General features: G+C 65.6%; 38 protein-coding genes, 2 tRNA genes and 2 pseudogenes (2 of these 42 running past the window's edge). 24 read left to right on the forward strand and 18 right to left on the reverse strand.

Features of this window, described 5'->3' with window-relative positions; translation table 11 throughout:
* Nucleotides 1-219 (reverse strand): annotated as a pseudogene (locus SH602x_RS05885) (IS5 family transposase) (its annotated part extends 462 nt beyond the left edge of the window); the annotation flags it as partial.
* Nucleotides 220-809: 590 nt separating this feature from the next.
* Nucleotides 810-2,177 carry a transposase gene (locus SH602x_RS05890; RefSeq protein WP_479472661.1) on the reverse strand — a complete coding sequence of 456 codons (1,368 nt, stop codon included), beginning with the start codon at nucleotides 2,175-2,177 and terminating at the stop codon, nucleotides 810-812.
* A gap of 324 nt (nucleotides 2,178-2,501) precedes the next feature.
* Between SH602x_RS05890 and SH602x_RS05895 the strand changes: the two genes are divergently transcribed.
* Nucleotides 2,502-2,882: an IS5 family transposase gene (locus tag SH602x_RS05895; RefSeq protein ID WP_479472974.1), complete on the forward strand. Its 381-nt coding sequence runs from the start codon at nucleotides 2,502-2,504 to the stop codon at nucleotides 2,880-2,882.
* Nucleotides 2,792-3,355: an IS5 family transposase gene (locus tag SH602x_RS05900; RefSeq protein WP_479472975.1), complete on the forward strand. Its 564-nt coding sequence runs from the start codon at nucleotides 2,792-2,794 to the stop codon at nucleotides 3,353-3,355. Before SH602x_RS05895 ends, SH602x_RS05900 begins: the two co-directional genes overlap by 91 nt.
* A gap of 1,811 nt (nucleotides 3,356-5,166) precedes the next feature.
* Here SH602x_RS05900 and SH602x_RS05905 read toward each other — a convergent pair.
* On the reverse strand, nucleotides 5,167-6,525 hold the full coding sequence (locus SH602x_RS05905) for a hypothetical protein (RefSeq protein WP_479475904.1): 1,359 nt from the start codon (nucleotides 6,523-6,525) through the stop codon (nucleotides 5,167-5,169).
* Nucleotides 6,526-6,607: 82 nt separating this feature from the next.
* Nucleotides 6,608-6,997: a hypothetical protein gene (locus SH602x_RS05910; protein WP_479475905.1), complete on the reverse strand. Its 390-nt coding sequence runs from the start codon at nucleotides 6,995-6,997 to the stop codon at nucleotides 6,608-6,610.
* A 427-nt stretch (nucleotides 6,998-7,424) separates the two neighbouring features.
* Between SH602x_RS05910 and SH602x_RS05915 the strand changes: the two genes are divergently transcribed.
* From SH602x_RS05915 to SH602x_RS05935, 5 genes are all read left to right on the forward strand, one after another.
* Complete coding sequence (locus SH602x_RS05915) at nucleotides 7,425-9,128, forward strand: chemotaxis protein CheA (protein ID WP_479475906.1); 1,704 nt, start codon at nucleotides 7,425-7,427, stop codon at nucleotides 9,126-9,128.
* A 49-nt stretch (nucleotides 9,129-9,177) separates the two neighbouring features.
* Nucleotides 9,178-9,675, forward strand: coding sequence for a chemotaxis protein CheW (locus SH602x_RS05920; RefSeq protein WP_479475907.1), 498 nt, complete (start codon nucleotides 9,178-9,180; stop codon nucleotides 9,673-9,675).
* Between the two features lie 153 nt (nucleotides 9,676-9,828).
* On the forward strand, nucleotides 9,829-11,598 hold the full coding sequence (locus SH602x_RS05925; protein WP_479475908.1) for a methyl-accepting chemotaxis protein: 1,770 nt from the start codon (nucleotides 9,829-9,831) through the stop codon (nucleotides 11,596-11,598).
* A gap of 141 nt (nucleotides 11,599-11,739) precedes the next feature.
* Complete coding sequence (locus tag SH602x_RS05930) at nucleotides 11,740-12,609, forward strand: CheR family methyltransferase (RefSeq protein WP_479475909.1); 870 nt, start codon at nucleotides 11,740-11,742, stop codon at nucleotides 12,607-12,609.
* The gene (locus SH602x_RS05935; protein WP_479475910.1) at nucleotides 12,606-13,820 is read left to right on the forward strand and encodes a chemotaxis protein CheB; all 1,215 of its coding nucleotides are present in this window, start codon (nucleotides 12,606-12,608) and stop codon (nucleotides 13,818-13,820) included. The genes SH602x_RS05930 and SH602x_RS05935 overlap by 4 nt, the downstream gene beginning before the upstream one ends.
* Nucleotides 13,821-14,103: 283 nt before the next feature.
* On the opposite strand, the gene SH602x_RS05940 is transcribed toward SH602x_RS05935, so the two are convergent.
* Nucleotides 14,104-14,574 (reverse strand): chemotaxis protein CheX, encoded by a 471-nt coding sequence (locus tag SH602x_RS05940; RefSeq protein ID WP_479475911.1) that lies wholly within the window; start codon nucleotides 14,572-14,574, stop codon nucleotides 14,104-14,106.
* A gap of 333 nt (nucleotides 14,575-14,907) precedes the next feature.
* Between SH602x_RS05940 and SH602x_RS05945 the strand changes: the two genes are divergently transcribed.
* From SH602x_RS05945 to SH602x_RS05965, 5 genes are all read left to right on the forward strand, one after another.
* Complete coding sequence (locus SH602x_RS05945) at nucleotides 14,908-15,285, forward strand: hypothetical protein (RefSeq protein ID WP_479475912.1); 378 nt, start codon at nucleotides 14,908-14,910, stop codon at nucleotides 15,283-15,285.
* A gap of 198 nt (nucleotides 15,286-15,483) precedes the next feature.
* Nucleotides 15,484-16,473 (forward strand): DUF1559 family PulG-like putative transporter, encoded by a 990-nt coding sequence (locus tag SH602x_RS05950; RefSeq protein ID WP_479475913.1) that lies wholly within the window; start codon nucleotides 15,484-15,486, stop codon nucleotides 16,471-16,473.
* Nucleotides 16,474-16,658: 185 nt separating this feature from the next.
* Entirely contained in the window at nucleotides 16,659-17,906 is a 1,248-nt protein-coding gene (locus SH602x_RS05955; RefSeq protein ID WP_479475914.1) for an outer membrane protein assembly factor BamB family protein, read from the forward strand.
* 90 nt (nucleotides 17,907-17,996) lie between these two features.
* Nucleotides 17,997-18,383, forward strand: coding sequence for a hypothetical protein (locus SH602x_RS05960; RefSeq protein ID WP_479475915.1), 387 nt, complete (start codon nucleotides 17,997-17,999; stop codon nucleotides 18,381-18,383).
* A 93-nt stretch (nucleotides 18,384-18,476) separates the two neighbouring features.
* Nucleotides 18,477-19,832, forward strand: a complete 1,356-nt coding sequence (locus tag SH602x_RS05965) for a YncE family protein (protein WP_479475916.1) — start codon at nucleotides 18,477-18,479, stop codon at nucleotides 19,830-19,832.
* Between the two features lie 17 nt (nucleotides 19,833-19,849).
* On the opposite strand, the gene SH602x_RS05970 is transcribed toward SH602x_RS05965, so the two are convergent.
* Entirely contained in the window at nucleotides 19,850-20,278 is a 429-nt protein-coding gene (locus tag SH602x_RS05970; protein WP_479475917.1) for a hypothetical protein, read from the reverse strand.
* 100 nt (nucleotides 20,279-20,378) lie between these two features.
* Nucleotides 20,379-20,861: a hypothetical protein gene (locus SH602x_RS05975; protein WP_479475918.1), complete on the reverse strand. Its 483-nt coding sequence runs from the start codon at nucleotides 20,859-20,861 to the stop codon at nucleotides 20,379-20,381.
* Between the two features lie 270 nt (nucleotides 20,862-21,131).
* Here SH602x_RS05975 and SH602x_RS05980 point away from each other — a divergent pair, with 270 nt between their 5' ends.
* From SH602x_RS05980 to SH602x_RS05990, 3 genes are all read left to right on the forward strand, one after another.
* On the forward strand, nucleotides 21,132-22,160 hold the full coding sequence (locus SH602x_RS05980) for a DUF1559 family PulG-like putative transporter (RefSeq protein ID WP_479475919.1): 1,029 nt from the start codon (nucleotides 21,132-21,134) through the stop codon (nucleotides 22,158-22,160).
* 362 nt (nucleotides 22,161-22,522) lie between these two features.
* Nucleotides 22,523-23,254: an SAM-dependent methyltransferase gene (locus SH602x_RS05985; protein ID WP_479475920.1), complete on the forward strand. Its 732-nt coding sequence runs from the start codon at nucleotides 22,523-22,525 to the stop codon at nucleotides 23,252-23,254.
* Nucleotides 23,255-23,306: 52 nt separating this feature from the next.
* Nucleotides 23,307-24,041 (forward strand): hypothetical protein, encoded by a 735-nt coding sequence (locus SH602x_RS05990; RefSeq protein ID WP_479475921.1) that lies wholly within the window; start codon nucleotides 23,307-23,309, stop codon nucleotides 24,039-24,041.
* Between the two features lie 199 nt (nucleotides 24,042-24,240).
* On the opposite strand, the pseudogene SH602x_RS05995 reads toward SH602x_RS05990, so the two are convergent.
* Nucleotides 24,241-24,690, reverse strand: a pseudogene (locus SH602x_RS05995) (NnrU family protein); the annotation flags it as partial.
* Nucleotides 24,691-25,038: 348 nt separating this feature from the next.
* On the opposite strand from SH602x_RS05995, the gene SH602x_RS06000 reads away from it, so the two are divergent.
* Nucleotides 25,039-25,455: a hypothetical protein gene (locus SH602x_RS06000; RefSeq protein ID WP_479475922.1), complete on the forward strand. Its 417-nt coding sequence runs from the start codon at nucleotides 25,039-25,041 to the stop codon at nucleotides 25,453-25,455.
* Between the two features lie 70 nt (nucleotides 25,456-25,525).
* Here the strand turns inward: SH602x_RS06000 and SH602x_RS06005 are convergent, their stop codons facing one another.
* The gene (locus SH602x_RS06005) at nucleotides 25,526-27,922 is read right to left on the reverse strand and encodes a G8 domain-containing protein (RefSeq protein ID WP_479475923.1); all 2,397 of its coding nucleotides are present in this window, start codon (nucleotides 27,920-27,922) and stop codon (nucleotides 25,526-25,528) included.
* Nucleotides 27,923-28,343: 421 nt separating this feature from the next.
* On the opposite strand from SH602x_RS06005, the gene SH602x_RS06010 reads away from it, so the two are divergent.
* Entirely contained in the window at nucleotides 28,344-34,337 is a 5,994-nt protein-coding gene (locus SH602x_RS06010; RefSeq protein WP_479475924.1) for a hypothetical protein, read from the forward strand.
* A gap of 648 nt (nucleotides 34,338-34,985) precedes the next feature.
* On the forward strand, nucleotides 34,986-37,037 hold the full coding sequence (locus SH602x_RS06015; RefSeq protein ID WP_479475925.1) for a rhamnosyltransferase WsaF family glycosyltransferase: 2,052 nt from the start codon (nucleotides 34,986-34,988) through the stop codon (nucleotides 37,035-37,037).
* On the opposite strand, the gene SH602x_RS06020 is transcribed toward SH602x_RS06015, so the two are convergent.
* The 5 genes from SH602x_RS06020 to SH602x_RS06040 form a co-directional block, all read right to left on the reverse strand.
* Complete coding sequence (locus tag SH602x_RS06020; RefSeq protein WP_479475926.1) at nucleotides 37,038-38,477, reverse strand: DUF1501 domain-containing protein; 1,440 nt, start codon at nucleotides 38,475-38,477, stop codon at nucleotides 37,038-37,040. It lies immediately after the preceding gene.
* Nucleotides 38,478-38,479: 2 nt separating this feature from the next.
* Nucleotides 38,480-41,527 (reverse strand): DUF1549 domain-containing protein, encoded by a 3,048-nt coding sequence (locus SH602x_RS06025; protein ID WP_479475927.1) that lies wholly within the window; start codon nucleotides 41,525-41,527, stop codon nucleotides 38,480-38,482.
* Nucleotides 41,528-41,612: 85 nt separating this feature from the next.
* Nucleotides 41,613-43,010: a hypothetical protein gene (locus SH602x_RS06030; protein WP_479475928.1), complete on the reverse strand. Its 1,398-nt coding sequence runs from the start codon at nucleotides 43,008-43,010 to the stop codon at nucleotides 41,613-41,615.
* Nucleotides 43,011-43,143: 133 nt separating this feature from the next.
* Nucleotides 43,144-43,368 carry a hypothetical protein gene (locus SH602x_RS06035; protein WP_479475929.1) on the reverse strand — a complete coding sequence of 75 codons (225 nt, stop codon included), beginning with the start codon at nucleotides 43,366-43,368 and terminating at the stop codon, nucleotides 43,144-43,146.
* Between the two features lie 194 nt (nucleotides 43,369-43,562).
* Nucleotides 43,563-45,032, reverse strand: a complete 1,470-nt coding sequence (locus SH602x_RS06040) for a RecQ family ATP-dependent DNA helicase (protein ID WP_479475930.1) — start codon at nucleotides 45,030-45,032, stop codon at nucleotides 43,563-43,565.
* A 420-nt stretch (nucleotides 45,033-45,452) separates the two neighbouring features.
* On the opposite strand from SH602x_RS06040, the gene SH602x_RS06045 reads away from it, so the two are divergent.
* Nucleotides 45,453-47,414 (forward strand): PAS domain-containing hybrid sensor histidine kinase/response regulator, encoded by a 1,962-nt coding sequence (locus SH602x_RS06045; RefSeq protein WP_479475931.1) that lies wholly within the window; start codon nucleotides 45,453-45,455, stop codon nucleotides 47,412-47,414.
* Nucleotides 47,415-47,878: 464 nt separating this feature from the next.
* A complete protein-coding gene (locus SH602x_RS06050; RefSeq protein ID WP_479475932.1) occupies nucleotides 47,879-50,203 on the forward strand; it encodes a COG1361 family protein in 2,325 nt (774 codons plus the stop codon).
* Nucleotides 50,204-50,277: 74 nt separating this feature from the next.
* Here the strand turns inward: SH602x_RS06050 and SH602x_RS06055 are convergent, their stop codons facing one another.
* Nucleotides 50,278-51,567, reverse strand: coding sequence for a ribonuclease D (locus tag SH602x_RS06055; RefSeq protein ID WP_479475933.1), 1,290 nt, complete (start codon nucleotides 51,565-51,567; stop codon nucleotides 50,278-50,280).
* Nucleotides 51,568-51,755: 188 nt separating this feature from the next.
* Here SH602x_RS06055 and SH602x_RS06060 point away from each other — a divergent pair, with 188 nt between their 5' ends.
* From SH602x_RS06060 to SH602x_RS06070, 3 genes are all read left to right on the forward strand, one after another.
* On the forward strand, nucleotides 51,756-52,589 hold the full coding sequence (locus tag SH602x_RS06060; protein ID WP_479475934.1) for a (5-formylfuran-3-yl)methyl phosphate synthase: 834 nt from the start codon (nucleotides 51,756-51,758) through the stop codon (nucleotides 52,587-52,589).
* 289 nt (nucleotides 52,590-52,878) lie between these two features.
* The gene (locus tag SH602x_RS06065; protein WP_479469338.1) at nucleotides 52,879-53,082 is read left to right on the forward strand and encodes a hypothetical protein; all 204 of its coding nucleotides are present in this window, start codon (nucleotides 52,879-52,881) and stop codon (nucleotides 53,080-53,082) included.
* 165 nt (nucleotides 53,083-53,247) lie between these two features.
* The gene (locus tag SH602x_RS06070; protein WP_479469337.1) at nucleotides 53,248-53,550 is read left to right on the forward strand and encodes a polyhydroxyalkanoic acid system family protein; all 303 of its coding nucleotides are present in this window, start codon (nucleotides 53,248-53,250) and stop codon (nucleotides 53,548-53,550) included.
* A 33-nt stretch (nucleotides 53,551-53,583) separates the two neighbouring features.
* On the opposite strand, the gene SH602x_RS06075 is transcribed toward SH602x_RS06070, so the two are convergent.
* Complete coding sequence (locus SH602x_RS06075; RefSeq protein ID WP_479475935.1) at nucleotides 53,584-54,699, reverse strand: zinc ribbon domain-containing protein; 1,116 nt, start codon at nucleotides 54,697-54,699, stop codon at nucleotides 53,584-53,586.
* A 217-nt stretch (nucleotides 54,700-54,916) separates the two neighbouring features.
* Between SH602x_RS06075 and SH602x_RS06080 the strand changes: the two genes are divergently transcribed.
* A complete protein-coding gene (locus SH602x_RS06080) occupies nucleotides 54,917-57,271 on the forward strand; it encodes a carboxylesterase family protein (protein WP_479475936.1) in 2,355 nt (784 codons plus the stop codon).
* Between the two features lie 275 nt (nucleotides 57,272-57,546).
* Here the strand turns inward: SH602x_RS06080 and SH602x_RS06085 are convergent.
* A tRNA-His gene (locus tag SH602x_RS06085) sits at nucleotides 57,547-57,620 on the reverse strand.
* 38 nt (nucleotides 57,621-57,658) lie between these two features.
* Nucleotides 57,659-57,671 (reverse strand) — tRNA-Glu (locus tag SH602x_RS06090) (it continues 60 nt past the right edge of the window).

Raw genomic sequence — 57,671 nt, forward strand, 5'->3', positions numbered from 1 at the left:
CTCGGGGGTCGACTGGAGCGTGCGACCGTCGAGGATCGCGGCGGTCGGCTGGGCGCTCCGACCCTGCAACGTTCGAGCGAGCTCCCGCAGGTCGTGCGCCATGGCCTCGAAGACGCCTGCCGCGAGCCAGCGCCGGGCCTGCTGATAGACCGCGGCCCACGGCGGAAACTCGTGCGGCATGAAACGCCACTGGGCGCCTGTCCGGTCGATTGGCTGGAGCTCTGATCCGTTCAAGAGCTCGACGACCAGCTCACTAACGAGAATCGCGAAGTGAAATCCCGCTACGACCGTGAGGCGGAGTTCATTCAACTTGGTGCTCGAGTCGAGAAACGAAGTAGCTATGCTCAGCCCCTCTTCGTATCGTACAGGACGTGGACGCCGATGACTGCAGGTATCGGTGCGTCGGGATCGCGTCTCCCGATCACGGAGCCTCCTGCACGCTTCGCCACGCGGAACCGCTTCGCGCGGGGCGGCGGAGGACGTAGCGGCGGCTGGGAAGCCTGGCTGCCGCATCGAAAAGGCACTGTTTCGCGGAACTACTGACGCCGCTACGAGCAGATGCTTATCCAGGGTCCGACGAACTCGGACGTGCGGGCGCGACTTGACATCTCGACCGGAAAAGTGCCTGGACTCCTCGGTGATCCAGGGAAGAAAGGATCTTGACATGAAAGGCTTATGCGCGCTTAACCTTTGGTAAAACACACCGCTGTTCTTACTGTCCGCCTGCTTCCCGGCTCTTTTCCGCATGCGGAAATGGCCGCTCTCGCTTAACAGTCCGTTGATTTCCCTGTTCGCGAGAGCCTGAGCGTTCAAAAGGTCGCTGAGCGTCGAGGCATCAGGAGCGGGAGCCGGACGGCGACCGAGATGCTTAAGATCGCTCGATGCGATCCGACGGCGAAATCAGCGAAGCTGGAGAGCCCAAACGCGGCGGAAAGCGCTGCTCCCAGTTCTCCGAACTGTTTCGGCTTACCGGCGCCGAGGAGTTGGCGCAGGATCCGTCCCAAGTTGTAAGCGACGGCGGCGACGAGGTAGCGCTTGCGGATCTTGGCCAGCCCGCGAAGCCAGGTTCTCCTGCCGCCGCCCGTTTCGAGCACGTGCGCGAACGTCCGCTCGACCTTCTCGCTTCGTAGACGCTGCAGCCTGCGACCGCGACGTCCGCGCGCGTTCCGGCGATTGCGACGATAGGCCGCCTGACGACTCGGCGGCTTGCGTTTTCGCTTCCGAGACTTCGCTCGCTTCGGCTGCGGAATATACGTCCGCACGTGCGTCTCGTGCTGCAGCCGGTCGAGCGACTCTTCGCTGTGATAGCCCTTGTCCGCCGCGACCTCTTCCACGTCGCAGCCCGTGCCCGCCTCGCGCAGGTTCGTTCGCGCGGCGTTCACGGTATCTTCGATCGTCCGGCAGTCGCCGGCGGTCCCTTCGTAGACTTCCGCCGCGACGATCACGTCCGTCTCCAGATCGACGGCGTGTTCGACCTTGTACTTGAGATGCGTGCGACCGTCCTTCATCTTCCCGATCCGAGCGTCGGGATCGTGCGGATTGACCCACTCGTCGTTGGAGACCTTCTTGTCCTTCCGCTTCCTGTCGAAGCGGCGCAGCTCCTCGTCGTCCGGGTCGCTTACGCCCGTTTCGGCTTCGTAGAGCTTGCGAACGTACTCCTGCCAGTCGTCGCCGTTCTCCCGGCGGACGATCGACTTCATCGAAGCGTTCGCTTCGAGATCGCTGGCGTCGACGCCGAGCGTTTTGCCCTTGAGCAGACCCTTCTCGTGGCAGAGGCCGAGAACCAGGTCGAACGCGAGCTGATGGATCTCCAGCGGCAGCCGGTTTCGCGTCAGCGTGAGCGTCGAATGGTCCGGCGTCTCCTCGCCGGGACCGAAGCCCAGGAAACGGGCCAGCGAGCGACTGTCGTCGCAGCGCCAGGCGATGCCGCGCTGGCTGTCGATCCCCTCGAAGTAACCGATGAACAGCATCCGGAAGTAGACGCCCGGCGCCAGGCTCTTTCGCCCCGTCGTTTCGTAGTACGGAGCGGCCGCCTCTTCGAGCCGTCCGTCGAATTCGATCTCGGCCAGCAGCCCGTTCAGACGGTCGTAGAAGACGTTTCGCGGACCGCTCCCCAGCTTGTCCGTCGGAACCCAGAACGTCCCCTGCGTCTCCCGCTTCCGCTTGCCCAAGCCCATCGCGATTCCTCCCCCGCGTCGAGATCACGCGAGGATAGCGCAGGCAGGGCGAAAATCAACGGGCTGTTAAACCTGCTGTCGGTGACGAGCTGAAGGAGGATCGTCACCACCCAAGCCCGGGTCGGGACTTCTTTGGCAGACGCCGGCACCGTCGTGTATGGTGCGATGCGCGAGCGGGCGGACGTTCAGGTGCAGGGGTAACTACCGTGCGATCGACGTCCAGTCCCCGCTAGGCTCTGTTTGAGAACTGCACTTTCCTGATCCCGATCGCTCGTCGCAAGATAGTTCTTTCGACGGACGTGGACTGGCCAGGAGGGCGCGGCGATGGTCGACGAGCGTTTGACGGACGACGAATGGGAGCTGCTCGCGGACGTCTTTCCGCCGCCGGCGAAGACGGGCCGTCCGCGATCGAACTGGCGGCAGGCGCTCGACGGCATGCTGTGGATCGCTCGGGCGGGCTGTCGCTGGCGCGATCTGCCGGAATCGGACTTCGGGCCGTGGGAGACGGTCTACGGACTGTTCAACCAATGGAACTCCGACGGCACGCTCGACGAGATCGTGCGACGTCTGCAGGCCGCTCACGTCGACGTCGGGAACCTGGCGCTCGACCTCTGGTGCGTCGACGGGACGATCGTGCGTGCTCATCGCTGCGCCGCGGGCGGCGGAAAAAAACGGACGCGCGCGAGCCTCGCGACCACGCGTTAGGCCGCTCTCGCGGCGGGTTCTCCACGAAGATTCACGTTCTCTGCGACGGTCGCGGGTTGCCGCTGCACTTCCACCTGACGGCAGGACAGGCTCACGAGACGACGGCGTTCGAGGACTTGCTGGCCGGCGCCGACGAGCGGCTGGTCGACGACGAAGGGACGCCGGTCGCCTGGCCTGTCGCGATCGCCGGCGACAAGGGCTACCGCGCCGACTGGATCGACGCCTGTCTGCTCGAAACGGGCATCCGTCCGGTCGTGCCGTCGAAGAAGAACGAGGATCTCGACGCGCGGCCGGTCGAGTTCGACCGCGAAGCCTATCGTCGCCGCAACGTCGTCGAGCGGCTGATCGGCTGGCTGAAGGAGTTCCGCCGGGTCTTCTCGCGATTCGACAAGACGGCCGTCAACTTCGGCGGCATGATCAAACTCGCCTTCCTCAGAAGACTGCTGCGACTCGCCATCCCTCGCACGAATTGAGGCGTTTCAAAACAGAGCCTAATTGCGGCGACGCCAGCCGCTTCGAGTTCGGCGATCCGGGCGCGGAACGGCACGAGATGCGTATCGAGCTGGGCCCCCTGCCCTGGCAAGTCGAAGGGCGCTCGTTTGCGGTATTCCTCATCGACTTCCTGCACGTACCATCGCAGGAGTGCCAGTTCGCGCTGCTGATCGCTCGCGTTTTCCGACCACTCCAGATAACGCTCGACTCCGACTTCGCTGAGGTAGTTCGTGAAGCGCGGATAACTCTTGATCACGCCCATTCGCGATTCGACATGGACCTCCGGCTCGAGGATCTCTTCGACGAGCCTTATGACTCGATCGCCGACGCTGAGATCTAAACGACGCGACCAGACTTCCGACCAGGAATAGCGGGGATCGTCGCGATGCTTCACCAGAGCTAACGCTGCCGGGCGACCGCGTGCGACGAGTTCCTCGCTCGCAGCTTCGACCTGCGGATGGACTTGCCCGTCGCCGTCGAACGGATCAGTGGCCGGCTCCGGCTCGGGCGAGACCAGCCGTTCCACCAGTTCGTCGATGCTCAGCTTCTTGAGATCGACTTCGGACTCTGCCGCTTTTTGGCCAGCCTGCTCCCACGCCTCTGCGATCCAAGTCGGGCGAAGTTCGTCCAGATCCCACGCAGCCAGGATCTCCGACGGATTCCCGGCGCTCCGCTCGTAGCTAAGTAGCCGATGTTCGCGTTCGACGGAGCGCGCCTCTGACGCTTCGAGAGCCGATTCGAGCTCGCGGTACCAGGGAAGCAGATTCATGTTGTGAACGCTGCAGAGATGGGCGGAGCAGTTTCCCTCGTGACTGCAGATGACCTGCGCGGTCATGAGCGTCTCGCTGCCGCTGAACCCCGGAGAGAAACCCGATGCGTGCTTGAGGGATAGCAGTCCGGCAAGCGTCTCGGGGGAAAGTTGAACGTCGCGATAGACGAGGAGCGTCTCAGGTTCGTTGCCTATGCTGGAAGAATGGAACGCGTCCCCTCGGTCATCGACGTAGATAACCTCGTAGTCGCTCGCGCCTCGCATCCATTCGAACCAGATCAGGTATTGCTCCGGAGTGGTTTCGATGCCTTCCGCGGTTCTGCGTGCATCCATCTCGGCGATAAGAGCATCTTCCAACTCGACGATGCCCTCTGCTTCGTCGAGCGGAACGGTCTGCGGAAGCTCGCCGTCGCGAGCCGCGCGCAGTGTCTTCAGAAGTTCCGGTATTTCCACCTCGTACGCCCAGTACTTGTTGAAGCGCTTCGGGTTCCGGGGCATCAGCAGGCGAAACGTCTCGACCGAATCGAGGTCTTCTTTCGCCAGATCGACGTCGTAGACGATGATCGTCCGGCTGATTTCTTCCTGCAAATCTCCGCGGTTCCAGTACTCTCGTGGATGGTCGAGAAACTCATTTTCGCTCCCGGGCCAGCGACCGGTCGCTTCCACGAACTCCTTAAGCTCGATCGCGGCGCTCGCGAACGCTTTGCCGTTGTAGTTCGACTCGTAAATGCCCAGGATCCTCCACCGCCCGTAGCCGCAGACGGCGGTGAGTACGGCCAGGATGGTGAATCCGACCAGCAGCACGATACGGAGGTATCGACGCGAAGAGGGCATTGCAATGCTTTCGCCCGATTTGCCCACTAGCCTGCCTTCCTCGCTGTCGAAACCGGGTGAACGGGCAGTCCACGGCGGAGGCGCCGACCGATCGTCGTAGCGACGACTCTCTTCTCGCAAAGCTTTTCGACGAAGCTCACGCGATCCGCTGAGGCGTCAGGACCGAGACACGCGTGCGATCGCTGAACGTCATTCGTTCTGGAGCAGCTTGGCCATCGCGTCGGTCAGCGTGCGTTCGACGCCGGGCGAGACGTGGGAGGCGCTGGGGCTCGTCTCGTACCCCCCCTGGCTGTAGGCGATCTCGGTGCCGATGTAGCCCATGGCATAGTCGCCGTAGGCCGCCATCACGACGAACAGGTCGGGCCGCAACTTCTGCGCGGCGAGCTGGTACTCGACGAACAGTTCGCCCGGCAGATGCAGCGCCCGCGCCTTGCCCAGCGAGAGGCAGCCGACGTCGATCGCGTCGCCGGTCCGGCAGCGCCGCAGCCAGATCAGATGCTTCGCGGCATGGAAGCGTGCGTCAGGCTTCGCCGACTCGTCCTGAACGATCGCGAGCAGCGCCTCTTCGTCGAGATGCTCCGAAACGGGCAGTACGACGGACTCGACCTGCCAGTCGACGTCGGCGGCGGAGATCGGCTGCTTCTCCGTGCTCTCCCACGCCTTGCGCATCCCCTCGGCGACGCGATCGGCGAGGATCTGGCGCTTCTCGGGCGAGCCGTCGTTCCACTTCCCGGCGCCGATGTTGCCGCCCGCGCCGTTGAAGTGGATGTGCGGCGTCTTCGTTTCGGATTCTCTCGCGTTCCGAGCCAGTCCCGGGAAATCCGGATTGGCCAGACCCGTGCGGTAATAGCTCTGCGGATGGGTGGCGTAGTAGGTGAGCGCCGCGATCGGACGCTCGCCGTTCCAGAAGCTGATCATCTTCAGTTCCGGATCGATCGTGCCGACCGGGAAGGCACGAACCGCCGGGTCGCGGGTCGCCGTGTAGCGAGTGTGGAGCACCTTTCCGTCCTCGCCCAGGATCCGGCGGTTGGACGCGACCTCCTCCACGATCCCTACGCCGAGTCCCAGATGCGTGACCGGTTCGGCGGAGGCGAGCGCTCGTTCGACCGCCTTGGCCGCCCGATCGACGGCGTCGCGTGCGAACGGAACGTCGAAGCCCGCGCCCCGCAAACCGTGCTGGGCGAGCAGCTCGTCGGCGTCGAAGTCGACCTCCGGAGCGTCGTGCTGGTGCAAGGCGTGGACGGCCACGCGCTGGGGCGAGGTTCCCGCGGCAGACGCCAGTCGCGTGCGGAAGGCTTCGTAGCCGCCGTTGCCGACGCCGATCCAGTCGAGCGCGCACAGCACGATCGGCTCTCCGGCGCCGGCGATCACGACGCCCCGGCAGCGCAGCGACGTCTCGATCCCTTTCGTCGGATCGTACGCCAGCGGGCTGCCGAGCGGCGGCGAGACGTCGATGTCGAAGACGCCCGCCCGCAAGTCGTCGGCGCTCGTCGCGCTGCAAGCGAACAGAGTCAGTCCAACGCAGAGAAGGATCGCGCGTCGAAGCATGGTCGATGCGTCTCCGAAGAATGCAGGAGTCTCTTCTACGGGAGCCTAATCTAACCCTTCACCGGGCAGGACAGGAAAGAATTCAATCGGCATTGACTGATGGCTTGAGCGAAGCCGACCGATACCCATTCTTAGCGAAACGCACTTCGGCAAATGTCGAAACGCTCGCTGCCCCGTGCAATTCGTCGTTGGTGAAGGCGTTCGCAGGGGTCGTCGCGGAATCCGCGGCGGCCCCTTTTTTCGTTCGCTGCGTTGAGCATGCGGCGGACGAAAGCGGCCTTGGTCGGAATAGAAGATCGCGCTCCGTCGAGTCGGCGATTCCCGAATTCGGAAGTCGATCTGAAACTGCGTGTAGAGACTCGGTATCCAGGCTGGTCGGAACGCCGGGCGACGTGCGGTAGTAATCTCCGATGAAGAAGTGGGAGTCTCCCGCGAGCACGTTGATCGGCGGCGTGAGCTTGTACGACGCCAAAGCTCAATCTCCGACCCCAGATGCGCGCTCCCTGTCGGGACGCCTGGGGTGAGGGGTGCATCGTCACGCCGAACGGACCGTTGTCCAGCTTCGCCAGGAAGAATCTTGTCCGCGGAGACGACCTTCGGCCTTGCGGCGCTTTTCCCGCCTGCGCCCGTCGGTACGCCGATGCGTGGTTCCTATAGCCGTCACCGAATGCATGCGGCGTCTGGATCGCATAGGCGCACCCGTCGACGCATCGAACTCCGCTAGGAAAAGTTCCGGTAATCGGCAGCGGTTCGCTAACCGTAGGCAATGCTCGTACATCGAGAGTCGGGCCGCGACCGAGGGCAGTCGCCGCGGAACGATCTTCGAGCCGTTCGCTTAATTGCGCGACTGCCCGCGCTGCGCCGATGTTCCATCGGTCAGCGCTCAATAGGGCTCGGGCATGGCGACGCTAGTCGAAACGGGCGATCTGCTCGACGAGTTCTTCGAGGAGTGCTCCGAGCACCTGCACGCCATCGAGCAGGGGCTCGGCTCCCTGCGGAGTTCCGCCGGCGATCAGGACCTGCTCCATCGCATCTTTCGCGCGGCCCATACGATCAAGGGCAACTGCGCGATGTTCGGTCTCGCGACCGAGGCCGAGTTCACGCACGGCATCGAATCGCTGCTCGACGCGCTTCGCGACGGCAGGTCCGACGCGGCGTCCCATGCGGATCTGCTGCTGGCGTCGTTCGACTGCCTGACCGCGATGCTCGAAGCGGCACGCGGAATCGGCGAAGCGCCTGCGAATTCGCATGAGCTGCTGCATCGGTTGAAGACCTCGATCGGCGATCCTGCTTCTGAAGAATCGATCGACGCCGCCGCGAACCCAGCGCCCGCAACGCTTCCTGCGGCGCCTGAGTCTGCCGCGGCGAGGGAAACCGACGCCGCGTCGTCGCACGACGTCGGCCATGCGAAACAGGACAAGCCTGCGGAAGGAAACGAATCGATCCGCGTCGCAGTGGCGAAGCTCGAGTCGCTGCTGAACCTGGCGGGCGAACTCGCGATCGCGAACTCGGCGCTGAAGGAACTGATCGGCCTGGCTCCGCCGGAGGTCGCGGCGACGCTGACCGACGCGCTCTCGGAAGTCGGTCGCACGACGCGCGTGGTCCAGGAGCACGTCTTCGCGCTCCGGATGGTTCCGATCGAGACGGGACTTCGCCGATTGCCGCGTCTGATCCGGTATCTATCGGACAGCCTGGGCAAGCCGCTTAACCTGGCGCTGACCGGCGGCGAGGTCGAACTCGACAAGCGCCTGGTCGAACAGATCGTCGATCCGCTCACTCATCTGATCCGCAACGCCGCCGATCACGGCGTCGAAGCTCCTGCGGAACGGACCGCCGCCGGGAAATCGGTCGAAGGGACGATTCGCCTGGCCGTGAAGCAGGAGGGACAGAACGTCGTCCTGACGCTGGCCGACGACGGCAAGGGGCTCGACGTCGATCGCATCCGCCGCAAGGCCGTCGACCGGAAGCTGGTTCGCAAGGACGAAGAGCTATCCGAGAGTCAGGCCCTCGATCTGATTTTTCGACCGGGCTTCTCGACCGCCGAGGTCGTCACCGACCTTTCCGGTCGCGGCGTCGGCCTGGACGTCGTCCGCCGCAACGTGGACGCCATGGGCGGGTCGATCGCCGTCCGCAGCGAACGGGGCGGAGGCTGCGAATTCCGCATCACGCTTCCGCTGACCACGGCGGTGCTCGACGGACTGGCGATCGAGATCGGCGACGCCGTGGCGATCGCGCCGCTGCTGTCGGTCGTCGAATCGCTTCGACCCGGCTCGGACCGGATCCGCACGATGGCCGGAGCGCACGAGATGCTCCTGCTGCGCGGTCATGCAGCGCCGATCATTCGCCTGGATCGCCTGTTCGATCTGCCGGCCAGAAGCCCGGATCTGACCGAAGGCATCGCGATCGTCGTCGAGCACGACGGGCGCTACGCGGCGCTGACCGCCGATCGACTGGCCGGTCAGGTGCAGGTGGTGCTCAAGAGTCTCGAAGCCAACTATCGCCGCATCGACGGCATCGCCGGCGCCGCGATCCTGGGCGACGGTCGCGTGGCGTTCATTCTGGACGTGCCCGCGCTGGTCAGCCGTGCCGCGCGCGGCGCCTGATCCGTTATCGCTTTCCCGTTTCGTTCCTTCCCTAGAAAGAGAGTTCGCTATGCAGAACGATCTGGCTGCCGACGCGATCGGCGTACGTGACGCCCCCGGGTCGCGGCAGTTGCTGACGTTCACGATTCAGGACGAGGAGTACGGGATCGACATCCTGTTCGTCCAGGAGATCAAGGGTTTCACGCGGATCACGCCCGTGCCCAACGCTCCGCACTTCGTCAAAGGCGTGCTGAACCTGCGCGGTACGGTCGTCCCCACGATCGACCTCCGCGCCCGGTTTCGCATGCCCGAGAGACCGTACGACCAGTTCTCGGTCGTAATCGTCGTCAACGTCGGCTCGCGCGTCGTCGGACTGCTGGTCGACGCCGTGTCGGACGTGCTGGAACTTCAGCCCGCGGACGTCTCCGCGACGCCCGACATCGCGGGCGGCACGGCCACCTGCTGTTCGGCGATGGGTCGCCTGGGCGATCGCATCGTCATGATCTTGGACCTGGACTTGCTGCTCGACGCCGTGGAACTTCGCGACGTCGAAGGCGCGGCCGCGTAAGCGCGACCGTCACTTACTATCTGCGGCCGCGTAAGCGCGACCGCCAAAGTGTACCGAACCCGATCCCGCCGGACCTCGAACGATCGAGACGTCCTGACTCCATCCACAACTTGGCGCGTCGGTAGACGCGTCCCACCTCAGGGGCAGATTGCGATGCAGTGGTTCTATAACCTCAAGACTCTCAAGAAATTGTTGCTCGGCTTCTCCGCCGTCTGTGTCCTGATGATCGCCGTCGGCGTCGTCGGGACGCTGAAGCTCGGACAGATGCGGGACATGGTCAGCGACCTGTACGAGCAGGAGACGCTCGGCATCACCGCGGTCAAAAACGCGAACATCTCCCTCGCGATGAGCTGCCGCGCGGTGCGACAGGCCGTCATCACGCCCGAGATGGAAGGAAAGCAGGCCCAGCGGAAGATCGCGACCGCCGAAATCGAGAACCTGCTGACGCAGCTCGACGAAACGGAGAAGACGCTCACCACGGACGTCTCCCATAAGTGCATGGCCGACATCCGGGCGAACTTTCCGGAATGGCGGAGCGTGATCGACGTCGCCTTCGATCAAACGCTTAAGGGCGACGACGAGGGCGCCCGGAAGACTCTGAACGACGGAGGCCCCGTCGCCGTGAAGATGATCGCCGCCTTCACCGGCTTGAGCGACGACAAGGTCGCGCGCGGTCGCCAGACCTTCGACGAAGCGAATCAGACGTACGCGACCGCCTTCGCCACGCTCGTCGGCGTCATCGGCGTCGGCGTCGTGATCGCCATCGGCATCGGCTTCTTCATCGCCCGGATCGTCTCGAATCCGCTGCGTCAGGCGGTCGACGTGCTGCGCCAGGTCGCGGCGGGCGACTTCACGGCGGAGCTGAAGATCGACACGAAGGACGAGATGGGCGAAATGGCCGGCGCCCTCAACGACGCGGTCGCCAGGATCCGCGAAGCGCTGATCGACGTCCGGAGCGTCGCCGAGTCGCTCGCCTCGTCGTCGCAGCAGCTCGCCAGCTCTTCGGAAGAGATCTCCAGCGGCGCTCAGGAGCAGGCGTCCAGCCTCGAAGAAACCGCCTCCAGCCTGGAAGAGATCACCTCGACCATCCGTCAGAACGCCGAGAACGCCGGCCAGGCGAACCAGCTTTCCAGCGGCTCGCGAGCCGTCGCCGAAAAGGGCGGAGCCGTCGTCGGCAACGCGGTCGCCGGCATGAAGGAGATCAACGCCGCGTCCAAGAAGATCGCCGACATCATCACCACGATCGACGAGATCGCCTTCCAGACCAACCTGCTGGCGCTCAACGCCGCGGTCGAAGCGGCCCGGGCCGGCGAACAGGGTCGCGGCTTCGCGGTCGTCGCCGGCGAGGTTCGTAACCTCGCTCAGCGCAGCGCCGGAGCGGCCAAGGAGATCAAGGGTCTGATCCAGGACAGCGTCCGCAAGATCGAAGCCGGGTCCGACCTGGTCAACCAGTCGGGCCAGGCGCTCGACGAGATCATCGGCAGCGTGAAGCGGGTGACCGACATCGTGGCGCAGATCTCGTCGGCCTCGCGCGAGCAGGCGACCGGCATCGAGCAGGTCAACAAGGCCGTCTCGCAGATGGACCAGGTCACGCAGTCGAACGCCAGCCAGACCGAAGAGCTTTCCAGCACCGCCGAAGGCCTCGCCGGACAGGCGGAGAATCTGAAGGATCTGGTCCGTCGGTTCACGCTCGAGAAGGAGTCGCAGCGGTCGACCCCGACGAAGATCGAACGGACTCCGGTCCGCGCCGCCAGCAAGCCGGCTCCGTCGTCGGGCAAGTCGAGGAAGAAGCCGAAGCCCAAGGTCAACGGTTCGACGAACGGCCAGGTCAACGGGAACGGTCGCTACCACGACGCGTGGCAGGACGCCGAAGAAGGCGAGCTCGTCGGCTCCGGCGTGGGCGGAACGTTCGAAGAGTTCTGATCGCCAGCCCGGCGATCAGAACTTGGCGACAGGGGCGGGCGTATCGGGGGCAGGATCGCCCGCCCCTCTTTCTTCCTTTCGATTCGAAACGGTTCGCGGCATTCGCACCCGCAAGCCGCCTACTTCCACGGTGAATTTTCGATGACGTCGCTCGCGCCTTCTCCGACCGTCCGCGGCGATCGACCGATCACGGACGAAGAATTCCGCCTGATCCGCGAACTGGTCTACGAAAAGACCGGCATCTCGCTCAGTAACGCCAAGCGGTCGCTGGTGCAGTGTCGCCTGGCGAAGCGGTTACGGGCCCTCTCGCTGCCGGAATATCGCGACTACTACCGCCTGCTCATGTCGCAGACCGGCGCCGGCGGAGAGATGCAGACGATGATCAACTGCATCACCACGAACAAGACCGACTTCTTTCGCGAGCGCCACCACTTCGACTTCCTCTCCGACCTCGTCGCCGCACGAATCGCGCAAGGCGATCGGCGGCCCTGGAGGATCTGGTGCGCCGCCAGCTCGCGCGGTCACGAGCCCTACACGATCGCGATGACGCTGCTCGACGCACTCGCGGGACAGCCGCCTGTCGAGATCAAGATCCTGGCGACCGACATCGATACCGACGTGCTCGCGCATGCCGAGCGCGGCGTCTATACGCTCGACGAAGTCGAAGAGCTCTCGCTCGACCAGAAGCGGCGCTATCTGCTCCGCGGCACGGGCGCCTCGGCAGGCGTCTGCCGCATCAAGCCGGAAGTCCGGTCGCTCGTCACGTTCCGACGCTTCAATCTGGTCCATGATCAGTTGAAACCGAGCCGTCCGTTCGACGCGATCTTTCTGCGCAACGTTCTGATCTACTTCGATCGCGAGACGCAGCAGCGGACGCTCGACGGGCTGCGTCCGGCGCTAATGCCGGAGGGCTACCTGTTCCTCGGGCATTCCGAGAACGTCTGCTGGAAGGAGAGCGGTTACGCTCCCCTCGGCGCGACGATCTATCGCCGAACGGAGTCGCGGACGTGAGCCCTGCGAGCCCGCCTCTTCGTTACGTCGTCGCCGGCGAATACTTCGCTTCCCGGAGTCCGACGGAGCTGCGCACGGTCCTCGGATCGTGCGTCTCCGCCTGCCTGTTCGACGCGACGGCCCGCGTCGGCGGGATGAATCATTTTCTGCTTCCCGGCGCCCTCGGCGATCCGCCGACCGCGCGCTACGGGACGGACGCCATGTCGCTTCTGATCGAGGCGATGGAGCGCGAGGGCGCCGATCCGCGACGGCTGGTCGCCAAGGTCTTCGGAGGTTGCGCGACGCTCTCCCTGGGCGCCGCCGGCGATACGGTCGGGGATCGGAACGCCGCGTTCGTGCGGAGCGATCTCGAAGCCCGACGCATCCCCATCGTCGCTCAGTGTCTGGATCGCGATCGAGCGCTCCGGCTGCGCTTCTTCACCGCCACCGGCAGCGCGCTGGTACAGCGCATGCCGGCGAAGCTATCCGCCGAGAAAGCGAAGCTGCTTACTTCGACGCTTTCGCATGCGCAGCGAACGGCGGCGGGTCGGCCGCCGAAAAAGATCGAGCGGTCGAGTTGCGAACTGATCGCTTCGACCAGTCTGGCCGAACGGGCCGCGACGCAGCGGTCGATCATCGCCATCGGGGCGTCGACGGGCGGAACGGACGCGCTGAAGCGAGTTCTCTCGGCGCTCCCTGCCGATTCGCCGCCGATCGTCGCGGTGCAGCACATGCCGCCTGGCTATACCAAGAGCTTCGCCGAGACGCTCGACCGGGTCTGTAACATTCACGTGCGCGAAGCGGCGGACGGTGACGTCATCAAACCCGGCACGGCCCTGCTCGCCCCGGGCGGTCTGCAGATGGAGGTCAAGCGGCTCGGCGGCGTCAACGTCGTGAAGCTGCGACCGGGGCCGAGAGTCAATCGGTTCCGCCCGTCCGTCGACGTGCTGTTCCATTCGTGTGCCCGCGAGTTCCGTTCGCGAACGGTCGGCGTGCTGCTGACCGGGATGGGGAACGACGGAGCGCAAGGGATGCTGACCCTGCGCAATCAGGGCTGCTATACGATCGCGCAGGACGAAGCCACGAGCGTCGTCTTCGGCATGCCCAAGCATGCAATCGACCTGGGGGCAGCCGTCTGCGTCCTTCCGCTGCACCGCATCCCGCAGCGGATGCTCGAAGCGTCGATATCGGACCCGCGAAGCGCGTCGCAGCGGACGAAATCCCGGGGATGAGCGGCGCCCTTGAGGGGCAGCAGCCGGAGACGTTCGCTCAGCGAGCGAAAGCCTCGAACTGCGTTCAATGCGAGCGAGACAGGCGATCCGGGTGGCCCCGACTGCTCTGCAATCGGGGCGGCGTCAGCCGCAGGAGGAGTACGCTCGGACGTGAGGTCTTGTCCGCAACGTTTTCTTCATCGTCGGGTCTTCTCTCTCGTCGCCTTCGGCGACCCCGATTGCATAGCGATCGCGGCCCCCCGGGGAACCGATGAGCCGAAGAGTTGTGCCTCTAGCTCGCCGCTCAGCAGGGGACGAGCGAGGGAGCCAGGCCGATCTCGACGCAGATGGGGCCGAGGTCCGAATCGAACGGGAGCGTGATCGGCGTCGACTGCGACGGAAAGCTCACCAGATGATTCTTGCCGCAAACGACGGTCGGCAGGCTGATCGAAAGATCCGATTCCTGCAGTCGGGTCTTCGCGGCGCCGGCGATCATGTTGGCGATTTCGCCTACGCAGTCGGTGACGTCGCTATTAAGTCCCTCAGGACGCGTCCCGAGCAAAATCTCGGTCGCCGATATGGCCGTTTCGCGGCCGAGACTTACGACGACCATCCCGTGCAGCGAACCGGAAATTCCGATCATCCCGCTGACTTCGAACTGAGGCGACCGGTTCTGCTTCAACCCGAGCCGACCGCGGTTCAACTCGCACGACAGCATCGTGCGAAAGACTTCGGTCGTGGCCGAGATGAAAGGATTGAAGTATTCCGCGCGCATCTTGTCTCGCCTCTTATTACTTCTGCCGGGATTACCCTCAGGAAAAATGCTAGGTCAGGCTTCCGAGCGCGACGTCGGAAATTCTCCCCTGCGCGGCTCGCAGGGGCGATCGTTTCGCTGGCCCGCCGTCTGCCCTCGCCTTCGTGAAAAAATGGCCTCGCCAAATCCGATACGGTACGAATCGAATGGTATGGTTCGACGCCGCATCGCGGGGATCATTCCTGCGACGGCCCAATATCCGACACCACGCAATCGGGGCAGCGATTCATGTGGTTCTGGAACATCAGCGCGCGGACGGAGCGAGAGCTTCCGTCTTCGCCGTCGCTCGCTGGAATGCGCGTTCTACTGGTCGAAGAAGCTTTCGACCTCCACCGTCGCAACGCGCTCGCGCTTCAGGAGGCTGGAGCGTCGGTCAACCTAGAGTGCTGTTGGCAGTCGGCCTTCGATCACCTCCGCCGACGATCTGGGGAGTACGACGCGGTCGTTTTCGATCTAGACCTCCCCTTGCCCGGTCAGGCGGAAATGACGCGACGCCTGCGCGAAGGCGGGATCGTCGCCTCGATCCTGGGTCTTACCCGGAAGACGGATCGGGAAGTCCGAAACCAGGGGATCGCTCGCGGTTGCGACGCCGTGATTCGCGTGCCGATCGACGGGTCCGAGGTCGCGGCAGCGATCTCCCGGACCCCGGCGCGACAGCGACGGCTCGCTTAAGCCGATCGGCTCGCCCCTGAACCATCGGTTCGGCGCTTCGACGCTGACGGAGCGCGGTCTCCCCGCGCGCGACGTTTCCGTTGCGCGCAGCTTCGCTCTTTCATCGCCCGACGCGGGACGCCGATCGCTGGAAACGATTCGCCGAAAAGGCCTATTGCAAATCGATTGCACGTTCGACAGAATCTGCAAATCGATTGCATGACGGTCAATTCAGGCGGAGACGAGACCATGCGAGCCCGGGGATTCACGTTGGTGGAGTTGCTTGTCGTTATCGCGATCATCGGCGTGCTGGTCGCGCTGCTGTTGCCGGCCGTGCAGGCAGCACGCGAGGCGGCGAACCGGATGTCCTGCTCCAACAACGTGAAGCAGATCGTCCTGGGGATGCACAACTACGAGTCGTCGCACCGGATGTTCCCGTGGGCGACGTCGACGTCGAATTTTCAGTACTCGCCGCAGTCGAAGGTTCTTCCGTACCTCGAACAGAAGGGGCTCGAGGACCTGATCGACTACTCGCAGCCGCTGATGCTCGGACAGGCGTGGAGTCCGACGCTGAACCCGGTCTACGAGCGGGTCGCGGCGACGCCGCTGGAGGTCTTCCTCTGCCCTTCCGACGGGAACGATCCGCTCAGCTACAAAGGTACCGAGCTGATGGCGGGCGGTAACTATCCGGTCAACGTCGGCTCCGGTCTGGGGCTCAACTACGCCGCGCGGAACAAGACCGACGGCCTGTTCTACAACGAGGCCAGGCGGAAGTTCGCGTCGATCACCGACGGAACCAGCAACACGCTGATGATCGCCGAGACCCTGCTGGGATTGCGGCAGGACAGTACGACGCTGATCGACTACCAGCGACAGATGCAGGTTTACAGCGGCGGATCGGCCGGCACGGTAGACGCCGCCACGCTGGTCGCCGGCGCCGGAAGCAGCTTCCGGGGGACGCGGGCGCAGAGCTGGCTCTACGGCGTCGGATACAACTGCACCGTGAACGGCCATCTGCCTCCGAACAGCCGGACGCCCGACGTGCAGTTCCACGGCGACGGCATCCTGGCCGCGCGCAGCAATCATCCGGGCGGCGTGCAGATCGGCCTCGCCGACGGCAGCGTCCGCTTCGTCGCCGAGACCGTCGATCTCGACACCTGGCGGCGCCTCTTCTCGATCGCCGACGGTCAGCCGCTGGGGCAGTTCTAACGTCGGGCGACGCTCTTCCCTTCTATCGCTGTTCGGGGTTCGACATGTTCGTATTCGCCATCGCCGCATGCGTAGCCTGCGCCGATCCTTCGGCGCTCGAGGCTGGTTCCGCTTCGTCCCGATCCGCAGACGCCGGCTGGTCGTCGTTTCGTGCCGGGGGTTCGTCGTCGATTGCGACGTCCGACGTGCCGAGCCAGTGGAACGACCAGACCATCCGGTGGCAGCGCGAGCTGCCGGGCTATGGCCAGTCGAGCCCCGTCCTCTTCGAGGATCGTCTCTACCTGACGGCGGTCGAGGGTCCTCAGAAGGAAACGAACCTGCTCCTGGCCGTCGATCCTGAGACAGGCGAAGCGCTTTTTCAGCGCCAGTTCGCGACCAGCTTCCCGGCACCGTCGAAGTACAGCGTGGCCCGAGCGGCGCCGACGCCTGCCGTCGACGAATTCGCCGTCTATGCCTTCTTCGAAAGCGGCGACTTCCTCGCGCTCTCGCATGACGGGGAGACGCTCTGGCAGCGTTCGCTCGTCAAGGATTACGGCGAACTCGACACGGTGCATGGACTCGGCTCGTCGCCCGCCCTGTCCGGCGAGACGCTCTACCTCAACGTGCAGCGTCGCGGCGCTTCTTACCTGCTGGCGATCGACAAGCGCACGGGCGAGAACCGCTGGAAGGTCGATCGCCCTTCGGGTTCATCCTGGACCACGCCCGTCGTCGGACGCATCGCGGGAATCGATCAGCTCGTGGTCAGCGCCAGCGGGGCGGTCGAGGGTTACGATCCGGCGACCGGCGAGAAGCTGTGGTCGGTCGACGGCCTGGACGGCAACGCGATTCCTTCGCCGACGATCGAGGAAGGTCTCGTCTTCGTCGGCGCCGACCTGTCCGAGCGTTCCTCCGCGGAAAAGGTCCGAAAGTCGAACTGCTGCCTCCGCATCCAACGCGACGGCGTGGCCTTCCGTGCCGAAGTCGTGTGGAGTTCCGAACGGGCGCTCGCGCATTACGCCAGTCCGCTCGTCCACGACGGGCACGTCTACTACCTCTCGAAGCAGGGCGTCCTGCAATGCACCGACGCCGCGACCGGCGAGACGCGGTACGTCGAACGGATCGGCAGCCCCTGCTGGTGCACGCCGGTCGCCTGCGACGATCGCGTCTTATTCTTTCAGCGCGACGGCAGCGTCGCCGTCGTTCGCAGCGGCGAAGCGTTCGAGTTGCTCGCGGAGAACCGTCTCTGGGACCCTGCGGATGCTCCTCAGCCGGAGACCTACCGCGAGTACGTCGAACCGGCCGGCGTTGAACCGTCCGGCGACGCGGCTCCCGGCGCGAGCGGTCGCGAGCGTTCCGCCGGAAGCGCCGATCCGATCGTCTACGGAGTCGCCGCTTCGGAAGAGGCGTTCTACGTCCGCACCGGGACGCGGCTCTACGCGATCGGCGCGCGTTGAACCGGGCATGCGCCTGGTGAGTCAGGCACACGCCCCATGAGTCGTTCGTCCCAAGTCAGCTTGCCAGCTTCCGCCTTGCCTTCGTTGAAGATGCGATTTCGACTTCCAAGCCTGCTGATTCTCGGAACGATCGCTCTCCTCTTCGGGTGCCGTCAGCCGGTCGAACCGCCCACGGACGTCGCGGCGCGAACGCCGGCGTCGATCCAGGTCGACGGGAACGACTGGAGTCGCGTGCCGCGCGACCTGTCGGGCGATTCGCGACTGAAGCGACTCTTCCGCGATCGGAAGGAGTTGGCCGAGAGTCCGGACGTGAGCGGGACGCTCGTCGCGTACGAGTCGGCGTCGGGAGATCGCGTCCGTTTCTACTGGATCCAGGCCTGGTCCGACAGCGACGGCTGGACCTGGGTCGAGACCGACCGGGACGGCAAGTTCCTGGCCTCGGGAGAGGGAGCCGGACCGCGGTTTCCCGGACCTTGATCGCCAGAAGCCGTGGCGGCGCTGAAACCGTTTTCTTTCTGCTCGCTTGCTCTATCCACGTTCGAAGTTGCCATGATCTGCCTCCGTTCGCCCATGTCGCTGCTTGCGACTACCTTTCTACTCATCGGTTCCGGCGTCGCAGCCGCGCAGGAGTCCGACCTGACCTCCGCGCGACTCGCGAGGCTCGTCTGGCAGGACTACGACACGAAGACGCTTCAGTGGGGCGAACTCGTTCGTGAGGGAGAAGCGCTTCGACTTCGCAAGGGCGGATCGGTCAGCGACTTTCCGAAGCTGGACGCCAAGCGTCAGCAACTCGTGCAGATGGACCGGGTCGGACGGACGGTCCTCGTCGGCGTTCGCGACGATGCGGGCGGCGGATTCGAAAGCGGCTGGGCGTCCGTCGACCTCGGCGTCGAACGCGGCGCGACTGGCTGGCGCTACGAAGAGGCTCCCCGGACGATCGGGAAGTCGCTCAATGACTCCCAGGGCAACCCGGCTCACCTCTACGTTTACGACGGGGTCTTCTACCTCGCGAACGATGCCTTGAACGGCTTCACGCGGCTCGACCCCGCGCTTCTCGCGAAGAGCCCTGCCGAGTACCGCGGAACGTTCCATCGCGGCGGGGGCGGGCATATCACCCTCGCCGCCGTCGCCGACAAAGTCGTCTACAGCACGTGGATCCCCGGCGACGGTCCCCGCAAGGGCCGCGTCGACGTCACCGATCTGAGCCAGCCGTTCGACCGATCGATCGCGTACTCCTTCTTTCTCCCGAACGGCGGGCTGCACGGTGCGACGACGAACAGCGGGAAGGTTTTCTTCGCGCCGTCCGACGGCATCTCCTGGATCGACGCCGACGAAGGTCTGGCGAAGAACGCGGAGCAGGTCCAGACGCGACATCTCTCCCTCGGAACGGACCCCGAGACGAAGCGCCCGCTGCGCACCGGCGCCTTCGCGAACCTGGAGAACTGGACCCTGTTCACGACCGGGCGCGGCAAGAACTCCGTCCTGTGCGTGATCGACGCTGCGGCTGAAGCGCCCGCCGTCGTCAAGCTCTCCCTCCCGACGACGGACGGACTCTCCCTCGTCACGCCGGAGTCGGTCGTCACCGAGCAAGGCAAGCGCTACGCCTTCGTCTTTCAGAATCGCGCGGAGGGCGAAGCGCAGGAGACGCTGACGGTGATCGATCTCGATCCCGACGGCGATCGCGATCCCTCGGACGCCCGCGCGATCAAAACGCTGGAGGTCGGCGCCAGTCAGGTGTCAGGTCACTACGGTCATCATGCCGTGGCGTTCGACGACGCGGGTCGCTACGCGTTCATCGCCAATCCCGGGGAGGGGGAGATCTGGCTCCTCTCGCTCGCCGATCTCGAAGTCCTCGCGAAGCTCGATACGAGCGGCGCCCCCACCAAGATCCTCGCGATCGGCGGCGACGAATCGAAGCAGGAGTAGGAACTGCGAGGGCGTTCCTACGCAGCGGTATCGCGCGGACGAATTCTCCGACGAAACGCCGCGAAGAGAACCGGCGCGACGGCGTAGGTCGCCAGCAGTCCGTAGTAGAGCGCGGCTGAAACAGGGTCCCGGCCCAGAAAGATCTCGGCGGGCGTGAGGCCGCTAAAGCGCATGCCGACGCTCAGGTCGGCCAGCAGCAGCAGCACGGTGGCTGCAGCCGATATGCCGACGAACGATCGCAGGTCGCACTCCGCGCAGGCGCCGGAGGCGATCCAGGCCGAGAGGAGAATGATCGCCAGCAGGAACGGCGCTTCGGCCAGTTCCGCGTTCCGCTCCCCGAGCGCGGGATCCAAGGCGAGCACGCGGACCGTGCCGATCAGAATTCCCGCGCCGAAGACCAGAATGAAGTAGGCGAGCGCCACTTCCCAGACTCGCAGCGGTCTCATGCGGTTCGTCGAAGGCGAACGGAGGAAACGGTCTTCAGGAGCGTAGGCGGATCTCCGCGACCGGGGAGTCGCCTCCGCGGCTCGCCGCTGCCGATCCGCCTCAGAATTCCGCTTCTCCGACAGGAAACTTCGCCGCCTTCCGCATGATGGCGGGACCGCGAACTGTCGCTTCGATCTGCCAGAGCTGCCCCGGCTCGGGCCATTCGAGCGGGCGGTACGAAGGGTCTTCCGGACGGCGATGGATGCCGATCGCGACGACGAGCCTCCGTTCGCCGCAGGCGACGCTCGCCGTGTCGTCGGCGTAGACCTCCGACACTTCGACCGGAAAACCGTCGCAGAACTCGGCGATCGTGGTTTCCGCGTGTCGCAGGGTCTGCTCGTTCCGCTCGTTATGCCGTCGGGTGCGAGCCGCCATCTGCGCTTCGACCTGGCTCGCGAGCGGCTCGACCGGACCGGCGCTGAACAGCTTCCCCGCGTCGGTGAACGCGGCGAACAACCCGGCCAGCGCGGCCGCGGGAATCAGGAGCAGCAGACTGGAGATGAGCCTGCGAACCATTGCAATTACCAAATAAGCGATAAGCATCAACGCTCGTTAATGATATCGCGACATTCGCCGGCGCGGTAGGCGCGTTTCGTCGTCCTTGCCTACTGACCTCGCGACGTCGAAAAATCCGACACGCGTCGAACAAATCGACATTCGCACGCTGCCGCGCTCTTCCGCCCAATGCGTCAAGCGCCGCGGAATCCGGCGGAAACGCGACGCTTCGCTCACGAACGCTGGTTGGAACGAGACATGCTTAAGGTGGCCGGAACTTGCCCGCTCTTTCCTGCCTGACGATCGAAGGGATAGTCGATGTCTGTTGTTTCGCGTAGCCGCCGAGGTTTCACGCTGGTCGAATTGCTGGTCGTGATCGCCATCATCGGCGTGCTCGTCGCTCTGCTGCTTCCGGCGGTGCAGGCCGCACGCGAAGCGGCGAACCGCATGAGTTGCGGCAACAACATGAAGCAGATCGGGCTCGCGCTGCATAACTACCAGTCGGGCCTGCGTTACTTTCCGCCGAGCTATTGCATCGCCCCCGGCGCCGTCTCGACGGGCAACAACGCCTCATGGTCGATCCATGGGCGGATCCTGCCCTACGTGGAGCAGGGGAACGCCTTCGATCGCGTCGACCTGTCGGTCGCGTGGGACGCGCAGCTCGCGACGGGCGTCCCCACCATGCGAGTGGAGATCTATCAATGTCCCAGCGAAGCCAACAGCGTGATGCGCACCAAGAACGGGGCGGACTTCACGCATCCGCAGAATTACGGCTTCAACTTCGGGACCTGGTTCGTCTACAACCCGACGAACCGTCAGGGCGGGGACGGCGCCTTCTACCCCAATAGCAAGCTGTCGCCGGCTTCGTTCACGGACGGACTGTCGAACACGCTCGCCGCGAGCGAGGCGAAGGCCTTCACGCCGTACGTTCGCAACACTGCCGGTCCCGGCGCGACGCCTCCCACCGATCCCGCCGTGATCGCGGCGCTCTCCGGCGATAACAAGTACGGGCCTGATACCAACAGTTGCACGGGCCACACCGAGTGGTGCGACGGCGGCGTCCATCACTCGGGCATCACGACGACCTTCACGCCCAACACGAAGGTCATCAAGGTCGTGGGGAACATCAACCACGACATCGATTTCAATAGCCAGAAGGAAGGCCCCGGCGTGACGGAGATCACCTACGCCGCGATCACCGCCCGCAGTTACCACAGCGGCGGCGGAGTGAACTGCGTCCTGATGGACGGCTCCGTACGGTACGTGGCCAAGACCGTCGATCTGCAACTATGGCGCGCCGCGGGCACCCGCAACGGCGGCGAAGTCCAGGGCGGCTCCAACCTGTAACCTCGACTGCGACCGGGGACGCTCCTGGGGGCAAAAAAAAGGAAACTGCTGCCGCTGCTTTCCAGGTCTGCGGCAGCAGGCGGGCGGCCTTTCCCTGACCGGGGGCCGCCCGCTCCCATTGTCGCCGATGCTCCTCGGCGGGGAGCGTCCGCTGTCGGACTTCGACCTCCCCGTCGACCGCCCTGCTGAGGTCGGTTTGCGACGCTGGCGTTCGGAGAGAACGATTCCGCAGATCCCGCCCCGTGGATCCATGGATTTCTGCGGAACGACGAAGCGCTGCCCGTGCAGATCGCGGCAGAAGTCGCTCTACTCGCTGTCGTAGCGATCTCGCTTCGTCGAAAACTCTCCCCGGCAGCCGCTCCGTGAACGATTCGCCTTCGGCGCCGCGCCGCCTCTCCCGACGTGCGCTCTTCCTGATCCTCGGCGCCGGCGCCGTGCTCGCGGCAGGACTCACGACGCGATACCAGTTGCTTCGATCGGCCGCGATTCCGACGAGCTTCGCCCCCGGCGAACGGGAACTCCGCAACGCGCCGTTCATCACGTCGCCTGACCGCGTGGTCGACGAGATGGTCGAGCTCGCCTCGCTCACGGAGGAGGATGTGGCTTACGACCTCGGCTGCGGAGACGGGCGGATCGTGATTACCGCCGCGATGAAGAGCGGCTGTCGCGGCGTCGGGTACGACATCGATCCGAAGCTGGTCGAAGAAGCGACCCGCAACGCCGAAGCGCACGGCGTGGGCGACCTCGTCTCGATCGTGGAGCAGGACGTCTTCACCGTCGACCTCAGCCAGGCCGACGTCTGTCTGATGTACCTGCTTCCCTGGATGGTGAACAAGCTCGTCCCGCAGTTCGAACGGATGGCGCCCGGCTCCCGCATCGTCATGCACGAGTTCTGGATCGATCAGGTCGTGCCCGACAAGATCGTGGAAATTCCGGTCGACGGGCGCAGCGATATCTGCCTGTACCTCTACACGACGCCGCTTCGTCATGACGCCGGCATGGAGGTCGGCAAGCCGCCTAGAATCGAGAACGTCGTGACGGCGTCGTCAACTGACCTACCGATTGGTTCAGTCGACGACGACTCGACGAGGTGAATCGTCCGCCGACCAGACGATTCGAGGTTCTGGCCGAGACCCGAAGACGCGCATGATTCCAGACCTGCCCGACAATACGAATGCGCTCGTTCTTTCCTACTTCGGCATCCGTCGGGCGATCGGGCTGATCGGCGCGGCCCTGCCTGTGGCGCTCGGTCCGATCGGCTGGCTGATCGGCATCGAGATCCAGGACAACATCAGCAGCTACTACCACACGGGCCTGCGCAACATCTTCGTCGGCGCGATGTGCGCGATCGGCGGGTTCCTGTTCTGCTATCGGGGCGCCGATCGGATCGAAACCTTATCGGCCCGCTTCGGCTGCGTCGCCGCGCTGGGCGTCGCCCTGTTTCCTCTCGACGCGAACAGCGATCCGCTGCTTCAGAAATCGCTCGTCGGGTATCTTCACTCGCTCAGCGGCGGGGCCTTCTTCCTGACCCTGGCGGTCTATTCGCTGTATCACTTCCCGCGATCGACGAAGAAACATAGCGAGCATGAACCGCATCCCTGGGAACGCCTCTTCATCTACCGCGCGAGCGGCATCGTCATCATGCTCAGCATGCTGGCGATGGGGACCTATCTCGTGCTGCTGCCCGGCGCTTGGAAGGCCGCGCTCAACGACTATCGCTTTCTGTTCTGGATGGAGTGGATCGCGATCTGGGCGTTCGCCGGGGCGTGGCTGACGAAGGGCCGGGCGATGGTGGCCGATATCGCGGTCGAACTGCTGTCGATTCCCCGGGAAGCCCTGGCTGATCGGCTTCCGAAGCGGCGCAGGTCGGCGGATCGCTGAGCGACGAAGGAATCCGCGGAAGGAAGAACGGCACGCCGCTTCGTTCGTACGCCAGGTACGTTCGACCGTAAGCCGCTCGCAGGCGGACCTCTTCATGCACGGAGCCGGCGACCAGATAAAGCGTCGCCGCGGCGTTGAACGCCGCTAGGTTCGTCGTCATCCGCGGCCAGAGCCAGAAGATCGGAATGAACGCCAGGTTCAATGGATGCCGGCTCCAGGCGAACGGGCCCGGAGGACGCGACAGGCCATCGGCATCCAGCGCCGGGCCTTGAGCCTCGGGTTCGGGCTCGGGTCGCTCGCCGCGACTCCAGACCAGTAGGTTCTGAGCGCCCGTGATGCGGAGGATGCCGATCTGGCGTGCCGCCGCGACGAGGCAGAGCAGCGCCGTCAGTTGTCCTAGAAGCATCGCGTACGCCAGCGGTCCGCGAACGCGATAGAGTTCGACGTTCGGTTGACGTCGAATGTAATCAACGAGCAGCGCGAACGTCACGAGCGACTGACCGATGTAGAACGGACGATAGAGCCCGTTCCGGTTACGCTCGCCGAACGTTCTCGCGGCTGCCTGTTTGACGGGCCGGCTCGCCAGTACGCTATGCACCACGGCGAACAGGGCGACCGCGGCGCCGATTCGGATCACGCTTCGCCACATCGGTCGCTCCTCGCAAGTTCGTGCGTCCTACCTCCGTCCCGCGCGGGTACTATTCCCTCAGCGGTGCGAATCGGAAGGGGTAGCGTTCGCTCGGATTAGTTGAGTCTGCACTCGGAGCAGTTCAGGGCGCCCCGCTCTCCCGAGGGAGCGTTGCCTGAAATGACCTTCCTGCACCTCGCTCCCGGGAGCGATCTGATCGATGCAGGAGTCGACGTCGGCTCTCCGTTTCTCGGGGCTGCGCCCGATCTGGGAGCCTTCGAAGCGCCGTAGGATGCAACGGACGGCGACGCACGAGGTCGAGCGGTTTCGACCATGCGCGGTCCGGATGACTATGACAGGAAACGTCCGATGAAGAACCTTGGCCTCAGTGCGATCCTGTGCCTCGCCGCAGTCTGCTGCGGAGCCGCCGCGGAGCCGAGCCCCGGCGTTGCCGCGGTCGTCGAGCTCGAAGGGCTGACCGCGGATCCCTCGGTGTTCGAAGTCGCCCAGGCCGGCAAGCCGATCGAGATCAAGTCCGCCGAAGAGGCGGCGAACTTTTTTAAGGACGAAGAGCTGGAGCAGGCGCTCGCGAAGGTCGACTTCGCGAAGCAGTACGTGCTGATCTTCGCGTGGAAAGGTTCGGGGCAGGATCGGCTGGTCAGCAGGGTCGCCGAATCCTATCCCGAGCAGGCGTTCTTCGAGCTCGAACGGGGTCGGACGCGCGACCTGCGCCCGCATGTCCGGATCTACGCCCTGCGCTCGAACGTGACCTGGAAGGCGAAGTAGGCGGTTTGAGCGGCGCCGACGACCGGTCAGTCGTCGACGCACCGATGCCCGATGCGGCTCTCGTTCCTGCTTAAGGGACGAGCGTTCGGTGCGGCAGGAGTTCGGCGTTGCCCGCCGCGTCCACGGATCGCGCGATCAACGCTCCTTCCGCCGCGGCGGACGACGGGACCTCGACCTCCCACTCGGCGAAGCTGTCTCGCACCGATTTCGCCTCGACGTCGTTGACCTTTACCGCGGCCACGGCGCCGTCGTCGGACGACGAACCGCGGACGAGCCATCCGCGATCCGACTTGACCACGTGCGTGACGACCGTCGAGGGGGGAAGATCGTCCACAGGGTCGAGCAGCTTGGGGAATTCGACGCCCGCGACTTCGACGACGCGAGACTCGTCGCCCGTCAGCGCTTCCTCCGAGGCGAACGTGCTCCCGTCCGCGCTGACGAAATCGCCTGACTTCGTGCTGACGATCTTCGCGTGCTTGCCGGGCCCGTAGTAGTCGTGCAGGTAGACCGGCACGCTCGTCGGGGATTCCGGATCGGGACGCGGTCCGCCTCCGCGATTGGCCAGCGCCCGGCGCCCCTGATCCTGACGGTCGATCACGCGCACGTCGCGGAAATGCGACTCGGCGCCTCCGGTCGGATTGTGGTCGCTGATCTGGATCAGCGGCATCGAACTGTAGCGATGCCCCGCGAAGGTCAGCCTTTCCACGGTCAGACGCCCGTACTGCACGCTGTCGTCGTCATGTCCGCGATTGAAGGGCTCGGCGTCTCCGCTCTTGCCCGAGCGGCTGATCGTCAGATCGCGATAGACGTGGCGATCGAAGTTCGGGTGGTAGACGCCGTAGATCGCCTCGTGCAGGGTCATCTTCTCGACGAGTACGCTCGGCGACTGCACGCGGAAGGCGTAGTGCACCTCCCATATCTTCGTGTCGCGAAGGACGAACGGATGCCGCTCGTCCGGTCCGACGCGCGCGACCCCTTCTCCCAGGTTGACGCCGTACAGTCCGTCGCAGTGGGCTTCGTTGCTTTCGAATCGCACGAACGGAAGAGTGCGGATGTCGACGACCTCGATGGTTCCGTCAGGTTGCCGGACCGGAAGCTCCATCTTGAGCGCGCTCGTCTCGGTCGCCTCGAATCGGAATCCGTACCGCTCGTTTTCGCAGGCGACGTTTCGCGTGAACGAGTTACGGCTGTTCGCCCACCAGAAACCGGCGCCGTCGTTCGCGTCGAAGGGGAGAACCTGTTGCCGAAGTTTCCTGCCCTGCATCGCCTGCACCGCCAGGTTGCGATCGAGGACGTTGTCGACCTCGGTGCCGTCCTCCATGAAGAACCCATGACCGACGCTGCGATAGCCGACGCAGTCGCGGACGACGAGATAGTTCGTCCCGTGAATGGTCAGCCAGCGGTTCTCGCTGTCGTGGATCGAGGCGCCGATTACGTAGCTGCCGCGCATCGTGTCGCCGGCGAGGTGGAAGTGCAGCGCGTACCGCCCCAGGACATTCTTCTTTCCCAGATGGCGGAACTCGGCGTAGCTGATCGCTCCCGACGAGCCCCGGTGGTACATCGTGTGACCGCGAACGCCTTGCGGATCGGCGGATTCGACGATCACGTTGCGGCTCAGGTGGGCGACCTCTCCCCGAAACTCGCCTTCGCCGCGGTGTTCGCGATCGAGCGGACGATCGAGTTCGAGCGTCGTCGTCAGATCGTCGCCGTTCAGTCCGACGATGACGCGTTCTTCCGTTTCCAGCTTTTCGCTCGACTGTCCGATGTCGCGCCCCAGGCGCGTGGCGGTGACGATTACGCGGTCGCCGACGCTCCAGCCGGAGACGCCTTCCGCCAGCGTCACGGACGAATCGCCCGCGTTCACGGTCGCGCCGAGCTTGACCCAGGTGCGATTCATCGGCGCTCCGTGGAAGTCCATCTTGGCGCCGCAGCAGACGATGGCGGGGCAGGACTCCGGGTCGAGGCCTTCTACGGCGACGAGCCGAATGAGCGCCCGTTTTCCCGCTTCGATCGGCTGCCCTGGCGATCCGACCTCCAGCGTCGCCCGCTCGGCGACGGGAACCGCCATGTCGTCGAAGTGGACGTAGTCGAAACCTTCCTCGGTCGGGCAGTCCATCTCGTCCACGCGGAGCAGACCCACGTTGAGCCGCGTGTTCTTGTCAGGCGCGAACCGCAGCTTCCCGCCGACGAAGACCGTCCGAAGCGTCTCGTCTGACTCGACGTCGTAGGTGACGGCATGCCCTTCCCGAATATGGACTCTCGCCCCGGCCGCAGGAAGTTCGCCCCCTTCCCACGTCGTCGCCTCCGACCAGAGACCCGACCCGGCGGTTCGCGTCCACTCGACTTCGTCGGCCCAGGCGAGCGAGGTGAAGGGCGCGAGGCCGAGGAGACCGAGGGCGGCGAACGCCGCTGCCGCGGGCCGAAGCCTGAGTTGAATGCCGAGCGGCACGCTCATCGAGGACTGCATGGCGACACCTGAGTTCGGGTTCGGAGTGGAGATGCGTTGTCGAGAGGGGAGGTTTCGACGGAGGGGACAAGCGTGCGGAAGAGAAGCACGACGCGAGTTCCGGGGAGGAAGGACGTTCCAGGCGGGCGGCCTGATTCTAGGGTCTGACGAAGGGCCATGCGAACGAATAGAAGCGACCTCGCGGAGAGTCGTTTCAGCGCTTCTCAGCCGCGCTTTTCGCGCTGATCCCGGAGGCTGCGCGCAGAGCGGCGCAGGGTATGGGCTCTTCGACCTCAGCGGAACTTACGGCGCCGGCGCCGGTCGTGCCGATCGCTCCTCCGGTAACGAATTCTCTGGCGGAAGGTCGTTCGCCGCTCGATCATGACGGCGGGCCGCGACGTACGATTCGGCGGGGCGAACCTGATCCGAGGAAAGCAGCGGCATGCCGGAAGTGATCTTCGGACTCGCGTGTCTCGCGTTTTTCTGCCTGACGCTGATCGGCGTCGGGTTCGCGATCGGTCGCGTGACGAAGTCCGGCTCCGGCCCTCCGTCGCCCGGTGATCGAACGACGGCCGAGAGCGATCTGCACGCCACGGCGCGGACGCTCCGGCAGCTCTCCGAAGCGGGAATGATCGACCCGGCGCTGCACGCCCGGATGTTGCCCGTACTCCGCGAAGCGCAGTTCCGCCTCGACACGGGCCGGCGTCCCTATCGCACGTCGGCGCCGCCCGAACTGACGCCCGCACGCACTGCGACGCCGCCTCCTTCGCCTGCGGTTCAGGCGGACGTGCTGGAGATCCTGGACGAGACCCCGGAGAAGCCGCCGGTCGCGAGCCCGCCTCCGCTTTTCATCGAATCGGCGGATCAAGTCCGATCGCCGAGCGAGGAGCTTCATCCGCTCGACCGCCCCGATCCCGTTCCGGCCGCGATCGAGCCGACGCCGACCGCGCCGCAGCGGAGACGTCGCGCGCTGGCGGACGTGCTGCATTCGTTTCTGCAGGAAAAGAACATCCGCTGGGGCGAGCTAGTCAGCGGCGTCCTGATTGTAGGCTGCTCCATTGCGCTCGCCATCAGTCTTCGTCGCGAGATCGCAAGCCTGAGCGACCGCTTCATCTATCTGCCCGCCCTGCTCTTCATGCTCGCGACCGCGGCGGTGCATGCCGCGGGCAACTACACGCTTCGCCGGTGGAAGCTCAAGTCGACCAGCCGCGGGGCGCTGATCATCGCGTCGCTGCTGATCCCGATCAACTTCCTGGCCTCGATCGTAGTGACCGGGCCCGAGTCGCGGGAACTGCCGGCGTTTCATCCGCTCTACCTCACCGCGATCAGCGTCGGTCTGCTCTCGTTCGGCGTGATGGCCTTCTTCGCCGGCACCGCGCTGATGCAGGGCGGCTGGTGGCGATTGTGGATCGTGCTGATGGGGACCTCGGCCGGCCAACTGATCGTCAGCCGGACTGTCGAGCGCCAGTCGGACGCCGCAGCGGTGGGAGCGATCGTCGCTCTGCCGCTCGCCGCCTATCTGATCGCGACCGTCAGCCAGTTGATCGTCGCGGTCAGACGGCCGCGGATGACGCCTTCCGTCGTTAATGAAACGCTGCTCGTGCTGGGCGTCGCCACGTTCTCGCTGGCGCCGCCGATCGGACTGCTGCTGTTCGAGGCCGAGTCGGTTCGTCTCGCGTTCGCGTGGTTATCGACGCCGCTCTTCCTGGCCGCGGTCGTCATTCTCGCCACGGGTCTGGCGATCTTTCGTCGCTGCGTGAACAAGAAGCAGGCGCCGCTCCGCGTCGTGGGCGTATCGCTCGCGCTGCTCGGCGGAGCTTCGCTCGTCGCCGCGACGGCGATCGCCTGGCCCTACCCCGAACTGCTCGTCACGGTAGGACTATGCGGTTTCGCGAGCCTGTCGGCGCTGGCGGTCGTGGGGAGGCTCCCGGCGCTGCATATTCCGGCGATCGCCTGCGGCGCCTTGGCGTCCCTTGTCGGGTTTCACCTGCTGCTCGGCTCCTATGCGGGATACGAAGACGCCCTGTCGCGCAGGCTGATCGAACTCCTCTCGACAGGTCGTAGCGCGGTCATTCTCGCCCTGCTCTCGCTGCTGGTCGCCGGCGCGGGCGCCGCGATGTTCCTGCGAAAGCATCGCGAACCCGACTTCAGCTATCTAATCGGGGCGGGAGGGTTGTCGCTGATCAGTCTGGCGGTCGCGTTCGGCGTCGGATTTCTGAGGCGGCCGGAGCTCGAACCCGATCTCGTGACGCCGGTCCTGGCGCTGTACGCCGCCGTCGTTCTGGCGGGCGCCTGGCTGCTTCCGCGAACATCGAAGGATTGGGCGTGGATCCAACCTGCTTCGACGTTCGTCGGTTCGTTCCTGGCGCTCGCGGCCATGGCGCACGGACTGGACTGGAACGCGACCGTGCAGTCCTGGCTGGAAAACGTTTCGGCGCTGCCGGAGCGTCGGGTCGTCACCGCCGCTCTGGCTCACGGCCTGATCGCTTCGATCGCGGCAGCGCTGCTCTCCTTTCGCGAGCGAAGGCCGTCGTTCGCCGAGAAGAGCCCCCGCTGGTTCGGCTTCGTCGTTCCGCTCGCGATCTCGGGACTGATTTCGTCCGTGCTGACCGCGCCGTGGGCGGTCGTCATCATCGAACAACGATTCGGCGATCACGCGTGGTACGTCGCCGCGCTTTCCGCCGTCTGGCTGGCCGGGTCGATCGCCTTGCGTTCGCGGTCGGCGTTCATGGTCTTTCAGTCGGTCGCGACCCTGGGCGTCGTCTTCGCGACCGCGTCGGTCTGCCAGCATCAGTCCTGGTGGACCGGTCGCCTGCTCGAACCGCAGCATGTCCAGGTGCAGTTCGCGACGCTCGCCGCTTGGTGCTTCCTCTGGAGCTCCGGCAGAGTCCTCTTGCGTCAGCGATTCCCGAACGTCGTTCGCAGGACGCGCCTGGCGGAATCCGCGATCGACGAGATGTTGCTGGGCGCCGTGCTGCTTTCGCTGCTCGGAACGGTTCTCGTCGCGTGCGTTCCCGGCATCGCGCAGGAGCTGACGCTGCGACTGAGCCCGCGCTTCCTGAGCGTCGCAACGGCGCAGTCGCTCCTGTCGAACGGCTCCTGGATCGCGCTCGCTCTGACGGCGCTGGCGCTCGTCAGTTCCGCGGTCGAGGCCCGCACGCTCGCGAAGACCTGCGCGATCGTCCTGCTGGGCGCCGTCGTCGCGGCTCTCGTCGGCGGCTTCGGTTACGAACAAGTCGAGGTCGCGTCGCTCCTGCGGTGGTCGTTCGCAGGCATGGGAATCGTGCTGACCATCGCGCTGCTGACGGCGTCGCGATTCGAGGCGAAGATCCGGCCGTTCCTGCCGGGGCGAAGCGCCGCAGCGTTCGCCTCGCACGAGTCGCTGGCCCGAGACTGGACGCTCGCGCTCACGGCGGTTCCCGTCGTCGGGCTGACGACCGTGAGTCTGATCCAGGCAGCGGCAGGCGTCGCGCCGAGCGGTCCGCTCGCGGAGTCGATCTTCGCGAACATGGGAGCCGAGCTTTCGTTCGGCGTGCCGCTCGGTCTGCTCGTGGCGATCTTCGTCGCTCACGCGATCCGGGCGAAGAACCCGCAACTGATGGTCGCCGGTTCGCTCACGTTCCAGTACCTGGTCAACCTCGGCTACTTTCTGCCGATCCTGAAGTCGGGCGGCGCCTCGTGGGACTGGCCGATCGTCATCGGCTGCCTGCAATGGAACGCGCTCGGTCTGGCTGCTTTCGCGCTGCTTTGGCTGGGTCTGCGACCGCTGATCGAACCGCAGCGGCGACTCGTGCGAATCGCAGGCGCCGAAGGCTGTCTCGCGGCCCAGGTTTTCACGTCGGTCGGCGCTTCCGCGGCGATCGCTGCGCTGGCGACGGGAGCGACGATCGCGGTTCCGAACGATCTGACCGATTTTCTCACGCTCGGCGCCTGGCCCAGTTTCGTCGCCTGCATCGCGAGCTTCGGCGCTCTCGCCTGGATGACTGGCGCCCGGTGGAACGGGCTCGGCTTCTCGGTCGCGACCGCCGCGCTCGTCTCCCTCTGCGGACCTTCGGCAATCGCCCTCGAGGACCTGCCCGGCGACTGGAGAGCGTTTCATGCACTGACGGTCGCCTGGCTGATCGTCGGCGCGCTGACGCTCGCAGCGAGCTGGATCCCGCAACGACTCGGCTTCGCCGGACGGACTCGCCTCGCTGCGGTCGCGTGGAGTTCGGGTCTGACCGTCGCGTCGATTCTGCTGGCGCTGCGCGGGGCTCCGTTCGACCCCCAGGCGCCCTGGAGTTCGTTCGGCGCCTTGCTCGCGACGACGGCGCTCGCGACGGCTCTCGGCTTTCGCACGCGACGTCATGCGTTCGCTTACGCCTCCGCCTTCACGGCCTGCGCCGCGGCGACGATCGCCTGGACCTACTCCTGGCCGACCGGGGAGCTTCAGGGCGTCGTCGATCTGCTGCAACTCAACGTGCTCGCTTTGATCGCCGTGTCGACTATCTGGCTATTCGCCGAAATCCGCGAGCAAACCGCGTTCGGGCGCGACTTCTTCCGCTTCGTCCGCTTTCCGGCGCTGCATCGGACCGGCGCGGTCTCGGCGGTCGCGGTCCTGCTCTTCGTCGGCTTCGTGGGCTTCGTCCTTTCCGGATTGCTCACCGCGCCGCGGAGCGCCCTCGACGTTTCGAACTGGCTCGGCTGGACGGCGCTGATCGCGGCAGGAGCCTTGAGCGTCGCGTGTCTGTGGGACCGCCGGATGCAGTTCGCGATTCCGGCGCTGTACGGCTGGGGGATCGCGACGCTGCTGATCGCGCTCGATTTCGCCGACGCGCGGATGGACCTCGATCGACCGACCGTCTTCGTCATCGCCGGCTTCCTGCTCGCGACGTACGTCGGACTGACCGGTCGACTCTGGCGTCAGGGGGCGGAACTGGCCGCGCTGGGCGATCGACTGGGGATGGCGGATCCCGTCGCTCAACTGCGCCGGACGGCGGTGTGGCTGCCCGCGCTCACGCTGTTGATCGCGGTCGCGACGGTCGTCACCGACACGCTCGTCGTCGTGAGCTTTCCCGAACGCTGGATGCGAGTCGCGGCGGCCTGCGGACCGGCGTTGCTCGCCTACGGCATCGGCTGTCTGGCGCAGCAGGATCGCCGGACGGCTTTGCAGTACGTCAGTCTTACCCTCGCGAGCTTCTCCGCGTTATTGATCGCCTGGGCGGATATCGAACCAGCCTGGCGCGAGACGCTGGTTCTGGAACGCGTCGTGCGCCTGCTGGTGGTGTTCGCTGCGCTGGCGTTCGCGTTCGCCGTCCCGGTAGCCCGACTGGCACGCTTCCGGGGGAGCGACTGGCTGCCCGCCGTGGAGCGGATGGCGACGCTCTGCGGCGTCGCCGCGATCGCCGCGTTCGCCGGCACGCTGGCGCTCGAAGTGGCCTACTTCGAGCCGGGGATCGGCGTACCGTTCGGACATCCCTATCAGATCGTCGCCGTCGCGGTCGTGTCGGTCGCGCTGATCGTCGCGTTCCTCGCGATGGCCCTTTCGCCGCGGCTCGATCGCCTGTCGCTCTCCGAAACCCAACGGGAGTTCTACGTCTACGGCGCCGAACTCGTCGCCGCAGGCCTCTTCGCGCACGTCTACCTTTCGTACCCGCATCTGTTCGGGACGCTGAAGCCCTACTGGCCCTACATCGTGGTCGGCATCGCCTTCGCCGGCGTCTTGCTCGGCGAGGCCCTTCAGCGGGCGGGAATCGGAACGCTGGCTCGTCCCTTGCAACGGACGGGCGGGCTGTTGCCGTTGCTCCCGGCGCTCGGCTGGTGGCTCAATCCGGCCCTCGGCATCGACGCGGCGGGACACTACGCCCTGCTGCTGTTCTTCGCCGGATTGCTCTACGCCACGCTGAGCCTGATGCGCCGCTCGTACGTCAGCGGCATCGCGGCGGCGATCGCGTGCAACGGCGCGCTCTGGGCGTTGCTCGCGGATTACGAACCGCTGTCGCTCCTCCGGCACCCGCAGACCTGGCTGATTCCGCCCGCGCTGACGACGCTGGTCGCGGCGCAGTGGCTGCGTCGACAGTTGACCGACGCTCAGCTCGCCGCCATTCGGTATCTCTGCCTGATCGTGATCTACGTCAGTTCGACGGCCGACATCTTCATCGGCGGTATCGGCGACAACCTCTGGGAACCGATGGCGCTGGCGACGCTCTCCGTGCTCGGCGTCTTCCTCGGCATCGGGTTGCAGATCCGGGCGTTCCTCTACCTGGGATCGTCGTTCACGTTCCTGGCCGTGGTGTCCATGGTCTGGCATGCCTACGACAACGTCGGGCATGTCGGCATCTGGTGGGCCTTCGGAATCGTGCTCGGCCTGTCGATCCTCGTCATTTTCGGCATCTTCGAGAAGAACCGGGCGGAGCTCACGCGAATCGTGCAGACGATGCGGTCCTGGGAACCCTGAGCGCTCGACGAACCGGCACGGCAGCTGCCCCCACCGTGTTGGGGGACGGCTCGGTGCGGATGGTGCGGAACGACATCAATCTCGACGTCCATCGCCGAGCGGAATCGATCGCCGACGGCGAACCGGTCTCCCGCAGCGAGTTGTAACTCTAGTCGTCGCTCCCGGCCGTCCCTTTAGCCCATCCGTCCGCACCGTCCCGATCGCGACGATCGGCAGGACCGTCGGCCAGGATCGCGTCCGGCGCCCGACCGGACGCTGAGCGCCCGACATGCCCGCCGGCGCGATGTATGTATAGTCGTTCGGTCGGGGGACGCTCTCCGCCGTACCGACCCCCGCATTGGACCTGCGACCTTTTTCGACGTGACGTGCGCCATGTCGATTCCGCTCTCGGCGCGGTCGCGATGCGGCGTCTGACGCTTTCGCCCGACGAATACAGCGAAGCGGAATTGCGGAGCTTTCTTGATTACTATGTCCTGCTCGAACGGTGGCGTTCGGCCTCTCCCGGCGCCGCGTTTCACGTTCGACGGAGCTGCCGACCCACGACGAGCGGGAGGCGGCCTTGGGCGATTCGAAGACCATTATTCGTGACGTATTGCTTCGCTTCGCTGAACGAGCCTCCGGGCTTGATACTACGACGGAGACTTGATCTTGCAACGAGCGGACGGAAAAAAAAGCGGCGCCATCAGCGATCGACCGCAGGCCGCCTTCGACGCGGATTACTTCGTCAGCATCGCGGCGAGCGCGGGCGTGACGCCGGCGCTCGATACGCGCACGGCCGTCGCGCGCTACCTCGACGAGCCGGAACTTCGACGCTGGAGTCCGAATCGACTCTTCGACGAACTCTGGTATCGCACGCAATATCCGCGCATCGGAGAGTCGGTGCTGGAAGGAAGACTGATCTCAGGCTTCTGGCATTACTGCACCCGCGGCTTCGACATCGGCTTCCTGCCCAACGCGACGTTCCACGCCCAGGCGAAGCAGGTCCGCCCCGAGGCGCCGGCGAAGGCCGATGATTTCGATCGCCTGACCTACCTCCGGGCCTATCCCGAAGCGGAGTCGATTCTCGACGAGTTTCCGTTCTTCGACCCCGTGGGCGCCTTCAACGCGATCGGACGCTTCATCGGGCATCGCATGTCCGAGAAGGAACGCGTCAATGCGCTGATCGCCCGGTCGTTCGACGCGAACTTCTACCGTACTACCTACGGCATGCCGGGACTGAGCGACGAGGAAGCGCTCGCGCACTATCTCGAAGTCGGCGCCGAGGAAGGCCGCTCGCCGTCGAACGACTTCGACGAAGCTTGGTATCTCTCGTTCTACAAGGATCTGCGCGACGCGAAGAAGGACGGCAAGATCAAGAGCGGCTTCGCGCACTATCTCGTGTCCGGAGAGCGCGAACTTCGCCTTCCCAAGCACGACATGCAGGGCGCGCTCGAAGCCGCCGCGCCGGGCGTCACCGAGCCGACGCTCGTTAAGAACGTGCGCGCGCTCGACGTGCGTCTGCGACCGCTTCCCGCCGACGTCGATCCCGACGCGCCGCGCACCTTCTGGATCATCTGTCCGCGGCTCAACCCGGACCTCGTCTTCGGCGGGTACAAGGCGCTGTTCGAACTGGTGCGGCGGCTGAAGCCCTACCTCCGCGAGCGCGGGATGAAGATGGGTTTCATCCTGACCGAAGAGCAGGCGAATCGGGAATACGTCCTGTTTCGCTACAAGAACCGCCCCGCCGATCTGGAACTGTTCGGCGACGTCCCGATCCTCTCGATCTTCGAGGTCGATTCGATCCGGATGAGCCCGCGAGATCGCTTCCTGACGTACTCCTGCTGGGACGCCTGGTACGGCAAGGCGTACGCCGCGGAGACGGACGAGCCGAAGTTCCTCTCGCTGATCCAGGAGTACGAGCCGGTCTTCCACGCCCATGGCTCGTTCCACGCGACCATGGACGCGGCGTTCCGTCTGCCGCAGTATCCGATCTTCAACAGCGTCGCCCTGCGCGACTACTTCGTCCGTCACCGACTCGGGGTCTTCGGCAACGGCACGACGCTGCGGGAGGACGTCGACTACGGCGTGTTCGAGCACGTGCCGACGAACCTGCCGCTGCAGTCCGTCGAATCGATGTCGTCGCGCCGCGACAAGTGGGCGCTGTTCTATGCCCGGCCCGAATCGCATGCGATGCGGAATCTCTTCGAAATCGAAGTGCTCGGGCTGCAGAAGGCGTGCGAGGCGGGCGTCTTCGACGAGACCTGGAACTTCATGGGGCTGGGCGCTCTCTCCGATCACCGCCCGCTCGAACTGGGCGGCGGACATACGCTCGAACTCAAGGCCAAGCTGCCCGAGGACGAGTATCGCGAGTTCATCCAGAAGCTCGACATCGGCGTGAGCCTGATGTACGCGCCCCATCCGAGCGTCGTGCCGTTCGAATTCGCCGCGACGGGGGCGACCGTGATCACCAACCGTTTCGACGGACGCGACGACGCCTTCTTCGCGAGCGTCTCCTCGAACATCATCGCCTGCGAGCCGTCGATCGACGGCGTCGCCGACGCGTTGGCCGAGGCGGTCTCCCGTCAGTCGCTCTACCAGCAGCGACACGACCACGCGCTGCATCTGGGATCGCATTCGTGGCCCGAGGTCTTCGACGCGGCGTTCATCGACCGGCACTTCGGCTGGGCGGTCGAAGGCAAGACGGTGGCTTCGGCCTCCTGATCACGCCAGGATGTCGCGCACGACGCGGCCATGGACGTCGGTCAGCCGACGGTCGATGCCGCTCGTCCTGAAAGTCAGCTTCTCGTGGTCGACCCCGAGAAGATGCAGGATCGTGGCGTGCAGGTCGTAGCAGTACGTCCTCCCCTCGGCTGCCTGGTAGCCGAGGTCGTCGCTGCGCCCGTACGTCACGCCGGCCTTGACGCCCGCGCCCGCCAGCCAGGTGACGAAGGCGCCGCCGTTGTGATCGCGCCCCAGGCTTCCCTGGGCGAACGGCGTCCGGCCGAACTCCGTCGTCCAGATCACGAGCGTATCCTCGAGCAGCCCCCGCGCGTTCAGATCCTGAACGAGCGCGGCGATCGGCTGATCGACGCTTTTCGCGATAGGGGGCAGCTCCTTCGTGATGTCGCCGTGGTTGTCCCAGTTGTCGACCGCGCCTTGCGGTCCGCTCCAGACCTGCACGAACCGCGTCCCCCGTTCGAGCAGTCGTCGAGCCAGCAGGCACCTCCTTCCGAAGTCCTGCGTCTCAGGCGCGTTCAGGCCGTACGCCTCGTGCGTCGTCGTCGTTTCCCGCGAGAGATCGAACGCCTCGGGCGCGCTCAGTTGCATTCTGGCCGCCAGTTCGCCGGCGACGACGCGTGCCTCCAGCCGCGAATCGTCGGGTCGCGCTTCGGCATGCGACCGATTGATCCGCTGCAACAGCGCGACGGTGTCCGCATCGGCCTCGCCGCGAGCGAACGCGTATTCCGGCTCGGCGAACAGTCGCGGGATCGGTTCGGGCGCGGAGGCGTCGACGACCGTCCCCTGATGCCGGGCGGGAAGAAAGCCCGCGCTGAAGTTCGCCTTCTGGTTGTAAGGCAGGCCCCGCGCGTCGGGCAGCACGACGAAGTCGGGCAGGTCCTTCGACAGGCTGCCGAGGGCGTAGGAAATCCACGCGCCCATGCAGGGAAACCCGGGCAGCGTGAAGCCCGTGTTCATCATGTAGCTGGCCGGCCCGTGGACGTTGGTCTTGCTCGCCATCGCCATCAGGAACGCGAGGTCATCGACGATCTTCGCCTGGTGCGGGAAGACCTCGCTGACCCAGCGGCCTGACTCGCCATGCTGCGCGAACTTATAGGGACTTTTCATCACCGCGCCGGGCGCGCCGGTGAATCCCTCTGGCTTTTCCTTCGGGCCGAGCGCCTGTCCGTGCAGCCGTTCGAGCTCGGGTTTGTAGTCGAACGTGTCCATGGGGCTGGCGCCGCCGTTCATGAACAACTGAATGACGCGTTTCGCCCGCGCCCGATGGTGCAGTCCGCCGTTCAGGTCTCCGACCGGCGCTTCGTCCGCGTTGGCTTCGTTTCCCAGCCAGTGAGCCAGCGCGACAAGGCCGAAGCCTCCGCCTGCCCGGGCGAGGAAGGCTCGCCGTGACGACGCTTCGCTGTCTGACTGCGCACGATGCATGATCAGTCCAGGAAAAGGAATTCGTCGCTGTTGAACAGCGCCCGGCAGACGGCCTCCAGCCCATGCTTCTCCGCGAGCGTCGTGAACTGCTCGGATTCTTCGTTCGTCGGCTCCCTCAGCCACGTTCGACGAACGACCTCGCGTACCTGCGCGGCCAGCTCCTCGCGCTCGGCGCGAACCTGCTCGGCCAGGCGCTTCGCATGGTGCAGCACGAAACGATCGTTCAGCAGCGCCAGCGACTGCAGCGGCGAAGCGGAGAAGCTCCTCGTCTGCGCGGGAAGTCCGAGATCGGGGAAGTCGAGAGCGTCCATCAGCGGATCAGGGATGCCGCGCCACACAACGCGATAGACGCTCCGCCGCGTCGCGCCGGGACGGTCCCAGTCGAATCCGTCGTAATCCACCTTCGGCGTCATCTGCGGACCGGGGCTGGTGGAGAAGAGCTGCACGCCCGGTCCTCCTGCCGACAGATCGAGCCGGCCGCTCGCCGTCAGGACGGCATCGCGGAACCCTTCCGCATCGAGCCGACGTCGCGATCCCCGGGCGAGCAGGCGGTTATCGGGATCCCGGGCGAGATCCTCGTCGTCCTGACAGGCGGAGGATCGACGATAGGTGTCGCTCGTGCAGATCGCCCGGTGCAAGGGCTTCAGCGTCCCGTCGCCGTCCCGCAGTTCGCACGCGAGCCAGTCGAGCAGTTCCGGATGCGTCGGCGGACTTCCCATCCGCCCGAAGTCGCTGGGCGTGTCGCATAGTCCGCGCCCGAAGTGAAAGCCCCAGACGCGATTCGCCGCGCTCCGCCAGGAGAGCGGATTCTGCGGATGGACGATCCAGTCGGCGAGAGCCGCGCGACGCTGCGCCTCCGCGTTCGAGGTCGCAGCCTCTTCAAAGCGCGCTGGCAATGCGGTCACCGCCGAGAGCGCCCCCGGCCCGACGGGATCGCCCGGCTTGTCGAGGTCGCCCCGCTTCAGCAGGCGGATCGTCTTCGGCTCCGCAAGGTGAACGACGCCGCGTTCGTTTTCCACGTTCGACCCTGCGGCGTAGACCTTTGCCCGGGGCGGCAACGCGGCCAGTTCTCGCTCGACGCGAACCTTCAGAATCGCCGCAGCGAGCGCGGTCTGCTCCTCCGGCATGCGCTGGCCGGGCGCTTTCGATGCCGCGGCTTCGGCGTCGGCAGGCAACGCCGCGAGCGACAGGTCCGACGCATCCGTCAGCGTCAACGCGAAACGACCGATCACGTGACCGCCGCCATGCAGTTGCTTCAGCGTCAGCGCCAGTTTCGTCCCTGGCTCAAGCGTGAGCGGCGACTCCAGAACGAAGACCGCATAATGAGGCGTGCCGACCGCCGGATGAATGCCCCAGGCGGTCTTCAGATCGCCGTCGATCGCGTGCTGGCTGGTCCATCCGGCTTGATCGAAGTCAGCCGAGGCGCTGGCGATCTTGATCGCCCGACCTTCGGTTCCGCCGGGCGGAAACGCGCGCAGTTCGATCTCGCTCAGATGCAGGTTGCCGTTGTCCATCCGCCCGGGACCCTGCATTGGCAGCGATGCGTCGGTCAGCACGTCGAGGCGCACCGCCGTGATCCGCGGCAGCGCGCTCGTCCCGGTCAGCGCCATGATCTCGGTATCGGGCCGGGTTCCCGAGGAAAGGAGGGACCCGTCGTCCAGTCGCTTCAATTCGGCGCCGCCGGCAGAGACGAACGTCTCGACCTTCCACGGGCTCCAGACCGACGCCGATCCGCGATCCGCTTCACCCTCGGCGACGAGCCGCCGGTTCTCTTCGCTCAGCAGGACCGACGCGTCGCGACGCTCCGCCGCGAGCTTCAGGGCGGTCCATCGCGTCCGCGCTTCCGCGACCGCGGGGTCGGCGTCGAACTCGACGTCGCCCTTGGCCACGCCGGCGAACACGGCCTGGAGCGAGTAGTAATCTTCCTGAGAAATGGGGTCGAACTTATGCGCGTGACAGCGAGCGCAGTTCGCCGTGACGCTGACGAAGGCGCCCGTCGTCTGCGTCACCAGGTCGTCGCGATCGAGATTCTCGAACGACATCGGCGCCGTCGCCGCCGCGCTGTGGTCGTAGGGTCCTGCGCCGAGAAATCCGAGCGCCGCCGTTCGGTCAGGCGACTCCGGATAGAACGCGTCTGCCGCGAGTTGCTCCCGCACGAAGCTCGTCCAGGGAACGTCGCGATTGAAGCTCTCGATGACGTAGTCGCGGTAGCGCCAGGCGTGGGGACGGAAGGCGTCGTGCTCGAACCCGTGCGTGTCGGCGAAGTGAACGACGTCGAGCCAATGCCGGGCCCAGCGTTCGCCGTAACGAGGCGACGCAAGAAGTCGATCGACGAGCCGCTCGTACGCGTCGGGTCGATCGTCCAGGAGAAACGCAGCGACCTCCGCCGGGGTCGGCGGCAGACCGTGCAGATCGAACGTCAACCGGCGGATCAGATCCCGGCGGTCGGCCTCCGGCGACGGCGTCAGCCCCTCGGTCGCGAGTCGCTCGTTCACGAACGCGTCGATCGGATTGGCCCCGGCGTACGCAGGCACGACCGGCAGCGTCAGCGGTTGCAGCGACCACCAGTCGCCTGCTGCGGCAATCGCTTCGGCCTCGGGCATGATCGACCGAGGATCCGCGGCGCCCTGCTCGACCCACCGCACGAGCGTTGCGATCTCGGCGTCGGGAAGCTTCTCCTCCGGCATCTGCAGGTCGAGGTCTTCATGCCGGACGGCGCGGAGCAGCAGGCTCTTCGCCGCATCGCCCGGAATGATCGCCGGCCCGCGATCGCCTCCTTCTTCCCACCCCTTCCGCCAGTCGAGCGCCAGTCCTCCCTGCATCTCCCGCGCGGCATGTGAATGGCACTCATAACAGCGCTGCCGCAGGATCGGTTCTACCTGCTCCCGGAAAATGTTCGCCCGCTCGTCGCCGTACGCCGAAGCGCCGGGCAAGAGCAGCATCAGCACGAGCGCCGCGAAGACGACGCCGGAGCGGCGTCGACAGAGGGGCGCCCGGGCGTCCGCCAGAGAAGCGGCGAGGGCGTGAGCCGCCTGCAGGCGAGTCTGCATGGGGCGTCCGATTCGGCGGCGGGAGAAGGCGGGAAGGCGTCTCGCACTCTAGGTCAGCGCAAGAGCGCACGCAACAGTAACGGCCTTACAACGTCAGCTTAGACTTCCCTTTCGGCAGGTCGAAGCAGACCACGGCTCCCTCCTTGGAACGGAGCCAGCATCCCGCGTCGAGGGCTCGCGGTTCGCCCGCTTCATTGAACTCCACGACGTCGCTTCCCGCGGTCAGTCGGGGCGGAGCGTTCCTTTGTCCCGCGATGCGCATCGTGAAACCGGGACACGCGAACGGGGCGTCGATCGCGATCCCTTCGGGGCCGCGAACGATGGAGGTCAGTTCCTTCGCGGCCCAGTAGCGGGCGATCTCGCTCAGCTTCATCCAGAGCGTGCGATCGGCGAAGCGACGATTCAGCGACAGGACGACGCGTTGAAAACTGTGCAGGCCTTCTTTCGTGCCGTTGCTGTAGATGCCGGGCCAGTGGCAGAGCATCAGCGCGGGCTGCCCCTTCTCGATCAGTTCGACCATCCGTCCGCTCGTGGCGTCTTCGCTCGCGTACAGATCAGGCTGCGAAGGAGTGTCGCCCTGCCAGCCGCCGAACCAGTCGCCCGTACCGGCAGGAACGTTCACGGTCAGTCGCAAGTCGTCAGTTCCGACGCCGGAGACATGCTCCAGCATCGGTTCCGTGCTTCCGTCCCCGTCGATGACGTACTTGAAGTAGTGCGGAATCTCGGTCGCGTAGACGTCCCGCACCGCCTGCTGCACGGCCAGCGACAACTCCGACTTGATCAGGTTCCCGAAGCCGCCCGGCGTAGTGACGCCTTCGCAGGGCAGGTCGCAGTTCTTCAGGATCTTCAGCGCGTAGGCGAGGTACTCCGCCATCTCGCCCGCGCTCTTGGGCTGCCGGGGATAGGAGTTCTCCATCGTGGCGGGGCTGATCTCCTCGAAGGGGCGACCCGTCTTGAGATCGATCACCCGCGTGTGCGTGATCATCTCGGGATGGATGTCCCAGTTCGGGACCATCAGTTCCCGCACCAGTTTCAGGCTGTTCTGCAAGTCGCTTCGCGACCAGCCGGGAAGCTCGCGATCCATCCAGCCGACGCAGGCAGGATTCGGCACGATGCTGTACTTCCCTTTGACGCCGTGCTCGCCGCACCATTCGCCGAACTCGCGCACGAAGGAGTCGGGAATCTCCCGCGGCCAGGAGCGCCAGTCCTTCTGATACTCCTCGCGATCGGGATAGCACGCTAGAAACTGCGGCGTGCAGAAGTGACCCATGTTCACCAGGCACGTCGAGTCGTCGATGATGAACGACAGCGGTATGCGATCGCGCGGGTACAGGACCTCGATCCCCTCGCTTCGCAGGACGCCGTCCACGCCCGCAGCTTCGTCAGCCGCGAGCAGCAGCGGTCGTCCGAACGGGACGCTCATTCCCGCCCCGGCGAGCAGCGCCGAGTAACGAAGCCAGTCCCTGCGCGTAATCTGCCGCATCGCCGTCGCTCCCGGATTCGACCGTTCGGGAACGCGTGCCGGCCGCCTCGCCGCTCGCGTTCATGCGACCAGCGTACGCTGCCTGCCCGCCGGAGTCACGTAGTTCGGCGGTGCAGGGAGAAGCGATCGACCCTCAGATTTCGTAGACGTCGGCGCCGAGGAGCCGGCTCAGTTCGCCGTCCCGCTCGGTTTGAGCGAGCGCCGCCCGGAAGGCGTCTTCGAACGTGGTCAAGACCGTCGGCTCGACGGGCCGCACCGCGCTGCCGAGCGAGGCGGCAGCGGTCGGGAGCGAGACGATTCGCGGGGATCCGGTCGCCGACCGAACTTCGAACCGGCGAAGCGTATTCGGGTGGAGCATCGAACGGTCGGCTGCGTCGCCGGCATAGGCTTCGGATTTCGAGGCGCTCGGAACTTATCGTTCCCGCCGCGATCGGAAGCCCATCGAAAGGGACTCGCGGTCGCCGAGCGATTTTGAAGTCGCCCCTGCCTTCGTTACGCGCCGCAAGGTTTAACGCCTAAATCGGATTTCCCCGCCGGCGCGCCTGTCGCGCATCACGCGGCTTCGCCGGTCGCTCGAACCGGCGAGCAGTTGTCGCAACAGCCGCAGCCAGCGTCCGGCAGCCCGTTTCCGCCGAAGTAGTCGATCATCGCCCGCCAGCGGCACTTCGACGACTCCGCATACTCGCCCATCTGGCGCTGGCGAAGGAGATCGCGCTCTTGCCGGTCCTGGTAAGACTGACCCGCCCGGGCGAGGTCCTCTCGCGAGAGTCCCTTCTTCAGCAACCGGTACCGGCGTCCCGCTTCGCTGCGGACGATGCCGCGGTTGGCGAAGAGCGCCAGGCAAACCTGCATCCGCGTCTTCGCCAGCGGCGAGCGCGCGTGAATCTCGTCCGCGGTCGACGCCTCGGTCTCTTCGGCGAGCAATTCGAGCGCGTGGTACGCGTTGACCAGATCGCCCTCGTCAGGGTAGCGCCGCCCCTGGAAGAACTTCTGCAGCTTCTGGTCGGCAGGATCGTACAGCAGCGTGCAGCAGGCCGGTTCGCCGTCGCGCCCTGCCCTGCCCGCCTCCTGGTAATACGCTTCGATGTTGCCCGGCAGGTGATAGTGAATCACATAGCGAATGTCCGCCTTGTCGATGCCGAGCCCGAAGGCGTTCGTGGCGACCATCGCTTTCAGGTCGCCCGCCATGAAGCGATCCTGAGCCGCGGTCCGGCGTTTGGCGCCCAGCCGACCGTGATAAGCCTCGACGTCGTGCCCGTCGGTCGTCAGCGCGTCGGCGATCTGATTCACCGCCTGCACCGTCGCCGCGTAGATGATTCCGGTCCCGTCGGTCTCCGCGAGCAGCGCCCGAAGTTGCGCCATCTTTTCGTCGTCCCCCACGACCGGGCTGACGACCAGTTCGAGGTTGGGGCGGAAGAACCCGGTATGGACGACCTCGGCGTCCGGGATGCGGAGCTGGTCGAGAATATCGTCGACCACCTCGGTCGTCGCGCTCGCCGTGAGCGCGAGCACGGGCGGCCTGCCCAAGTCGGCGATCGCTTCGCCCAGCGACAGAAACTCGGGACGGAAGTCGTGCCCCCACTGACTGACGCAGTGCGCCTCGTCGACGACGAACAGATCGATCGGCTGACGTTTGAGAAGATCGCGAAACTCCGGAATCGCGATCCGCTCCGGCGTGACGTAGACGAAGGCGAATCGCCCTTCCGCGATGCGGACTTCGACGTCGCGCAGCTCCGCGGCTGACAGGGCGCTGTTCACCGCGACCGCGCTCACGCCCCGTTCGCGCAGTCGATCGACCTGATCCTTCATCAGGGCGATCAGGGGGCTGACGACGATCGTCGTCCCCTCCAGTTCCAGCGCCGGCAGTTGAAAGCAGACGCTCTTGCCCGAGCCGGTCGGCATCACGACGAGGGTATCGTTCCCCTGCATCGCGGAACGCACCGCCTCGATCTGACCGGGCCTGAACGAGCGAAAGCCGAACCGCTCGTGCAGTCGCGTACGCAGTTCCTTCGTCGCCGTCATCAGCCGCTGTTTCAGAGGAAGGGAGGGGCGGCTGTCGCGGGGTCGCTCGCAGCCGAATCGCTCGTTCGCAAACGGCGGGCCGATGATCGGCGAAGGCGTTCAGCGCCGCTACTGCTACGCTCCGCGGGCGGAGCCGACGGAAAACTCCGGTCGGGTACGGAGCCGCGAGGCGAATTCCAGACCGATCGACTTCCACGGGAGCGAACTGACGCCTTCGCACTCCGCCATCGGCGAACCGAACGTCGGTAATCCGCAGCGGCAAGTCGCTCCCGTATCTCAAGGCGATTCCGACGCCTACCGCAAAGGACGGGCCGACCTAGAATTGAATGACCGGACCCTGGGCAGGGGAGACGGCGAGCGAACATCCAGCGTGCAGCGTTGATGGCAAGACAACCGTTTGCGACTCCTGATCCGTCCCTGTTGCAGGACGCGGAACAGTTCCAGCGGATCGTCGGCGACGTCAAGGACTACGCCATCTTCCTGCTGGACGCGCACGGTTACGTCGTCACCTGGAACGCCGGAGCGACGGAGATCAAGGGCTATCGGGCGGACGAGATCCTCGGCCGTCATTTCTCGCAGTTCTATCCCGACGAAGCGGTCGAGCGCGGCTGGCCCGAGTACGAGCTCGAAGTCGCCGCCCGCGTGGGACGGTTCGAGGACGAAGGCTGGCGCGTCCGCAAAGACGGCACGACGCTGTGGGCCAACGTCGTCATCACCGCCCTGAAGGACGCCTCAGGGCATGTTCGCGGCTTCGCCAAGATCACCCGCGATCTGACCGAGCGCAAGCGATACGAAGAGGATCTTCGCCAGAGCGAAGAACGCTTTCGTCTGATGATCGAGGGCGTGCGCGACTACGCCATCTTCATGCTCGACCCGGAAGGTCGCGTCGCCACCTGGAACGCCGGCGCTCAGCAGATCAAGGGGTACTCCGCCGAGGAGATCATCGGCGAGCGCTTCTCGCGCTTCTACACGCCCCACGACGTCGAGCGCAAGTGGCCGGATCAGGAACTGGAGATCGCGCGGCGGGAAGGTCGCTTCGAAGAAGAGGGCTGGCGGGTCCGAAAGGACGGGACGTTCTTCTGGGCCAGCGTCGTGATCACGGCGCTGCACGACGGCGACGGAAACATTCGCGGCTTCGCCAAGGTCACGCGCGATCTGACCGAACGAAAGCAGTCCGAAGAGCGCCTGCGGGAGTCCCACGCCGACCTCGAGCGTCGCGTCGAGTCGCGCACCGCCGAACTCCACGAATCGAACGCGGCTCTGCTCGAGGCCAGTCGTCGCAAGGACGAGTTCCTCGCGATCCTGGCGCATGAGCTGCGAAATCCTCTCGCTCCGCTGCGGACGGGTCTCGACCTGCTCAAGTTCGTCGCAGACGACGCCGAAACGATCGAAGAGACGCGCGCGATCATGGAGCAGCAACTCGGTCAGATGATTCGTCTGATCGACGACCTGCTCGAAATCTCGCGATTGAACCAGGGCAAGATGCGGCTCCGCAAGGAGCACATGGACCTCTCCGCGGCGGTGCGCTCGGCGGTGCAGTCGATTCAGCCGATGGTCGACGAGGCGGAACAGCGCCTGACGGTCGATCTTCCAAGCGAGCCCGTTCCGCTCTTCGCCGACCCGGTCCGCATCTCCCAGATCGTCGCGAATCTGCTGAGCAACGCCTCGAAGTATTCAGAGCGAGGCGACCGCATCGACCTGAAGGTCGCGCGGCGAGGGAGCGAAGCAGTCGTCTCGGTCCGCGACGAGGGGGTCGGCATCTCGCCGGTCCATCTGCCGCGGCTCTTCGAGATGTTCTCGCAGGTCGATGCGACGCTCGAACGGTCGCGAGGAGGCCTCGGCATCGGCCTGGCGCTCGTGCGCGGCATGGTCGAAATGCATCAGGGAAAAGTGACCGCTTCCAGCGACGGTTTGGGAGCGGGAAGCGAGTTCGTCGTGACGCTTCCTCTCGCCCGATCGCCGGAGCGTGCGTCGAACGCGAACCGAAGCGGCGGCGACGATGCGGCTGCCCTGTCGAGCAGCCGCATCCTGATCGCGGACGATAACAAAGTCGCCGTCGATATCCTCTCGAAGATGCTGACGCTGATGGGGCACGAGGTCGACACGGCCTACGACGGCGTCGAAACGCTGGAAAAAGCGGCGTCGTTTCTCCCGCGGCTGGTCCTCCTGGATATCGGCATGCCGCGCATGAACGGCTACGACACGGCCCGGAAGATCCGGGCGGAAGCCTGGGGCCAGGAGATGACGCTCGTCGCGGTCACCGGCTGGGGACAGGACGAGGACAAACGTCGCGCAATCGAAGCCGGGTTCGATCGCCACGTCACCAAGCCGATCGATACGGAGATGATCCGGATTCTGGTGAGCGACGCGACGCAGCGTTAGCCGCCTGCATTCCGCTGGAAAGCAGGCGACCGATCCCGCCTGCGGACGGCACGCCGGGCCCTCGCAACGCGTCTTGCGGTCGGCGCGCGAAGATCCGGGTGGCCCAGGTTGCTTGTCAACTTGGGTCGACGAGTCGACAAGAGAAGCGCAAGCCGGAACGCGCCGACTTCATCGACCGACATGGCGAACGTTCCGTCGCTCCTCTTGCGGCTTGCGCCGCCCGGATCGGAAAGTGCTGAAATCGCTGCCCAAGCGTGATTCCGCGTCGCGTGTTCCCTGATCTTTCGTGCCGCTCGCGAGCCGCGGACAGTGCTCGAAGGGTTTCTTGAACGCCGACCGGTCTGGCGATACGACCGGCGCTTTTGCTATGACCCGCAAAATCCTCTCAAGCGGCGCCCCTTCGCCTGCCGAAAACGGTCGATGGACCCCGTCCTCTTCGCGCACTCGGTCATCGCGAGCGGAATATGACACGCCGAACTATCACGGCCCTCTTCGCCTTCGGAATCGCCCCCTGCGCTATCGGCGTCGGCGGCGTTCTGTTCGCGCAGACCCCGAATACGTTTTATCCGGGGCAGCCCGCGGCGAATCCTGCTCAGCAAGTCGTCTTTCCCGCGCAGCCGACGGGGTATCCCGGGCAGCCGACGGGGTATCCCGGTCAGCCCGGGACCTATCCCGTCCAGCCGGCGGTCGGATCGGAATACGTTCCGACTCCGAACGCGATGTACGGCGTTCAGCCCGCGGCAGCGACGGAGGATCCGAATCAGCGTTCGTCGCGGCGGACCGTTCGCGAAGGCGCTCCGCCGACCGCGTTCGCTCCCGTCAGCCCCGGCATCGAACGAGGCTCGGCGCCGACGCCGCTCTCGGGCGGAGTCGAAGCCGCTCCGCTCCCCGCTCCCGGCATCGGTCCGATCGTCCCTTCGGCCGGCATGCGCGGCAGCGTCGAATCGATCCCGCTGCTGCAGCCGACCTCTCCTGGCCTCGGCACGCCCTCCGCGACTCCGCAGACGAATCCTGCGGCGTTGCCGGTCGGGTCGCCTCGTCCCGCGAACTCGGCGCCGCCGAGCCTTCCGGCGTCCGGTCCGATGGAAAAGGTGGCCGCCCTTCCGAAGGAGCCGCTCGCCGCTCCCGCGCCGACGGCGTTGCTCGTCTCGCCCGGTCCGCAGATTCATGTTTCCGTCGAAGGCCCTGAAACGCTCTCGATCAATCGCGAAGCGACCTATCGCGTCGTGCTGGAAAACCGTTCGCAGGCTCCGGCGGCCGAAATGCTGCTGCGCGTGACGCTTCCGGTCTGGGCGGAAATCGCGACCGTCGAGGGCGATCGGGGCCAGATCGAGAACGCTTCCGAGGACGGAGCAACGCAGGAGATCCGCTGGTCGCTGAACGACATCCGCGGTTCGCAGACGGCCACGATGACCTGCCGTCTGGTCCCCCGGAAGAATCAGCCGATCGAGTTCGGTCTCGATTGGGTGCAGATGGCGCCCGCGATCACGAAGACGGTCGCCGTCCGCGAACCGAAGCTCGACCTCGCGATCAGCGGACCGCCCGAGGCGCTGTACGGCGAGACCCGCCGCTACACGATCGTCGTGTCGAACCCGGGCGACGGCGAAGCCGACGAGATCGAACTGAGCCTGTCGCCGCTCGACGGCTCGCAGGATTCTCCGACGTCGACGAAGATCGGCGCGCTGCCTGCCGGCGGTCGCAAGGAAATCACCATCGAATTCGACGCCACCAAGGCGGGCGAACAGACCATCGCGGCGAAAGCCACCGGGGCGGGCGGTCTGGCCGCGAACGCTTCGGTCAAGGTGCTGGTCCGCCGGGCGGAACTGGCCATCGCCGCGTCGGGGCAACCCTTCGCATACGCCGGCGCTGCCGCGGCATACAAATTTCGCGTCACGAACACGGGCACGGCCGTCGCGAAGGACGTGCTGGCCGCGATCGCGCTTCCTGAGGGACTGGTCTACCTCAGCGGCGTCGAAGGCGCCGTCGCCGAAGAGGGGGGCGTCCGGATTCCGATCGGACAACTCGCTCCCGGGGAAGGTCGCGACTTCACCTTCCGCTGCGAGGCGAAGGGCCCGGGCGATCGCACCGTCGAGATCGGCGCCCGCGCCGAAGGGGACGTCTTCGCTCGTCAAAGCGTCGCGACTCGCGTGGAAGCGGTCGCCGATCTGAAGCTGACCGTCAACGATCCCGCGGGACCGCTGCCCGTCGGCGAAGAAGTGATCTACGAAATCACCGTGTCCAATCGCGGCGCCAAGGCCGCGAAGGACGTCCGCGTCGTGGCGCAGTTCTCCGACGGCATCGAACCGGTCTCCGCCCAGGGCGCCGGATCGAAGATCGAAGCAGGGCAGGTCGTCTTCGATCCGCTGGCGTCCGTCGGGGCCTCCGACGAAGTCGTCCTGAAGGTGACGGCCAAGGCTCATAAGCCGGGGCACCACATCTTCCGCGGCCAGGTGCTTTGTGCGGAGACCGAGACGCGCCTGGTGGCCGAGGACTCGACGCAGTTCTACGGCGACGCCATGACGAGCTTCCCGAAGACGGCGGCGCTGCCGTCGAAGCCGTTCAACGCCCCCGCGACCGGAACCGGCGGAACTCGCACGGCGCCGGGGCTCAGCGCTCCCGGAACCCTGAGCGGTTCGTCGTCGTCGGCCTCCGATCCGGCGCCGTTGCCGAAGCCGGCCAGCCAGCTTCAGCCGCCGACGCAATTGCCCGCTCCGCAAAGCTCCGGATTCGTTCCCGCCGAAGGTCCGTCCTTCGGTCCGGCGTCCGGCGGCGAGTTCCAGCCGAACTAAGGGATTCCGGATCCGATCGGCAAGGTGCCACGGCGGGCTGACGCCCTCCGTTCGCCAGATTCTCCGTCGCGCGGTTACTCCGACGTGCGACGCCGCTGGCCCGAGCGCGGGCGCGGCTTCTCGCTCGTCTTCTTGCCGCCGACGCGAGTCTCCTCGTCGAGCATCGCTTCGGTTACGGGGATGAAACCGAGCGGATCGTCGGCTTTCGGACGAGCGACTCTTACGGCCAGCTTGCCGGAGATAATCTCGTCGATCCGCGAGCCGATCACCTCCGCTCGCCATCCCTGGGCCAGGGCCGGCGGTTCGCTTTCGTCTCGCCGCAGGCCCATGCGATCGGCGAGGAAATCCCGCAGATCGTTCGCCGTTCCCACCAGGCTCGACGCGACCTGTGCGTGGCGACAGACGCTGCCGAGCGCCGAGGACAGGAACTGCACCAGCAGCGTCATCTGCGGCGGAGAGGGCGTCTTGTCGAGTTGCGGCAGTTCCGACTCGGGCAGCGAGAGCCCGCGCTCCACCGCACGCGCGAGCGCGGGAAGCTGACTCTGAAGATCGCCCCGGTCGAGCCCGCGAATCATGCGGATGCTCTTGGGATCGGACGTGCGACGTTTGGCCAGTTCCACCAGAAGGTCGTCGCGCAGCACCCGACGCAGCGGCTGGTCCCGGCGTTCCGCTTCGCCTTCCCGCCAGAGCCAGACCTCACGATAGACGGCCAGCATTCGCGGCGAGAGCGAGCCGATTCCCGCGCCGCGAATCCAGCGTTCCTTCGATTCGAGGGCGAGCTGCTCGACCTGCCAGCTATCGATTTCGGAGTAGAGCCACTCGAGCCGGCCCAGTTTATCGAGCCGGTCTTCGAGCACGTTCCGCAACTCCGCCAGATGCAGGACGTCCTGCATCGCGTACTCGATCTGCGCGGGATCCAGCGGTCGGCGGCGCCAGTCGGTGCGGGCCTCCCCCTTCGCGACCTGGACGCCGACGTACGTGCCGAGCAGGTTGCCGAGCGCGGCAGGGTAGTCGAAGCCGACGAGGCCTGCGGCGATCTGAACGTCGAACCAGTCCTCGGGATGAGCGTCGGTCGCGCTCCGTACGAAGCGGAACTCTTCTCGGCCGGCGTGAACGACCGTCTGATGATCGTGTTCGACCAGAAATCGCCAGAAGGGCGTCACGTCGTCGATCGCGAGCGTGTCGATCGCGGCGAGCACGCCGTCGGCTGCGACTTGAATCAGGCAGAGTTCCGGCCGATAACTGTGCTCCGACACGAACTCCGTGTCGAAGGCGACCGTTTCCGCGCCTTCCAGCCGGTCGATCAGGTCGGACAGCTCGCGCGGCGAGCGGACGTAGGTATAGCGAAGGGGCGTGTCGTTCATCCGTGTCCGCGGCGGCGTCGTTTCCGGCGGCGACGCCAGCCGGCGAGCGTCGAGCCTGCGTCGGCTCGTCCTATGTGTGTGGGTGCATCGTACGACAACCGGCGGCGCGGGTCGATTCCCCGCTCGGTCCGCCGGATGACGGCGGGGCGGAACCGTCAGAAATCCTGTTCTCTTCCGCTCCGTTTCGCATGACCCCCTTTTCGATCGCGACGTCCCGTTCGCCGGCGAACCTGCTTCGCCGAAGCGCCGGCCAGCCGCTGCGACTGCTCGTCAGCGTTCGCGACGCCGAGGAAGCTCGCGTCGCCGCAGCGGCGGGCGTCGAGGTGATCGACGTCAAGGAGCCTTCGCGCGGGGCGCTCGGCAGGGCCGACGATGCGACGCTGCGCGAAGTCGCCGAAGCCGTGCAGGGGAGCTCGATCCTCAGTTTCGCCGCCGGCGAAGCGATCGAGCGAACGGGCGATCCCGAAAGCGCGGAGCGCGTCTCGTCGTGCGATCTGGGGGGCTATGCTCTGTTCAAATTCGGCCCGGCGGGACTTGCGCATCGCGCGGACTGGCGCGATGCGTTGACGGAGGCTTGGCGATCGTTACCGGCGGGCGTTACGCCGATCGCGGTCGCTTACGTCGACTATAACGCGGCTGGCGCGCCGCCTCCGGAAGAGATCGTCGAACTGGCGATCGAGCAAGGCTGCATCGGAATGCTGTTCGATACCTTCCGAAAAGCGCCGCGGCTGGGACTCACGGCGTTGCCGCAGACTCGTTTGCGGAGCTGCGTCGCGCAGGCGCACGACGCCGGCCTGCTCGTGTCGCTCGCCGGTTCGCTGGGCATCGACGACGTAACGTCCGTAAGAGAGCTGGGCGCCGACGTCATCGCGGTGCGCGGCGCCGCCTGCGTTGGGGATCGCACGAGCCGCATCGACTTGACGCGGATCGCCGCGCTTCAGGAAGCGATCGCGCAGGATGCGGCTTCCTCGGTCGAGTTTGACGCTGAGGCGAACGAGGCCTGCTCGAAGGATCGCGCTTAGAAGGCGCGATGCACGTTCGCGCAGGCGTGCGACTCATCGCCGCTGGCGCCGGATTTCGCTTGAAGTTCGCTCCCAGCGCTGAACAATGTCGAAGAGCGAACGTCGTAGCGCTATCTAGCGCGCGGCGCACTCTCTTCGAGCGACCTTTTAGATCTCGGGTCGTCGTCCGCTTCGCAGACGATCGCTTCAGACGATCTGGTTCGTACGAAGCTCGAAGAGAGACCTCGCTCGCCGTCGTTCGATTCGTATCGTGCGACGACGCCCGCCACCACCGGAGTTCTGCGTAACGATGTCTTCCATCCTTGAAGCGATCCGCCAGGGCGATTGGGACTACGAGCCACAGTCCGTCGATCCGACGACCTACGCGTTCACCGGCGCGCTGCCTGGAAGCGCGGAGAAGGTCGAAGAACTGGCTCGCCGCGCGGCGACGGGATTGCCGCTCTGGCATCCTCGCGACTGCCGCTGGTACGCGGAAAGCTCCAGCGACGCCTGATCGATCGCGTTCTCTCCGATCGAACGGTCGAGCGGGAACGTCGTCTGGACACGTCTGGACGTTCGCCCGCTGCTCTGATCTCGCCGAACCGCTAGGATAATGCGTCGCCTGACGGCAGCAGGGCCTCAGGCGGTCGGATTCATACGCGACGATAGGCGAATCGGCATGCCAGGTTTCGACGTCACCGTCCCCAATCCCATGGGGCAGGAAAAGGCGGTCCAGCGGCTTCACTCTCTGTCCGCCGGAATGAAAAAGCGTTTCGAGGGGCAGATCAAGGACTGGACGGAGAACTGGTCCGACAACGCGATGGACTTCTCGTTCAAGACGTTCGGCGCCACCATCAAGGGAAAGCTGACCGTCGACGAATCAAGCGCCCGGATTCACGGCGATCTTCCCTTCATGGCCATGGCCTTCAAGGGACAGATCGAGAAGTCGATCAAGGAAGAGATGAGCAAGGCCCTAGCGTAAGCTCGCCGGGACGCGGCTCAGGCCGCCGCCACGCTACGGGAAGCGGATCTCGATCGTTTCCGATTCGTCGATCCGCTCGGTCTGCAACGCATACCGGCAGTCGCCGATGAGCTGGTCGGGAAGCAGAAAGTAGTCGCCCAGTCGCGCCAGATCCGCGAGGGCGATCTGCGACGTGGTCGGGCGATAGACGTCCGGCAGCACGGCCAGGACGTGGTACTCGCCCGGCTGCGGAAGTTCCGCGGTGAACTCGCCCCGGCTGTCGCTCACGGCCAAAGCCCCGCCCATCTCGCGAATCGCGCCGAGCGTTCGAGGCGGAACGATGCGCCCGATCTCGGAAGGGCGCAGGCCGTCGACGGCGATCTTCTCCGACGGACGGCGTTCCCCCGGAAGAATCGCGACGAGAGCCCCTGCCGACGCCGCGATCGGGCCGTCGTAACCTTCGACCCGAATCGTTCCCGACAAAGTCACGGGCCCGCGAGGCGCCTCGGCCGTGCGGAAGGCTCCCGATCCGCCGAAAGCCCAGCCGAGCGTGAACGACAGGACGGCGACCGCGGCCAGCAGCGCCCCCTGCATATAAACGAAGGCGCGCGGGATCGCGAGCCGCGTTCGGCTGACGAGAAACCGTTCCGATTCTTCGCGACCGTACCCTTCGGCGTAGACGAACTCCGCATCGTCGTCGAAGACCTCGAACGGCGAAGCGAACGGTTCGTCGTCGGAATCCGGCGGCGGAACTTCGGCGGGAGGTCCGGCTGTCGTTGACTGACCGGCAGTCGCCGCGATCGATTCGAAGGGAGGCGGAGTCTTCGGGACTATCTGCGAAGTCGCGGGAGCAGGGACTCCTTCCTCGCGAGCGGCCTCCTGCTTCGAAGGCGCAGCGTCACCTGCGTTCTGGTTCGCGGTCAAGCGTGCGGCGTCGACGTCCGGCGCGGATTTCGGAAGCGCTTTTCCTCCCCCCGGTCGATCGCCCGGCTCGGGAATCGCTTCGCTCGGGATTGCGGGGCCGGCGGATTCGACCGGCGTCTTCGCGACCGACTGCTCCGGAATCTCGATCGGAACGCGGCAATTGGGACACTTCGCCCGCCGGCCGCCGAAGCGATCGTCGACTTTCAGCGTCTTTTCGCAGTGAGGGCAGGCGAATCGAATCGGCATCGCGACGGATCGTCGTCGGCAGGAACGCGAGCTTCGCGGCGCTCGCAGAGTTGATTAAACGATCCCGGACGCCACAATCGAGAGGTGGGGCATTTCGCTCGCTGCGGTCCGAACGCTTTCGGCGGTCGGACGGAACCCGGGATATCGGGCTCCCTTCGGTCGCTTTACGGCGTTCGAGGCCCGTCGATTACGAGCATGGCGCTGCGAAGGAGTTCGGATGCGGTCAGTTCATTCTAGTCGTGCCGCGGTCATCTCGCAGGCGTTCCTGGCGCTTGCCGCGTCGATTGCATTCGGCGCGCCGGCGTTCGCCGACGTCTTCACGCTGCGCAGCGGAATGCAACTAACCGGATCGCCCGGCAAAATCAGCAAAATGGGAGAGGCCGTCGTCTCGGCCGATTCGGGCGGCTTCGAGAGCAAGCCGATCCTGCTGGTCGACGACGACCTTCGGCGGTACTTCTTCCCGATGGTGCAATTGCAGACGGTCACGCCGTCGCCCGCCGCGCCGCCGCAGGGCATCCGCATCCGGCAGAAGACCGCCCCCGCTGCCGCTCGCCGGATCGCGGGAGTCGGCGACATCATCGAAGTCACCGGCTTCGACGAGACCGGTCGGCGACGCTTCCGCATGCGCTCGTCGAAAGGTCCCGTCGATATCTATCAGGGCATCACGGAGATCACGCCCCTCTATACGAAGCTCGAATCGCTTCAGGGTCAGTCGGACGTCACCTGGGACTCCCGCATCGCCACCAGTTCTCTTCCGCGCGACCTGATCCGCCAGGTCGTCTATCGCAACATCGACGTCAAGAATCTCGACGATCGCCAGCGCCTGGTGCGGTTGTTTCTCGCCTCGGATCGCTACTACGACGCGCTCGTCGAACTGGAGGCGATGACGAAGGACTTTCCCGATCACGAGGATCTCAAGGATCAGGTCGTGGCCGTGAAGCAGGCCGCGGCGCGCAAACTGGTCGACGAAGTCGCGCAGCGACGCGACGCCGGCCAGCACGATACGGTGAAGGCGATCGCGTCAGGATTTCCCACCGACGGGGTCGCCGGCGAAACGCTGCTCCGTCTGAGCGAAATGATTCAGGCGTACCAGAAGGACGCCGAGCGAAGAGAGCTGACGCTCACCTCCCTCAAGACTCGCATCGCCGCGATCGAAGAGGAGGGAACCCGCGCGCGGCTGGAGAACTTCCTGGCCGAGCTCGACGCCGATCTGCGCACGGAGACGCTCCCCCGACTGGCGGATTACCTGCGGCTGGAGGGCGACGCGTCCCTGAAGGACGAGGAGAAGATCTCGCTCGCCGTAACGGGATGGATCTTCGGTTCGGGCGAGGGCGTGAACGACTTCGAACTGGCAATCTCGGCGCTGCAGGTCCGCGATCTGGTCCGCGTCTATCTGCGCGGCGCCGATCTGGTCACGCGAACGACGGCGCTCGACGAGATTCAGCGTCAGGAAGCGTCGCGTCCCGAATACGTGGCCAAGATTCTCCGCGCGATGACGCCGCCGATGGACCTGCCCGAAGAGGTTCAGGGAAAGCCGGGCCTCTACTCGCTGCCGACGCCGGTCACCCCCGAGGTGACGATGAGCTACGTCATCCAGCTTCCGCCCGAATACGATCCCTACCGCAAGTATCCCTGCATCGTGACGCTCGGCGCCGCGGGCGTGTCGCCCGAGAAGCAGATCGAGTGGTGGGCGGGCTCTTACGATCCGGCCGGAACGATGCGGATGGGCCAGGCGGCCCGCAACGGCTACATCGTCATCGCGGCGCAGTATCTGGCCGAAGGGCAGGGAGACTACGAATTCTCCGCGCTCGAACACGCCTCGGTCGTCAACGCCCTTCGCGACGCCTGCTGCCGGGTTTCGATCGACACCGACCGCGTCTTCTTGTCAGGCCATTCGCAAGGCGCGACGGCAGCCTGGGACATCGCCATCGCGCACCCCGATCTCTGGGCGGGCGTGTTGCCGATCGTCCCCCTCTCGCATCGCTTCATCACGCGTTACGCGAAGAACGCGGAGTACATGCCGATGTACTTCGTGACCGGCGAACTCGACGGCGACAAGATGGTCGTCAACGGGAACGATTTCAATTACTACCTCCGCAACTCGAAGCACGACATCGTGATCGCGGAGTATCGCGGACGAGGGCACGAGAGCTTCCACGACGAGATCCAGCAATTCTTCGTCTGGATGAAGCTCCATCGCCGCGACCCCTTCCCGAAGGAGTTCGAGGTCGCCACCCAGCGCCCCTGGGACAACGCCTTCTGGTACGTGGAGGCCGTCGGGCTGCCCGATCAGAACATGATCGATCCGTTCAACTTTCCGGAAAAGATTTTCCCCCCTGCGGCGGCGATCGACGCGAAGATCGTCTCTGACTCGCTGCTGATGGTCACCGCCTCGGGAAAGAACCCGACCGTCTGCCTGGCGCCCGAGATGGTCGACTTCTCGAAGCGTATCGAGATCAACAACCGTGCCGTCGCGGTCGTTCCCGATCTGGGCGTGATGCTGGAAGACGCGCGGCTGAGAGTCGATCGCCAGCATCCGTTCTGGGCGAAGGTCGAAGCGCCGCGCCGCTGACGCGTTCTTCATTCGCGTGTAGCGTTCCTTTCGGCGAGCGGAGGGCGTAAGCCCTCCGTGGGAATGTCCGACACGGTATGCGCCGATGGAGCCGCTCTGGCGGGATGAAGCCCCACGGCGGAGGAATGGGTGACTCCCACGCGTGTGGCGCTCCAGAGCAATGGCCGACGCCACGAAAAAACCCGCGGAGGAAATCCTCGCGGGTTGATCGGTTCGCCTCAGCAGCGGCAGTCTGCGTCAGCGTCGCTCAGCAGAATATTCGTCGAAACAGCAAGGGTGGATGAAGGGATTCGAACCCTCGACATTCAGAACCACAATCTGACGCTCTAACCAACTGAGCTACACCCACCGCAAGAGACGATCCGAACCGCGTTCGGATCGCCGAAGTACCCCCTAGGGG

The organism is Lignipirellula cremea (assembly GCF_056501455.1).

Bases quoted from the DNA above. Each gene is read 5' to 3' on its own strand.
- SH602x_RS06075 (WP_479475935.1), bottom strand. From the start codon at position 54,699: ATGCCGATTCGATTCGCCTGCCCTCACTGCGAAAAGACGCTGAAAGTC.
- SH602x_RS06020 (WP_479475926.1), bottom strand. From the start codon at position 38,477: ATGCATCGTGCGCAGTCAGACAGCGAAGCGTCGTCACGGCGAGCCTTC.
- SH602x_RS05925 (WP_479475908.1), top strand. From the start codon at position 9,829: ATGCAGTGGTTCTATAACCTCAAGACTCTCAAGAAATTGTTGCTCGGC.
- SH602x_RS05945 (WP_479475912.1), top strand. From the start codon at position 14,908: ATGCGCGTTCTACTGGTCGAAGAAGCTTTCGACCTCCACCGTCGCAAC.
- SH602x_RS05915 (WP_479475906.1), top strand. From the start codon at position 7,425: ATGGCGACGCTAGTCGAAACGGGCGATCTGCTCGACGAGTTCTTCGAG.
- SH602x_RS05980 (WP_479475919.1), top strand. From the start codon at position 21,132: ATGTCTGTTGTTTCGCGTAGCCGCCGAGGTTTCACGCTGGTCGAATTG.
- SH602x_RS05940 (WP_479475911.1), bottom strand. From the start codon at position 14,574: ATGCGCGCGGAATACTTCAATCCTTTCATCTCGGCCACGACCGAAGTC.
- SH602x_RS05890 (WP_479472661.1), bottom strand. From the start codon at position 2,177: ATGGGCTTGGGCAAGCGGAAGCGGGAGACGCAGGGGACGTTCTGGGTT.
- SH602x_RS05960 (WP_479475915.1), top strand. From the start codon at position 17,997: ATGCGATTTCGACTTCCAAGCCTGCTGATTCTCGGAACGATCGCTCTC.
- SH602x_RS05895 (WP_479472974.1), top strand. From the start codon at position 2,502: ATGGTCGACGAGCGTTTGACGGACGACGAATGGGAGCTGCTCGCGGAC.
- SH602x_RS05920 (WP_479475907.1), top strand. From the start codon at position 9,178: ATGCAGAACGATCTGGCTGCCGACGCGATCGGCGTACGTGACGCCCCC.
- SH602x_RS05950 (WP_479475913.1), top strand. From the start codon at position 15,484: ATGACGGTCAATTCAGGCGGAGACGAGACCATGCGAGCCCGGGGATTC.
- SH602x_RS06025 (WP_479475927.1), bottom strand. From the start codon at position 41,527: ATGCAGACTCGCCTGCAGGCGGCTCACGCCCTCGCCGCTTCTCTGGCG.
- SH602x_RS05970 (WP_479475917.1), bottom strand. From the start codon at position 20,278: ATGAGACCGCTGCGAGTCTGGGAAGTGGCGCTCGCCTACTTCATTCTG.
- SH602x_RS06040 (WP_479475930.1), bottom strand. From the start codon at position 45,032: ATGACGGCGACGAAGGAACTGCGTACGCGACTGCACGAGCGGTTCGGC.
- SH602x_RS05905 (WP_479475904.1), bottom strand. From the start codon at position 6,525: ATGCTTCGACGCGCGATCCTTCTCTGCGTTGGACTGACTCTGTTCGCT.
- SH602x_RS06030 (WP_479475928.1), bottom strand. From the start codon at position 43,010: ATGCGGCAGATTACGCGCAGGGACTGGCTTCGTTACTCGGCGCTGCTC.
- SH602x_RS06050 (WP_479475932.1), top strand. From the start codon at position 47,879: ATGACACGCCGAACTATCACGGCCCTCTTCGCCTTCGGAATCGCCCCC.
- SH602x_RS06010 (WP_479475924.1), top strand. From the start codon at position 28,344: ATGCCGGAAGTGATCTTCGGACTCGCGTGTCTCGCGTTTTTCTGCCTG.
- SH602x_RS06005 (WP_479475923.1), bottom strand. From the start codon at position 27,922: ATGCAGTCCTCGATGAGCGTGCCGCTCGGCATTCAACTCAGGCTTCGG.
- SH602x_RS06035 (WP_479475929.1), bottom strand. From the start codon at position 43,368: ATGCTCCACCCGAATACGCTTCGCCGGTTCGAAGTTCGGTCGGCGACC.
- SH602x_RS06070 (WP_479469337.1), top strand. From the start codon at position 53,248: ATGCCAGGTTTCGACGTCACCGTCCCCAATCCCATGGGGCAGGAAAAG.
- SH602x_RS06065 (WP_479469338.1), top strand. From the start codon at position 52,879: ATGTCTTCCATCCTTGAAGCGATCCGCCAGGGCGATTGGGACTACGAG.
- SH602x_RS06060 (WP_479475934.1), top strand. From the start codon at position 51,756: ATGACCCCCTTTTCGATCGCGACGTCCCGTTCGCCGGCGAACCTGCTT.
- SH602x_RS06055 (WP_479475933.1), bottom strand. From the start codon at position 51,567: ATGAACGACACGCCCCTTCGCTATACCTACGTCCGCTCGCCGCGCGAG.
- SH602x_RS05975 (WP_479475918.1), bottom strand. From the start codon at position 20,861: ATGCTTATCGCTTATTTGGTAATTGCAATGGTTCGCAGGCTCATCTCC.
- SH602x_RS06000 (WP_479475922.1), top strand. From the start codon at position 25,039: ATGAAGAACCTTGGCCTCAGTGCGATCCTGTGCCTCGCCGCAGTCTGC.
- SH602x_RS05930 (WP_479475909.1), top strand. From the start codon at position 11,740: ATGACGTCGCTCGCGCCTTCTCCGACCGTCCGCGGCGATCGACCGATC.
- SH602x_RS05965 (WP_479475916.1), top strand. From the start codon at position 18,477: ATGTCGCTGCTTGCGACTACCTTTCTACTCATCGGTTCCGGCGTCGCA.
- SH602x_RS05990 (WP_479475921.1), top strand. From the start codon at position 23,307: ATGATTCCAGACCTGCCCGACAATACGAATGCGCTCGTTCTTTCCTAC.
- SH602x_RS06080 (WP_479475936.1), top strand. From the start codon at position 54,917: ATGCGGTCAGTTCATTCTAGTCGTGCCGCGGTCATCTCGCAGGCGTTC.